The sequence below is a fragment of the Micromonospora sp. RV43 genome (assembly GCF_001029515.1).
GTDB lineage: Bacteria > Actinomycetota > Actinomycetes > Mycobacteriales > Micromonosporaceae > Micromonospora > Micromonospora aurantiaca.
Genome location: NZ_LEKG01000014.1, coordinates 1 through 57,671, shown reverse-complemented (window position 1 = coordinate 57,671; position 57,671 = coordinate 1). Strand labels below are relative to the sequence as shown.

Sequence of the window (57,671 nt, the reverse complement as noted above, 5' to 3'; positions counted from 1 at the left end):
GACCCGCGCGGACCGGCGGGCGTTCCTGCTCAACCTGATCTGCTTCGCCGCGTGCATCGAGGGCCTGTTCTTCTACGGCGCCTTCGCCTACGTCTACTTCCTGCGCTCCCGGGGCCTGCTCAACGGGCTGGCCTCCGGCACCAACTGGGTGTTCCGGGACGAGTCGATGCACATGGCGTTCGCCTTCGACGTGGTGGAGACCGTACGCGCCGAGGAGCCGGACCTGTTCGACGACGAGATGGAGCGGCAGGTGAAGGAGATGCTGGCCGAGGCGGTGGAGTGCGAGGTGAGCTTCGCCGAGGACCTGCTGGGGCAGGGCGTGCCCGGGATGTCACTGGCCGACATGCGCGAGTACCTCCAGCACGTGGCCGACCGGCGCCTCGCAGTGCTCGGCATCGCCCCCATGTACGGCAGCGGCAACCCGTTCGCGTTCATGGAGTTGCAGGACGTGCAGGAGCTGTCCAACTTCTTCGAGCGCCGGGTGTCGGCGTACCAGGTCGGGGTGACCGGCTCGGTCACCTTCGACGACGACTTCTGAGCGCCACCCCCGCCCCGGCCGTCACGGCCGGGGCGGGACCGGGCTCTCGCCGGGCAGCGCCGTCGCCCGGACCCGCCCGATCAGCGCCACCACGGCGATCGCCATCACGGCCACCACCACGAACGCGCTGCGCAGGTCCAGGGCGCCGGCGAGCAGGCCGATCACCGGCGCCGCGAGCAACGCGCCCGGCCACTGGCCCATCGCCACCACCGAGACGCCCTCACCCGAGGTGAGGCCCGGCTGTTCGCCGGCGAAGCCGAGCACCGTCGGGGTCACGCACGCCAGGCCGAAGCCGAGCAGTCCGAAGCCGGCCATCACCGCGGCCGGATGGGGGTACGCCACCGGCAGCGCCACGCCGACGGTGGCGACGAGCGCGGACAGCCGGACGAAGCGGATCCGCCCGAACCGGCCGGCCAGCCGGTCGCCGAACAGCCGGGCGACGGTGGCGGCCAGCGACAGGCAGGTGTACGTGGCCGCGGCGAGCACCGCGGCAGCGCCCGCGACCTCGGTTGCGTACAGCGCGCTCCACTGTGCGCCGGCCATCTCGATGAACGAGGCGAGGAACGCGATCACCGCGAGCAGCAGCAGCTGCGGGGTGAACCGGTCGCGCAGCCGCCGCCGGTCCTCGCCGTCCTTCGTCTCCTGCCGGGGCGTATCAGGCAGCCAGCGGTGCGTACCGACCAGCAGCGCTCCCAGCAGGACGCTGGTGACAGCCATCTGCGCCGACGGGGACATCCCGATCGCCGCGGCGCCGGTGCCGCAGAGGCCGCCGGCCAGCATGCCGATGCTGAAGCCGGCGTGGAAGGTGGACAGGATGGGCCGCCCGTAGCGCTTCTGCACCTCGACCGACTGGGCGTTCATCGGCGTGGCCAGCAGGTTCGCCGCGAAGCCCCAGACCGCCAGCCCGCCGACAAGCGCCACCACTGTGGTGGACGCGGCCAGCAGCGGCGCGTTGACCAGGATCAGCGCGGCCCCGGCCAGCGCCAGCCGGCGGGTGTTGATCCGGCTGATCAGCACCGCCACCACGACCAGGGAGACCAGCTCCCCGGCGTTCGTGGCGATGTTGGCCAGGCCCCAGCCGGTGTTGCCGACGCCTACCGCGTCCCGCACCTCCGGCACGCGGGCCGACCACCCGCCGATGGCCAGGCCCATGATGACGAAGAGCAGCGCCACCGACCAGCGGGCCCGTACGGCCGAGCGTGGCACCGGCGGCGCGGGCTGCTCCGTCGTGTGCTGGTTCGTCGAGGTGTCCGTCATGGTCGTCGTACCTCTCTCCGATCGGTCCGTCGGAACTCCTACCCGATCGCGTGGTCGAGGAAGCACGCACCGTCAGGAAGGTGTACCTCCGCCGGGGTGGTCCCGGAATCGGTGACGAGCGCCGAGACCACCGCGACGTAGTCGTCGACGAGCCCACGGACGAGGTCGTCGCCGAAGACACCCCGGTTGCGGATCACCACGCCGCCGGCCCGGTCGTCGTCCACCACGACGATCGGTGAGCCCCGCTTGACCCAGACGGGCAGGCATTCGGGCGGCACGTCGGCGGCGACCACCGGCGGCGGTGTGCCGGGCGCGGGCCGGGCGGTGATGTCGACCGGCTCGACCCGCAGCCCCGGGCAGTGCAGCACCGGCGACGCCGACGCGGCGGACTGGAACCAGGCGTCGAACAGGTGGTTGTCCGGCCAGGGGCGGATCGCCGCGAAGTCGTGGCGGACCGCCCGGGCCAGCCGGTGGAACGCGGTGGCGTGCGCGACGGCCTCGGCCAGCGAGGCGTGCGCGGCGTCTACCACCGCGCTCATCGGCGCGTCCGCCGCGACCGCCACGGGCAGGTAGACGTTGTTGGTGAACTGGCCGACGAGTTGCCGGGACAGCGGGCTCTCCCGGCCCAGCGTGGTGGTGCCCAGCACCACCCGGGGCCGGCCGGCCCGCCGCGACAGCAGCACCAGGTAGGCGGCGAGCAGCAGCACGTACGGGCTGGTGCGGGCCCGCCGGGCGGCCGGGCGCAGCCGCGCGGTGACCTCGGGCGGGAACGCGAAGCGGGTGGCCACCTCCGCGCTGAGCGCGACGTCCGGCGCCGGTGGCGACGCCGGGAACAACTGGTACGGCTCCACCGGCCGCAGCCGGTCCCGCCAGTACGCGGCCCGGGCGGCGGCGTCGACGCCGTTCCCGGCCTGCTCCGCCTCCTGGAGCGCGGCGAGCGCGGTGTGGTCCACGCCCAGCGGCGGCTGCGGATCGGCCGCGCCGAGCCGGGCCGCGTACGCGTGGCACAGGTCCTCCACCACGACGCGGCACGACCAGCCGTCGGAGACCATGTGGAAGAAGCAGAGCGCGAGCACGTGCTCGGTCTCGGAGAGCCGGACCAGGGCGGCCCGCCACAGCGGCGCCCGGCCGGGGTCGAACTCGTCGTTGCGGTGCGCGTACGCGATCCGCTCGACGCGGGCCTGCTGCTCGGCCGGCGGCAGGCCGGACAGGTCGACGTACTCCAGCGGCGACTCGACGTGCGGCAGGATCCGCACCTCGGGCTCCACTCCGATGCGGTCGAACCGCATCCGCAGCGCGTCGTGCCGGTCCACCACGTCCTGCATCGCCTGCCGCAGCACGTCGACCCGCAGGGTGCCCCGCAGCCGGCGGAACTCCACCACCACGAGCCGGGCGGCACCGGGACGGGCCGGGTCGAGCGCGGTCATGAACTCCCACATCATCTGCTGGCCGGGGGCCAGCGGAAACGTCGTCGGCACTGCGACTCCCTCCGTCAGGCCGCCACCGGCGGCGCGGCCACCGGCGGGACCGGTCGCCGGTCCACCTCGTCCGGCCGGCGGTCCGCCCCGTCCGGCCGGTAGTCCGTCCCGTCCGGCTGGCAGTCCGTCCCGTCCGGCTGGTAATCCGCCTCGTCCGGCTGGTAGTCCGCCTCGTCCGGCGCGCGGAAGCCGGTGAAGAGCAGGTCGGGGCGGCCGAGCCGGAGCGAGGTGACGAACGCGGCCCCGTCGAACAGCGTCTCGATCGCCGCGCAGGCCATCGACTCGGCCACCGCGCGCGGTCCCCGGTCACCGCCGAGCCGGCCGGGTGTCTTCGCGGCGATCACGGCGGCCGCGACGGCCGGTACCGCGAGCAGACTGCGCCCTCCACTGCGCCGGGCGGTGAGCAGCCCGGCCAGGGCGGTCACCGCGAGCGTGCTGGCGGTGTTGAGCACGAACCGGCGCCGGTGCGGGTGGGCGAGGCAGAGCCACTGCTCGGAGCGCCCGTACGTGGTGAACCGGTAGGCGACCGCGCGGAAGGTGTCGGCGACGCCGGTGTCGTGGGTGATCACCCCGCCCGGGTCGGTGAGCAGCGCGTAGCCGGCGTCGGTGAGCAGCAGCCCGAGGTGCAGGTCCTCCCCGCCCAGCGGCATCGGGGAGTCCTCCGGGAATCCGCCGACCGCCTCGAAGACGGAGCGCTTCAGGGCCATGTTCGCCCCGGCGCCCCAGGACACGCGCTCGTAGTGCAGCGGCCGGGTCAGGTCGCCGAGCAGCAGGTACGAGCGGCGCATCACGCGGAAGAACGCGCTGTCGCCGGGCTCGACGACCACCGGGCCGGTGACGCCGGCGACCTCCTCGCCGGAGGCGCGCAGCCGGGCCGCGTACCGGGTGATCAGATCGGCCGGCACCCGGCAGTCGGAGTCGGTGAACAGCAGCAGGTCGTAGCGGGCGTGCCGGACGCCCAGGTTCCGTTTTGCCCCGACGTGCCGGGGTCCGCGCACGTAGCGGGCGCCGTACTCGGCGCAGGCGGCGCGGTGCGCGGCGGCCGCGGCGGGCGCCGAGTCGTCGACGACCACCACCTCCACCGGCTCCGGGCAGTTCGGGGCGGCGTCGCGCAGGCTGCGGAGCTGGCGGCGCATCTCCGCCACCCGGTCCTTGACCGGGATGACGACGGAGACGCCACGCGCGACGGCGCGAGGTTCGGTCGGTTCGCCCACGGGCGATGCGGATCGGCTCATACCCCGAGGTTCGACCACCGGGATACAACACCGATACACGGCTCCGGCCGTCCCGGCTATCGCGTGTGTACCGCTGATGTATCGATGAGCATCAAGGTCGAAGGCATGACGACCTCCATCCCTCTCGACCGGCGGCTCGCCGTGGACGGTGGCCGGCCGGTCCGCCCGCCCGACCGTCCATGGCCACGCTGGCCGATCCCCGCTCCGGACGCCGCCGGCAACCTCTCCGCGGTGCTGACCGGCGGCCGGTGGGCGATCAGCAGCCCGTCGGTCGGCGACGCCGTCCTGTTCGAGCGCCGCTTCGCGGCCGACTTCGCCCGCTACGTCGGCACCCGCCACTGCGTACCCGTCGACCACGGGTCGAGCGCCCTGGTGGTGGCCCTGGAGTCACTCGGCCTCGGCTACGGCGAGACGGTGCTCGTACCGGCGCTGACCTGGACCGCCTCCGCGACCGCCGCGCTGCGCGCCGGCCTGGTCCCGGTGCTCGTCGACGTCGACCGTGACACCGGCTGCGTCGGGCCGGACGACCTCGACCTGTCGGTGGACCCGCGTGCAGTGGTCGCCGTGCACTGGGCCTCCAACATGGCCGACGTGCCGGCGCTCGACGCGGTCACGAGGCCGCGCGGCATCTCCGTCGTGGAGGACTGCGCGCAGGCCCACGGCGCCACCTGGCAGGGCCGTCAAGCCGGCTCGCTCGGCCGAATCGGCTGCTTCAGCTTCCAGCACGGCAAGGTACTCACCTGCGGTGAGGGCGGGGCCGTGGTCACCGACGACGACACGCTCGCGCCGGTGCTCCAGGAGCTGCGGGCCGACTCGCGCCGCTACCGCGGCGACCGGACGCCCCCGGGGGAACTGGACCTGGAGGAGAGCGCCGGTGTGCAGGGGGCCAACTTCTGCCTGGACGAGTTCTCCGCCGCAGTGGCCTGCGCGCAACTGACCACCCTCGACGAGCAGCACGAGGTACGCAACCACAACTACCGGCTGCTCGGCGAGCTGCTCGACGGCGTGGACGGCGTACGGCTGCTGCGACCCGCGGCGGGGCAGACGCGCATCTCGATCTACGAGGGCACGATCGTCTTCGACGAGCTGCCGGCCGGCATGGACAACGCCGCCGTGGCCGCCGCGCTCACCGCCGAGCTGAGCCGGCGGTTCTACTGCACCGACGAGCCGCTGCACCGCAGCCGGCTGCTCCAGCCGTGGACGAAGCCGCTGCTCGCGCCGCTGGCCGAACGCTTCGCGGCGATTCACCGGGAGCGCACGTACCCCAACACCGAGTGGCTCGCCGCCCACACCGTCCAGACACACCACAGCACCTTCCTCGGCGCCGAACAGGACATGGAGGACATCGCCGCCGCCGTCACCAAGGTGCTCACCCGCTGAACCGCGCCGTCCCGGCGCACCCAGAGAAGGAGTCTTCCCGTGACCGTCACCCAACGCGAGACCTCGCACGCCCCGACCCCGTCCCCCGACACGGACGCGCCCGTCGGCGTGTGGCTCAACGGCGCCCGCGGTTCGGTCGCCACCACCGCGATCACCGGTCTGCTGGCGCTGCGCGCCGGCATGGCCGACTCGACCGGCTGCGTCACCGACACCGGCATGCTGCGCGACGCGCCGCTGGCGAGCTGGAACGACCTGGTGGTCGGCGGGCACGACATCGTCGACACGCCGCTGGAGAAGAAGGCCGAGTCGCTCGTCGACTCCGGGGTCATCCCGGCGCCGGTGCTGGCCGCCGTGCGCGGCAGCCTGCCCGAGGTCGAGCAGAACCTGCGCACCGGGTACGACGCGCGTACCGAGACCGCGCCGCTGGCCGAGGTGGTCGACCGGCTGGCCGGCGACATCGAGGAGTTCCGCAGCCGTTACGGGCTGTCCCGGGTCGTCGTCATCAACGTGTCCTCGACCGAGCCGCCGGCCGACCACCGGCCCGAGTACGATGACCTGGACGCGCTGACCCGCGCCATGGCCGACCCGGACGACAAGGCGCTGCCGGCCAGCTCGGTGGTCGCGTACGCGGCGTTCCAGGCCGGTTGCGGCTTCGTCGACTTCACCCCGTCCACCGGGGCCCGGCTGCCCGCGCTGGAGATGATGGCGCAGCGGGAGCGCGTGCCGTTCGCCGGCTCCGACGGCAAGACCGGGGAGACGCTGCTGCGTACCGCCCTGGCGCCGATGTTCACCTCCCGCGCCCTGCACGTGCTCTCCTGGGCCGGGGTGAACCTGCTCGGCGGCGGCGACGGCGCGACGCTGGAGGATCCGCGCAACGCCCGCAGCAAGCTCAGCTCGAAGTCGGGCGTGCTGCCCGCGCTGCTGGGTGAGGACGTCACGGCCCCGCTGCACATCGACAACGTGCCGGACCTGGGCGACCACAAGACCGCCTGGGACCACGTCTCGTTCGAGGGGTTCCTGGGCGTCCGGATGTCCATGCAGCTGACCTGGAGCGGGGTGGACTCCACGCTGGCCGCCCCGCTCGTGCTCGACCTGGCCCGGCTGACCGCTGCGGCGCACCGGGCCGGCCACGTCGGCCCGATCGAGGAGCTGGGGTTCTTCTTCAAGGACCCGATCGGCACCGACGAGCACGCGCTGGCCGAGCAGGCGCAGGCGCTCGCCACCTGGGCCAACGGTCTGGACGGCCGCGCCGGCAGCTGACCTTCGTACCGGCCGCCGGCGCGGCACCCTCCGCGCCGGCGGCCCCGCCCCACGTACCCGCATCGAGGAGTCACCCATGTCCCACCACGTCCCGAACGCGCCGGACCGGCCGACCACGGATCCGGTGTGGACGCCGATCCTGACCGGCCTGCACGCGACCGCGCTGGACTGTCTCCAGACGAGCTTCGCCCTGCTGGCCGACCACGCGAACGGGTCCGGCAGCCACCTCGCCCTCGGCGCCCGGTACGGGTTCCGCACCCGGGACCAGGACGGCCTGGTCACAGTCGAGGCGACCTCGGACGACCGGGCCGCCGAGGCGGTCGACCTGCTGGGCCTGCGGGTCGAGGGCCGGTGGATGCAGCTCGACGGCCCGCAGGTGCGGCGGCTGTGCGCGCCCGGCCAGCCGCTCTACGTCACCGCCGACGCGTACGACCTGCCCTGGTGCCCCTACCACGAACACGAACACATGCGGCACAGCTTCCTCGTCACGGCCGCCGCGCCGGACGAGGTCACAGTGGTCGACGCGTACCACAACGACACCGCCTGGGGCCCCGCGCGTCCCGGCGTCTGGCGGCTGCCCGCCGCCGCGTTCGACACGGCGCTGGCCGGCGGCGCGCACACCCTGGCGGTGACGGCGCACCCGGCCCCGGAGATCGACGTGCCCGCCATGCTCGCCGGCAACGCCACCCGGGCCGGCCGGGCCCGCCCGGAGATCGACAACTACCTGACCCGCACCGGCGCCGCCCTGGACACCGTGGCCGGGCTGCACCGCTTCGTCCTCGACGTCTGGCTGCTGGCCCGCGCCCGCGACCTGCACGAACGCTGGCTCGCCGCGGTCGCGCCGGAGGCCGCCGCCGCGCTGGCCGGGCAGGCCGCGCGCTGGCAGCAACTCGCCACGCGCAGCTACGTGGCGCTGCGGCGGGCCCAGGCGGGCCGGCCGGCCGCGCCGGAACTGGCGGACGCGCTCGGCGAGCTGATCGCCGACCACCTGGCCGCGCTGGAGTCGATCGCCGGGCCGCCCGGCACGACCGGCGACGCCGCCGCGCCGCCCGCGCCGGAGCGGGCCGGTGACGACGGGGTACGCGCGGCGGTGCTCGGCGCGCTCGGCGACACCCTGGACCTGGACGGCTCGGCCCTGCGCACCACCGACGTGCTCCGGGAACTGCCCGGCTTCGACTCGTTCCGGCTGGTCGACGTCATCGACCGGGTCGAACGCCGGCTCGGCGTCGAGGTGCCGGCCACCGCGCTGTCAGCGGCCGACCTGCGCGACGTCGGCTCCCTGTGCGCCATGTTCGGCGCCGCCACCGGAGGTGCCCGATGAGTACCGAACTGCTGCACGACCTGCTGGACCGCACCGCCGGCGCGCGCCCCGACGCGCCCGCCGTCGGGGACGGGACCGTCGAGTTCACGTACCGTCAGGTGCGGGCCGACAGCCTGCGCCTGGCCGGCTGGCTGCGCGGGCAGGGCGTCCGGCGCGGCGACCGGGTGCTGGTGGCGCTGCCCGCCGACGCGGCCCTGCCGGCGCTGCTGTACGCGGTCGCCCGGGCCGGCGCGGTCTTCGTCGTCCTCCGGACGCCGGCCCCCGAGGTCGCCCTCGCCCACGTGCTCGACGACGCCGAACCGGGCCTGGTCCTCACCGACGACCCGGTCCTGACCGGCCTGTCCCGCGCCCGCGGCGTCCCGGTGCGCGGCGCGGTCGAGGCGCGCCGCGCCGCGTCCGGCGTGGCCATCGGCGGCGCGCCCGCCGGTCCGGCCCCGCTCGCCGTCGACCCGGTCTGCCTGATCTACACCTCCGGCAGCACCGGCATGCCGAAGGCCGTGGTGTCCACGCACGCCCAGGTCACGTTCGCGGTCCGGGCGATCCAGTCGGAGCTGCGCTACCGGCCCGACGACGTGGTGCACGTCCTGCTGCCGCCGTCGTTCGACTACGGCCTCTACCAGATCTTCCTCAGCACCGTCGCCGGCGCCCGGCTGCGCCTCGGTGATCCCGGGGACACCGGTGGCCGCCTGCTGGCGACCCTCGTCGAGTCCGGCGCCACGGTGCTGCCCTGCGTACCGTCGCTCGCGATCAACCTGCTGCGGCTGCTCGGCCGGGCCGGCGCGCCGCGCCCGCCGCTGCGCCTGCTCACCAACACCGGCGCGGCCATGCCGCCGGAGGTGCTGGCCGGCCTGCGCCGGCTGCTGCCCGGCCTGAGCGTCCAGCTGATGTTCGGCCTCACCGAGTGCAAACGCGCGGCGATCATGCCGCCGGACGCCGACCTGCGCCGGCCCGGCGCCTGCGGGCGGGCGCTACCAGGCACCGAGATCTTCACAGTCGACGCCGAGGGGCGGCGTCAGCCACCGGGCGTCCGCGGCGAGCTGGTCGTACGCGGCCCGCACGTGATGGCCGGTTACTGGCGGCGGCCCGAACTGACAGCGCAGCGCTTCCGCCGCGCCCACGGACTGTTCCCGCAGCTGCACACCGGCGACCACGGTCACGTGGACGCCGACGGGTACGTCCACTTCGCCGGCCGGCGCGACGACGTCTACAAGGAGAAGGGCACCCGGGTCAGCGCCACCGAGGTGGAGGCCGCCGCGTACCGGGTCGACGGCGTGGACGCGGCCGGGGTGCTGCCGCCGGCCGACGGCCGCGACGGCGCGACGCTGTTCGTGGTGGCCGAGCTGACCCCCGCCGACGTGCTGCGCCGGCTGCGGGAACAGCTGGAGGAGATGAAGGTGCCGGCGCGCTGCGTCGTGCTGCCCGACCTGCCGCTGACCGGCAACGGCAAGGTGGACCGGCGGGCGCTGGCCCGGCTGGCGGGTGAGCACCGTGGCTGACCTGCCCTTCGACACCCCCGCGTACCGCTACGACCTGGCCCGGGTACGCGCCAGCCACGCCACCCTGGTCGCCGCGCTACCCGCGCCCAGCCGGCTGTTCTACTCGCTCAAGGCCAACCCGCACCCGGCGCTGGTCGCGGCGCTGCACACCGCCGGCTGCGACGCCGAGATCTGTTCCCCCGGCGAACTGGCAGCGGCGCTGCGGGCCGGCGTGCCGGGCGACCGGATGCTCTACACCGGACCCGGCAAGCGCGACGCCGAGGTGACCGGGGCGGTACGCGCCGGGGTCCGCTGGTTCTCCGTCGACTCGCCGGCCGGCCTCGACCAGGCCGACCGGATCGCCGCCGCGCACGGCGTCGAAGTGCACTGCCTGCTGCGCGTGAACGACCGGGTGCCCAACCCGGGCCAGGGGCTGACCATGACCGGCGTCGCGTCGCAGTTCGGCGCCGACGTCGACTGGATCGAACAGGAACCGCAGCGGTTCCGCTCCCGCCCGTCGGCCCCGGTACGCGGATTCCACCTCTACACCGGCAGCAACGTCGACTCGGTGGACGCGCTGGTGGCCCAGTTCACCGCGGCGGCGCGTACCGCCCGGCGGCTGCGGGACCTGCTCGGCATCGACCTCACCCTGCTCGACCTCGGCGGCGGCTTCGGCGCGCCGTTCGCCCGGCCCGGCCAGAACGCGGACCTGACCGACCTCGCCGACCGGGTCGCCACGGCGCTGGACGACCTCTTCCCCGCCTGGCGCGACGGCACCCCCGAGGTGGCCTTCGAGTCGGGGCGGTTCCTCACCGCCACCGCCGGCACGCTGCTGACCCGCGTGCTGGACGTCAAGCGGTCGCAGGGCACGCCGGTGGTGGTGCTGGAGTCAGGCATCAACCACCTCGGCGGGATGTCCGGCCTGCGCCGGCTGCCGCCGCTCGTGCCCGCCCTGCACGCCGCCGACGGCCGCGACGGCGCGCCGCTGGAGGCCGCGATCGTCGCCGGGCCGCTGTGCACGCCGCTGGACACCTGGGCCCGCGCCGCGAACCTGCCCGACGTACGGCCGGGCGACGTGCTCGCCGTGCCGAACGTCGGGGCGTACGGGCTCTCGGCGAGCCTGCTGGCCTTCCTCGGCCACCCCGCGCCGGTCGAGGTCGTCTGCGACGGCGACCGCGTCGTCGAGACGTCCCGGCTGACCCTGACGCGGCACCCGGTCGACGCGCCGGGCGCCACTGCCGAAACCCGAGAAGAAAGGTGACGTCAATGAACGCCGAATTCACCGAGTTGCTCCGCCCGTTCCTCAAGTTCGCCGGCGCGGACGAGATCACCGAGGAGTCCCGCCTGCGCGACCTCGGCCTGGACTCCATGCGCGAGATCGAGCTGCTGTTCGCCATCGAGGACACGTTCGGGGTCGCCGTGCCCGACGACAAGCTCGTCGACTCCACATTCGCCACCGCCGGTGGATTGTGGAGCGTGGTCGAGGAACTGCGCACCCCGGTCGGCGGTGGTTCCCGATGACCGCGCCCGCCGGGTACGCCCCGGCCGTCGAGACCGTCGCCGACGTGGCGGCGGAGCACGCCCGGGAGGCCGACGAGAACGCCGTCTTCCCGACCGAGGCGCTGGCCGCCATGCGCCGTACCGGGCTGCTGGGGCTGCTGGTTCCCGAAGCCGAGGGCGGCGCCGGCGGTACGCTGCCGGACCTGGTCGACGTCACGCTGGCGCTGGGCCGGGTGGACATGTCGGTGGCGATGGTCTTCGCCATGCACTGCCAGCAGGTCGCCGCGATCACCGCGTACGGCGGGGAGAAGCTGCGCGCCGAGGTGCTGCCGGCGGTGGCCCGGGGCGAGCGGTATCTCGGCTCGGTCACCACCGAGGCCGGCAAGGGCGGTCACCTGATGACCGCCGAGTCGGCGCTGGAGCACGACGGCGAGATGCTGCGCGTCGACCGGCAGGCGCCGATCGTCACCGGCGGCCCGTACGCCGACGCCTTCCTGATCACCACCCGCGCCCCGGGGGCCGACTCGGCCGCCCAGGTGGACCTGGTCTACGCCGACCGGGACCAGGTGGAGATCGAGGTGACCGGCGGGTGGCGCCCGCTGGGCATGCGGGCCACGCACAGCGTCCCGATGCGGCTGCGCGGCGCGGTGCCGCAGTGGCAGGTCATCGGCGAGCACGGCGGGTTCCGGGAGATCGCCACCCGGGTCTTCGCGCCGCTGGCGCACGTGGGCTGGTCGGCGGCCTGGATCGGGGCGGCGGCCGGGGCGTACGGCCGGGTGCTGCGGCACGCCCGCAGCGAGGCGGGACGGCGGCAGTTCACCCCCTCCTCCGAGCTGGTGCTGCTCCGGCTGGCCGGCATCCGCGCCCGGCTGGACGCGGCGCACGCGCTGCTGCGGCACACCGTCTCGGTGGTCACCGACGCGCCGGACATGTCGGCGGCGCCGGTGCAACTGCTGCTCAACACGTTGAAGATCCGGGCGGCCGAGGAGTCCTTCGCCGCCGCCGACGAGCTGGTCGAGCTGACCGGCCTGCGCCACGGCTACCTGACCGACTCGCCGCTGACGCTGGAGCGCACCTTCCGGGATCTGCGCTCGGCCTCGCTGAACTACGCCAACGACCGGCTACGCCTGGCCAACGGGGCGCTGTCGCTGCGCGACCCGGGGGTGCGTCTTGCCTGAGCCGACGACGCCGACACCGCCGCCGCCGCCGACGCCGACGACGCCGACACCGCCGCCCGGGGACCAGGCCGCCTCCGTGCGGGCTGCGCTGTCCGGAGTGGACCTCGGTGATCCCGGCGCCGTGTGGCGCGCGCTGGGCGTCGCCGGGATCATCGAGGCGCTCTACCCGGACGGCGTCCAGCCGGACCCCCGGCGGCTGTCGGCGCTGCTCACCGAGCTGGACGCCCGGTGCCCGCTCGGCGTGACGCTGTCGGTCTGCGTCCAGGTCGCCACAGTGCTGCCGCTGCTGGCCGGCGCGACCGGCCCGGCGGAGACCGCGCGACGCGGGATGCTGCGCGGCGAGACGGTGGTGGCGCTGGCCGTCACCGACGCCGCCGGGTCGGGCTCGGACCTGCTCGACGCCACGACCGGGGTGAAGCCCGGCGACGACGGCGCCGTCCTGGACGGCGGCAAGGACTGGATCACCAACGCGACGAGCTGCGATGCGGCGCTGGTGCTGGCCCGGCACCGCGAGGCGCGGCACTTCACCAGCTTCTGCTGGGTGCTGGTGCCCGCCGCCGCGCCCGGCGTGACTGCCGAGTCCGCCGGCCGGGCGTTCGCCGGGTCCGGCGCGGGCCACCTGCGCTTCGCCGGCGTCGCGCTCGACCCGGACGCCGTGCTGGGCCGCCCCGGCCGGGCGCTGGCCGGGTTCGCCCGGCAGGTCGGCGTCGAACGGATCGCCGGAGCGCTGTGGGCCCGGGCGATGTGCCACCGGATGCTGGCCGGCCTGCACGACTGGCTGCGGCGGCGGCCGGCCGGGACGGGCACGCTGTGGGACCGCCCGGCGGTCCGCGAGCGGTACGCCCGGTGCCTGGTCGCCACGCACCAGCTCGACGCGCTGTGCGCGCCGCTGCTGGACGCGCCGGCGGCCGTCCCGTCCGCGGTCACCGGGATGCTGCTCAAGGTCAGCGCCGCCGAGACCGTGGACCGGGTCGCCGCCGAGGCGGTGCGCCTGCGCGGCGCGGACGCGTTCCGCGACGGCGGGGAGGCGCAGCTGCGCACCGAGGCGGCCATGTTCGGCATCGCCGGTGGCGCCACCGGCGCGATGCTCGCCGGCATCGCCGACCACGCCGACGAACTGGCGGGCGCGGTGACCTGAGCGCGGCGTCCCGCGCGCGGCGGCGCCGGAAGACCGATCGACGACAGCACAGTGAAGGGAGCAACGCCGTGAGTCTCTACTCCTGGTTCGAGCGGACCGTCGAACGCGTGCCCGAGGCGGTCGCGCTGGAGGTCGGCGGGGAGCCGGTGACCTACCGCCGGCTGCGCGACCTCGCCGACGGCCTCGCCGGGCGGATCCACGCGAGGTGGGCCACCGCCCGCGCGCGGTCGGCCTGCTGGCCGCCCGCAGCCTGCCCGCGTACGCCGGTTATCTGGCCGCGCTGCGCGCCGGAGCGGTGGTGGTGCCGCTCAACCCGGCCTTCCCACCGGCCCGCACCGCCCGGCTGTGCCGGGACGCGGGCGTGGACGCGCTCGTGGTCGACGACGCGGGCGCGGCGACCGCGGCGCAGGTCGCGGGCGACGCGGTGACGGTACGCCTCGACGGCGCGCCCGCCGCCCCGCCGCCGGCCGCGCCGGTGGCGCCGGACGACGTGGCGTACCTGCTGTTCACGTCCGGCTCGACCGGGCGGCCCAAGGGCGTGCCGGTCCGGCACCGCAACGTGGACGCGTTCCTCGCGTACTGCCGGGACCGCTACCCGGTCGGTCCGGGTGACCGGCTGTCGCAGACCTTCGACCTGACCTTCGACCCGTCCGTGTTCGACATGTTCGTCGCCTGGGGCGGCGGCGCCACGCTCGTGGTGCCGCAGCCGGACGAGGTGCTGACGCCGGTGCGGTTCGTCAACGAACGACGGATCACGCACTGGTTCTCGGTGCCCTCGGTGGTCTCGCTGGCCCGCCGGATGCGGATGCTCTCCCCCGGCGCCATGCCCGGCCTGCGGCACAGCCTCTTCGCCGGCGAGCCGCTGACGCTGGAGCAGGCGCGGGCGTGGGCGGCGGCGGCGCCGGGCAGCGTGGTGGAGAACCTCTACGGTCCCACCGAGCTGACCGTGACGTGCACCGGTCACCGGCTGCCGGCGGATCCGGCGGCCTGGCCGGCCACCTCCAACGGCACCGTCCCGATCGGCGACGCGCACCCCGGGCTGCACGCGATCCTGCGCGCCGAGGACGGCACCGTCGCTGTCGACGACGGTGAGCTGTGCGTGCACGGGCCGCAGCGGTTCGACGGCTACCTCGACCCGGCCGACGACGAGGGCCGGTTCGTCACGTACGCGGACCGCCGGTACTACCGCACCGGTGACCGGGTCCGCCGCGAGCGCGGCACGTTCGTGCACCACGGGCGCCTGGACGACCAGGTGAAGCTGCGCGGCTACCGGATCGAGCTGGGCGAGATCGAGATGGTCCTGCGCGGCCACCCGGGGGTGCAGGACGCGGTGGTGCTGGCGTTCGGCACGGGCGACGACGTCTCCCTGCGCGCTGTCTACACCGGCGCCGCCGGGATCACCGACGAGCTGACCCGCAGGTGCGCCGAGCACCTGCCCGCCTACATGGTGCCGGCGCGGATCCACCACGTGGCCGCGCTGCCCACGAACGCCAACGGCAAGACCGACCGGCGGCGGGCCGCCGACCTGGTCGGCAGCGCGACGAGAGGAGCACGGTGATGACCGGCACAGGGAACGGACAGGACCAGGAGCGGGCGTTCCGGTCGGTGGCCGGGCGCTTCGCCACCGGGGTGGCGGTGGCGACCGCCGTCGGGCCCGACGGCCCGGTGGGGATGACCGTCAACTCGTTCACCACCGTGTCGCTGTCGCCCCGGATGCTGCTGGTCTGCCTGCGGCGGGACTGCCGGCTGCTCGGCGCGGTGCGTCGTACCGGCCGGTTCGCGGTGACTGTGCTCGGCGACGACCAGCGCGAGGAGGCGGCCTGGTTCGCCAGCCGGGGCCGCCCGGCGGGCGCCGACGGCTTCGCGGGTGTGGCCTACGACGACGAGCGGGCGACCGGCTGCCCGCGGCTGACCGACGGGGTGGCGTACTTCGGCTGCGAGGCGGTCTCCGCCGACCCGGCCGGGGACCACGCGGTACTGATGGGCGCGGTCCGCTCGGCGGGCCTGCTCCGGCCGACGCCGCCGCTGCTGTTCGTGGACGGCGACTACGCGCGGCTCGCCGCGCCGCGGGAAGCGCAGGTGGCGCGATGAGCATCAGTGCCGCTCCCGGCGACCTGCGCCACCTGAGCCTGCGCGCGGCGCGGGCCGGTGCGGACGCGATCCGCGAGGCGCGGGGCCGGGGCCTGCAGACCGAACACAAGGGCGGCGCGGCCCAGGATCCGGTGACCAGCGCCGACCACGCCAGCGAGCGGGCCATCCTCGGCCTGCTCGCCCGCGACCGGCCGCAGGACGCCGTCCTGGCCGAGGAGTCCGGGGCCAGCGACGGCTGTTCCGGCCTGCGCTGGATCGTCGACCCGCTCGACGGCACGCTGAACTTCAGCCACGGCGCGAGCCGCTACGCGGTCAGCATCGCGGTGGCGACCGGCTGCGACGTGGGCGACGGGCAGGTGGTCGCGGCCACCGTCCTGCAACCGGCCACCGGCGCCTGCCTGGTGCTCGACGACGGCGGCGCGCTCGACGGCGACGCCCCGGTCGCGGTCAACCGCGAGGCCGAGCCGGGGCACGCCCTGGTGGCGTTCGCGGTACCGAACGCGCCCGGTCCGCGGCGGCGGGCGTACCAGGCGCTCGTCGGCGTCGCGCCGCGCGTCGCCGACCTGCGCAACACCGGCTCCACCGTCTGCGACCTGGCCGCCGTGGCCCGCGGGGAACTGGACGCGTTCCTCAGCTTCGACCCCGCGCCGTGGGACATCGCGGCCGGGGCCGCGCTGGTGGAGGCCGCCGGCGGCGTGAGCCGGCGGTGGCGCCACGACGGGTTCGAGGTGTTCGGCACCGGCGCGCCGGCCGTGGTGGCCGCGCTGGCCGGCTGGCTGGGCGACAGCCGCACGGACGGCCGCGACGGCACCGACGGCACCGACGAGGAGAGGGGAAGCGACGATGACCGGCAGCGATGAGTTCCGGCTGGCGCTGGTGGGAGCGGGCCGGATGGGCCACCACCACCTGCGGGCCCTGGCCGACCACCCGGCGGTCCGGATCCGGTACGTGGTCGACCCGGTTCCGGCGGCACGGGAGGCGGTCGCCGCGGGCGGGCTGCCCGCGTATCCGAGCGTGGAGGACCTGCTCACGGACGCCGTGCCGGACGGTCTGCTGGTGACCGCGCCCACCGGACGGCACGGCGCGCTGGTCGCGGCCGCGGCCAAGGCCGGGCTGCCGGTGCTGTGCGAGAAGCCGGCCGGGCTCGACCCGGCCGAGGCGGCCGAGGCGGGGCGGGTGGCCGCCGCCGCCGGGATCCCGTTCCAGGTCGCCTACTGGCGCCGGTTCGTCCCGCAGCTGCACCGGCTGCGGGAGCGGATCGCCGGCGGCGAACTGGGCGAGGTCCTGTTCGTGGCCGCGGCGCAGTGGGACGGCGAGCCGCCGGCGGCGGCGTTCCGCACCGGCAGCGGCGGGATCTTCGTGGACATGGGCGTGCACGAGTTCGACCAGATCCGGTGGCTGACCGGGCAGGAGGTCGACCGCGTCGCGGTGCAGCCGGCCGGGCCGGTCACCGACCCGGCGGTACGCGGCCGGGACGTGGACAGCGCCCAGGCGTTGCTCGGCCTGTCCGGCGGCGGCACCGCACTGGTCTCGCTCGGCCGGCACCACCGGGGCGGCGACATGGCGACGGTGGAGGTCTTCGGCACCCGGGACCACGAGCGGCTGACCTTCCTCGACCCGGCCGACGGGGACGCCACCATGTACGCGGCCCTGGCCCGCCAGGCGGAGGACTTCGCCGGGCTGGTCCGGGAGGGCCGGTCGGCGGGCGCCGGGGTGGCGGACGCGGTGGCGGTGCTCGACGCGGCGCGGCGGGCGACGGCGCAACTCACCCGGGGTCACGAAGTACACACCGATCGGTGACTACTTGCACCATCTGGGAGCGCGGTATTCCCCAGCCGAAGGTGGGAAATCCATCGGTACACCACACTGTGGACGGTACTGCGGAGCGGGGGAATGCATCGATGCGGTTCAGTGTTCTCGGCCCGCTGACAGTTCATGTGGACGACCGCCCGGTCACGCTCACCGGCACCAAGCCCCGCCTCCTGCTCGCCGTGCTGCTGCTGAGCCCGGGGCGCACGGTCGCCACCTCCCGGCTGGTCGACGGCCTGTGGCCGGACTCGCCGCCCGCTTCGGCGGTACGCAACCTGCGCACGTACGTGCACCGGCTGCGGCAGGCGCTGGACCGCGGCGGCGACTCGGCCGGCCGGCTGGTCCACGACGGCACCGGCTACCACCTGCGGGTCGACGAGGACGAGTTGGACCTGCTGCGGTTCCGGCGTCTCGCCGACGAGGCACGCCGGGCCGCGCGGGGGGACCGGCCGGAGGCCGCCGCCGACCTGTTCGACCGGGCGGTCGAGCTGTGGGGCGGGCACCCGCTGGAGGACCTGGCGGATCCGGGCACCGACCTGGGCGCGACCGTAACGGCGTTGCGGGAGCAGCACCGGGAGATGACGACCGAGCTGATCGACCTGCGCCTGCGGCTGGGCCAGCCGGCCCGGGTCATCCCGTCGCTGCGCCGGCTGGTGGCCGAGGAGCCGCTGGACGAACGCCGGCAGGCGCAGCTGGTGACCGCGCTGACGCAGGAGGGACGCGTGGCCGAGGCGCTGGCCGTCTACCAGCAGGCCCGGCGCGGCATCGTCGACGAACTGGGCGTCGACCCCGGTCCCACGCTCCAGGGCGCCCTCCACACGGCGCTGGACGCGGACTCCGCCGAGGTCCGCCCGTCGGCCGGCCGGCCGCCGGCCGCCGGCGCCGGGCCCGCGTCGCCGCCCGGCCCGCCGCCGAGCCCGCAGGCCCTGCCGATGAAGCCGCCGTCCCTGGTCGGCCGGGACACCACCGCGGGCCAGCTGCGCGCGATCGCCGAGGGGATCGCCGACCCGGCCGACGCCGACGAGCACGCCGGGGTCGTGCTCGTCTCCGGCGCGCCGGGCGTCGGCAAGTCCTCGTTCTCCGTGACCAGCGGGTACGACCTGGCCGATCTCTTCCCCGACGGTCAGCTCTTCGTCAGCTTCGACAGCGGCGACGAGCCGCCGCGCGGCAGCGGGGAGCTGATCCGGGAGCTGCTGGTCGAGCTGGGCGTGCCGCTCACCGACGTGTCCGAGGACATCCGGGAACGCTCCGCCGCGCTGCGCTGCGCGCTCGCCGGCCGGCGGCTGCTGCTCATCATCGACGACGTCGACTGCGCGCAGCAGGTGCGCCCGCTGCTGCCCGGGGCGGGCCGCAGCCTGGTGCTGATCAACAGCCGGCAGCGCCTGCTGGACCTGGACGTGGGCTGGCGGTTGACGCTCGGCTCGCTCGACCGGGCCGACGCGGTGGAGCTGCTGGCCACGATCGCGGGCGAGCGCCGGGTACGCGAGCAGCCGGAGGTGTTCGGCCGGATCGCCGCGGCCTGCGACCAGCTGCCGCTGGCCCTGCGGATCGTCGGCAGCCGGCTCGTCACCCAGCCCGACGTCGCCCTGCCTGGCTTCGCCGCGCATCTCGAGGACGAGGAGAACCGGCTGTCGGAGCTGTCCGTCGGGGACATCTCGGTGCGCGACAGCCTCTCGGTCAGCTACCAGGCGCTGGACGTGGACGCCCGCTTGGCGCTGCACGCGCTGGCCCGCGCCGACTCGTTCATCACCCCGGCCAGCGCGGTGGAGATCCTGCGCCTGCCCCGGCAGCAGGCCAACCGGATGGTGGAGCACCTGATCCAGCACAACCTGCTGGTGCCGGTCGACTCCTGCGCCCCGGCCGAGCGCTTCCATCTGCCGGAGTTGCTGCGGCTCTTCGCCCGCGAGTGCGTGGAGACGCACGGCCGGCCGCTTCCGGCCTGAACACCGATCGCGGTGTGCGGGTCGGTGAGACCCGCACACCGCGATCCGGGTGTGGCTACTTGAGGAAGCGGTCCAGCGCGGCCTCGATGGTGCCGCTGTCCGGGGACGCGTACGACTTCATCGTCACCTTGTTGTAGGAGATGAAGCTCGGGCACCGGGCGGCGGGCGCGGTCACCGTGCCGCCGTCGCCGACCTTCTCGCCGGTCTTGGCGGCGTGGAAGGTCAGGGTGTACCGCGAGGAGATGTAGTCGACCGTGACGACCTTGTCCTCGCTGTTCTTGTACTGGCACTTCTTCGGCGTGCCCTCGCTGCCCTCGACCATCTTGAGGCAGCCGATGACGGACACCGTGGCGAAGTCGGCCGACTTCGCGTAGTACGGCTTGGCCGAGCTGATCGTCTTCTGCGACCAGAACGACGGCCGGTCCGGGGAGTTGGAGAAGACGTACGCCTTCGAGCCCGCCGGCGCGGTGTACGGCGCGGCGTTGAGGATCGCTCCCCCGTCGCAGACCGCCGACATCTCGCTGGCGTACCGCGCGGTGATCGAGTCGTTGTTGGTGGGCCCGTCCGGCCCGGTCGACTCCGGCCCACCCGCACTGGGGGTCGCGGACGGGCTGTTGTCCGGCCCGGGGGTGGCGCTGCCCGAGGCCACCGGCTTCGGGTCCTCCTCGTCGCCGTTGAAGGCGACGTAGGCGAGGCCGCCGCCGCAGCACAGCAGCGTCAGCGTGACCGCACCGGCGGCGAGGCCGACGATGAGGCCCTTGCTCTTGCCGCCGCTGGGAGGCGGGGTGGGCGCGTACGGCGCCGGCTGCCCGGGGTAGCCCGGCTGGCCGGGGAACGGCGCCGCGGGCTGCGCGCCGTAGGGAGCGCCCGACCCGGGCTGAGCGCCGTACGGCGCACCCGACGCGGGCTGGGCGCCGTAGGGAGCGCCCGACCCGGGCTGGGCGCCGTACGGGGCACCCGACGCCGGCTGCGAACCGTAGGGCGCACCGGAGGCCGGCTGCGCGCCGTACGGGGCGTTCGGGTCGGGCTGGTTGCCCCACGCTCCGGCGTTCGGGTCCGGATAGCCTCCGTAGGGAGGGTGATTGTCACTCATCTGAGGTTCTTCCACCTGTCGTCCGTGGTTCCGGCGATCAACCACCCCGCAGCGTAATGACGCCTGCAAATTCACGATCGCCGACACTCGATGCGTTCTTCACCAGCCGTGCCGGGGTCACTCCGGTGCGTGCGTGCCCGGATCCGGCATCCGGCCGCCCATCAGGCGCGACGCGCCGGGGACCGTTGTGACGCAACGGATCGACCGTTCGACGCCGGACCTGTACCCGACATCACCGACGCCGAAAAGTGTGACGTACGCGACACCTCTGGCCGACCGGAGGGACGGCGGCGGACCACATCCCGGAACGGGATTTAGTGAGGCTTATCGATATTGACGCATGTCACGGGCGCGGACAGAATCCCAGCACCACCACCAGGACCCCTCCGGGAGGGCCCCATGAACCGTCCCCGCCTGCCGCTCCTGCGGACCGCCGGCCGGATGACCGCGCTCGTCGCGGCCGCCGCCGGCGTGCTGCTCGCCGCCGCCGCACCCGCCGTCGCCGCCGCACCCTCCGGGCGCTACGTCGCGCTCGGCGACTCCTACACCTCCGCCCCGCTCGTCCCCACCCAGGTCGACCTGAACTGCCTGCGCTCCAACCGCAACTACCCGTCCCTGGTCGCGGCGTCCGCCGGTTCGGCGTCGTTCGCCGACGTGAGCTGCTCCGGCGCCACCACCGAGGACATCCTGTACGGCGGCGACGGCGCGCTGGGCATCGCGCTGCCGCCGCAGGTCAACGCCGTCACCTCGACCACCGCGCTGGTGACCGTCCAGATCGGCGGCAACGACATCGGCTTCTCCGGCATCATCGGCGACTGCGCCGAGGCGAGCGTGAGCAGCCCGCTCGGGTCACCCTGCAAGGACCGGTTCACCGCGGGCGGCACCGACCAGTTGCGGGCCCGGATCGCCGCGACCGCGCCGAAGGTGACGGCGGTGCTGCGGGCGGTCCGCCAGGCCGCGCCGAACGCGCGCGTGGTGGTGCTCGGGTACCCGGCGATCCTGCCCGACAGCGGATACGGCTGCTGGCCCGTGGTGCCGATCGCCTACCAGGACGTGCCGTACCTGCGCGGCGTCCAGAAGGCGCTCAACACGATGCTCGCCGACACCGCGGCGGCGGGCGGCGCGAGCTACGCCGACGTCTACACGCCGTCGATCGGCCGGGACACGTGCAAGAGCAGCGGCACCCGCTGGGTGGAGGGGCTGGTGCCGCAGAACGCCGCCGCGCCGTTCCACCCGAACGCCCGGGGTGAGCAGGGCATGGCCACGGCCCTGCTGGCGCACCTGAACTGACCCGGCCGGGTGAGCCGGTCCCGCCGGAGCGGGACCGGCTCACCGTCCGGCGGGCTCAGACCCGGGTGATGCGTACCGCGTCGGCGACCACGTAGCCGGTCCCCGCGCTCCAGCGGCTCACCCCGACCTTGTCCCCGGTCCCGGCGGCGAGCGTGAACACGCCGAGCGAGACCCAGCGGCCGCCGCCGGCGCGCTGGTCGACGGTCACCGTCCGATTGCCGGTGGTGGTGGCCACCAGGTACGGGGTGCGGTCGTTGTAGCCGGGGTCGGCCGGGTACCACACCGAGACCTCGTAGGCGCCGGTCGCGGGCAGGGTCGTCCGGAACCAGGCCACGTCGCTGGACGCCACGGGTGCCGCGAAGCGGTAGTCGGCGCCGTGGCGCTGCGCGGAGTACGCGGAGGTGCCCCAGGCCGCGCCGGCGGTGAACCCGCCCGCCGTGGCGTTGTCGACCGTGACGCTCCACGACGCGGGCGGCGTACCGGCCCGTACGTCCAGGTAGTTGCGGTCGATCTTCATGGTCACGCCGCCCCACGTCTCGGTGACGTCGCCGGCGTACTGGTGCAGGCGCTGCTGGTCGGCGTAGCGGTCGTCGGCGCAGTACGTGCCCCCGTCGGTGTCCGCGACCCCGTTCCACCAGGCGATCCAGATCTGGTCCAGCCGCAGGTACCGGGTGTCGTGGTAGGCGGCGCAGACGTCGGTGATGCCGGACGAGCCGCTGGAGTACATGCCGGCGAGGTAGCCGCGAGTGTGCAGCCGCTCGACCCAGCCGGAGAGGAAGGAGAGCACCGCGGCCCGGCAGCTCGCGTTCGACGGGTACTGCTCGATGTCGTTGTAGAGCGTGCTGCCCGCGCCGATGCCGAGCGCCGCCGCGGCGGCGGCCGCGCTGTCCGCCGCGGTCCTGCCCTGCCCGCGGGCGGTGGCCGCGTCGGCGGACATCTTCGGCGTACGGGTGCCGCACGGCGCCTGGTAGCCGAGCTCGATGGGGATGAGCCGCCAGCCCTTGCGGGTCTGGTCGGCGACCCAGGTCGCGGTCAGGTTCGGTTGGGCGCAGGTGCGGCTGCCGCCGCTGATGTAGACGCCGACCGCGCGGTACGGCGAGGCGGCGAGCCAGGCGTCCATCGCGGCCTGCGACGGCGCGGTGCAGGTGTCGAAGCCCTTGCCGGTGAAGGTGCCGGGCTGCGGGCCGACCGCGGCGACGGTGGCCGCTGTCTCGGCGCGGGCCGGGACGGCCGAAGCCTGCGCCGGTACGGCCGCGGCCGCGAGCACGGCGAGAAGTGTCAGGGCCGTGGCGATCGCTCTCATCGGCGCCCCTCCTGTGAAGGATTCCTCGCTCGACGGCGAGACTTGGGCAGGATTTCTACCACGCATCGACGGATGACGACAGATGATGATGGCGAAAGTTTTCACGACGGAAACGATCATTGAAGGGTATCGACAGAACGGCAGATGCCGGTATAGCGTGCCCGCACTCACATCCGTCGATCGGCGAAGCGCCGTCACCCGAGGAGCGCCATGCCCACGTCACGATCCCCCCGTCTGCGACGCCGAGGTCTGCTCGGCGTACCCGCCCTGGTGGCCGCCGCCCTCGCGGTGGCCGTCCGTCCCGGTACGGCGCACGCCGCGCCGAAGGCCGAGTGCCTCGCCGACCTGCTCGGGGAGCAGTGATGGCCACCATTCCCTGGCTGGTGGACGTGCTGCGTGGCGCCGGCGTACAGGTCGTGGTCGAGGGCGACTGGCTCAACCGGATGCGCTCCGGCTCGTTCGACCCGATCGGCGTGCTCTGGCACCACACCGCCGCCACGTCCAGCGCCACCAACCCGCACCCGGCGCTGAACATCTGCATCAACGGCCGGTCCGACCTGCCCGGCCCGCTCTGCCAGGCCCTCGTGGACTACCACGGCGTGTTCCACGTGATCTCCGCCGGCCGGTGCAACCACGCCGGCACCAGCGGCGGCAGCGGCCCGATCCCGGCCGGGGACGGCAACACCCTGATGATCGGGTGGGAGATCGACTACAACGGTGTCGACCAGCGGATGACCACCGCCCAGTACAACGCGAGCATCGCGGCCACCGCCGCCGTGCTCAAGCGGCTCGGCCGGGACTCCAGCTACGCCCGCGGCCACCGGGAGACCAGCACCACCGGCAAGATCGACCCGTCCTTCATCGACCTGAACACGATGCGCGCCGGCGTGGCCGCCAAGATGGCCGGCGGTGGCACCGGCTGGACGTCGATCGTGGACAACGCGACGGCGGGCCGGTTCACCGCGAGCGCGAGCTGGGGCACCTCGACGTACTCCGGGCAGCGCTACGGCGCCGACTACCGCTACGCGGACCCGGTCGCCGCGAGCGACGCGGCCTGGTACAAGTTCAACGTCCCCCGCACCGGCAACTACCGAGTCGAGGCGTGGTGGCCGGCGAACGCGGGCTACAACGCGGCCACGCCGTACGTCGTCGCCACCACCACCGGCAACCGGACGGTCGTGGTCGACCAGCGGGCGACCGGCGGGCAGTGGCGCTCGCTCGGCACGTTCACGCTGCCGGCCGGGGACGCCAACCGCGTCGCGGTCAGCCGATGGAGCTCTGCCGCCGGCCTGGTCATCGCCGACGCGGTCCGGCTGACCGAGGTCTGACCCGGGCGTACCGACGCGGCCGGGTGGGCGCCCCACCCGGCCGCGTCCGCCGTCGGTCAGCGCAGCGACCGGAAGGCGGCCCGCATCTCCTGGGCGAACAGCTCCGGCTGCTCCCAGGCAGCGAAGTGCCCACCCCGGTCGAGCGTGTTGTAGTGGATCAGGTGCGGGTACGCCCGCTCGGCCCAGCTGCGCGGCGCGAGCAGGATCTCGTCCGGGAACTGGCTCACCGCGGCCGGGACCTGCACGCCCTTGGCGGCGAAGAACGACAGCGCGTTCTGCGCGTAGAGCCGGGCCGAGGACACACCCGTGTTCGTGAGCCAGTAGAGCGTCACGTTGTCCAGGATGTCGTCACGGCTCAAGCCGCCGGGCCGGCCGGCGAACGCGGCGCAGATCAGGTCCAGGCTCGCGGCGTCGTGGTCGAGCATGAACGTCGCCAGCCCGACCGGCGAGTCGGCGAGCGCGGTCAGGGTCTCCGGGCGGGTGGTCATGATCAGCGCGTACGCGGAGTGCTTCCAGAAGAAGTCGATCCGCTCGCAGGCGGCCCGTTCCTCGGTCGAGAGCCCGGACGGCAGGTCGGCGGGGGGGTTGTTCACGCCGGTGATGCCGGTCTGCAACAGCGCGTCGACGTCCGGCGGCACCACGCACGGCATGTTCGTGTGGATGCCGGCCAGTTCCGGCGGCGCCTGCACGCCGAGCATGTCGGTGATCAGCGCGCCCCAGTCGCCGCCCTGGGCCACGAACCGGGTGTAGCCCAGCCGCCGCATCAGTTCGGTCCAGGCGCGGGCGATGTGCTGCGGATCCCAGCCGGGCCGGTCCGGCTTGCCGGAGAAGCCGTAGCCGGGCATCGACGGGATCACCAGGTGGAACGCGTCCGAGGCGTGGCCGCCGTGCGCCGTCGGGTCGGTGAGCGGACCGATGATCTTCAGCTGTTCGATCACCGACCCGGGCCAGCCGTGCGTGACGATCAGCGGCAGCGCGTCGGGGTGCGGCGAGCGTACGTGGATGAAGTGGATGTCCAGGCCGTCGATCTCGGTGACGAAGTTCGGCAGGTCGTTGAGCCGCGCCTCGACCTTGCGCCAGTCGTACCCGGTGGCCCAGTAGCGGGCGAGCGCCTGACTGGTCTCCAGCGGGACGCCCTGCGACTGGTCGTCCACGGTCTGCCGTTCCGGCCAGCGGGTGGCCGCGATCCGGTTCCGCAGCTCCTCCAGGTCCGCCTCCGGCACGTCGACGCGGAAGTCGCGGATGCCGGCGGCGGTACGCGTCGGCGTCATGGTCTTGACGGCCACGGGTTGTCCTCCTCGGGTCGGGTCAGGGACCGAACGTGAAGACGTACGCGCGGAGACCGGGCCGCTCGGCGCGCAGGGTGAGCCGGTGCTCCCCCGGCGTCGCGCCGTCCACCAGCCGGATCATCGCGGCCCGGTCGACGACGGCCGTGCCGTCCGGGTCCACGTCGGCGCCGCGCGCGTCACCGGCCGGTTTCCCGTCCAGCAGCACCCGAACCGCTGCCGGTCCCTCCGGTCCCGGGTCGGCCACCAGGTTCACCTCACCGGCGGTGAACGGCAGGACCAGTTCCGCCCCGGCGCCGCCCGTCTCGACGTACTCGCCCTCGACCCGCCAGTCGCCGGTCAGCGCGTACGTGCCGGGCACACCCCGGTCGGCGCCGAGGTAGGTCTCCGGGGTGATCCCGGCGTACGTGGGCTGCGGGCTCGTCACGAACGCGGTCACCTCCGCGGTGACCGGCGGCAGCGCGGGCGTGGGCGTGGCGGCCTCGACCAGCCGCCGGATCAGCGCCTCGGTCCGGTCGTAGCCGCCCTCGCCGATCCAGCGGTCGGCCAGCCGCCCGTCGGCGTCGAAGAGGTACCTGGCCGGCCAGGCGTCGTTGCGCAGGGCCCGCCAGAACGTGTAGTCGTCGTCGATCGCGATCGGGTAGGTGAGCCCGTGGTCGCGGATCGCCCGGTCGATGTTCTCCGGAAGCCGGCCGAACGCGAACTCCGGCGCGTGCGCGCCGATCACCGTGACCCCCAGGTCGCGGTAGTCGCGGTGCCAGGCCCGCACGTACGGGGCGGTACGGATCCAGTTCACGCAGGTGTACTCCCAGACGTCCACCAGGACCACGCGTCCGCGCAGCTCCTGCGGCGTCAGCGGCGCGGAGTTCACCCACCGGTGGACGTCGATCGGCGGCAGCCGGGTCGCCACCGCGGCCCCCGTCATCCGGCCGCGCCGCGCGGTGATGGTGTGCCGGTCATGCGGGCTCCCTTCCGAGTACGTCCGGCGGCGGTTACCCGGAGGGCGCGGCTTCGAACGGGCCGCCCGCCCGGCCCGCGGGCGTTTGCCCCCGGCCCGGCCGGGTAGGACGCTGCGCCACCCGAGGGCGGGCCGTGCAGGCGGCGTGGGCGGCCGGGACGTCGCGGAGGGTCGATGACGGCTGGACCAGGGCGGGCACAGGCGCCGTCGGGCGAGGTGGTGGAGCTGCGGGTGCACGGGGTCTCCGCGGGCGGGGCCGCCGAGGTGCTGGACCGGCCGCTGGTCCGGCAGGTCGCGGGTGACCGCAGCGCCGGCTTCTACCGTCCCCGTCACGGACACGCCGACGAGCACGGGGCGGGCGGGGTGACGCTGGAGGCGTACCAGTGGAACGACCTGCCGTCCGGCACCGCGCTGCGTACCCTCTCGCTGCTGTTCCTGATGCCCTTCATGCTGCTCAACGTGGCCGTGTGGATGCGGCCGGGGGACGCGGTCGGCGGCGCGGTCGTGCGGGCGCTGTGCCGGGTGCTGGGGTTGAGCCTGACCGCGCTGTACGTGCTCGCCGGCGCCGGGGTGGCGCTGGACCTGGTGGCCTGGCAGTGCCTGTCCGTCCCGGCCTGCATCGCCGACCGGGAGTGGCTGTCCTGGATGGGCGGGCGGCCGGTGGGGCTGCGGCTCGTGGTGCTGGCGCTGGTCCCGGCCGCCGCGGTGAGCCTGGTCTGGTGGGGCGCCCGGCGGCCGGGTCGCTCGTTCACCGCGTTCCGGGCGCCGGAGCGGGCGTCCGCCGGGCCGCCGCTGAGCACGATCGGCCAGTGGGACGCCGAGCCGCTGATGGGCCGGCTGCGTTCGATCCACATCGCGGCGGCCTTCGCCACCCTCGACGGCTGTCTGCTGGCCGCCCGGGCCGCGCAGGGTGTCCCGCCCACTGTGGCGGCGCTGCTGGCGGTCACCGGCGCGGTGCTGCTCGCCTGCGTGGTACTGGTCTGCGTTCCGCCGCTCGTCGACCGGGCGCCCACCGACCCGCGACGTGACCGGGTCGCCCGTGCGCTGCGCGCCACAGCGGTCGGGCTCACCGTCGTGGTGGCCGGGTACCTGCTGTTCGCCCCGGCCCGCTGGCGTACCGGCGGGGGCCTGCCCGGCTACGGCTCGATCCTGACCTGGCTGCTGGTGACGCACGCGGTCCTGCTGGGCGCACTGGGTGCCGTGCTGCTCTGGCACCGCCTGCGGGTACGCGGCCACCGGCCGCCGAACGGGCTCGGCGCGCTCGTGGTCGCGGCGGCGGCGGGCGGGCTCGCGGTCGCGTACTCCGCCGAGCTGGTCCAGCGCACCGCCGACCTGCTGGACCGGGGCGTGTCCCCGGCGGACGACATACCGGGTCCGGCGCGCGCGTACACCTGGGCGATCTACGGTTTCTTCCGGGCGCTGCTGGTCACGCTGGCGGCCGCCGCAGTGGTGGCGCTGGTGTCCCGGCGCGGCCGGACACGGGCCGCCCAGGCGATCGTCGAGCGGGACTTCCCGGCGCCGCCGGCCGAGGCGGCGCCGCGGCTGCGGCAGGTCCGGACGATGATCGTCCGGGCCCGGTTCACCGACCTGATGGTGCCGTTGGCGGTGCTGTTCGCCGTCATGGCCGGGGCGGGCGCGGCGACCACCGCGATGGCGCTGGTCCGTTCCGAGCCGGGCGAGACGCTGGAACGCCGCACGCACGTCCCGGCCGAGCTGGTCATGTTCGGCATCGAGGTGGGCGGGGTGGCGATCTCGGCGGCGGTGCTGGCCCTCATCCTCGCCGGGGTCTTCGCCTACCGCAGCCCCGGGTTCCGGCACCACGTCGGCGTGCTCTTCGACCTGGCCACGTTCTGGCCCCGGGCGGCGCACCCGTTCGCCCCGCCCTGCTACGCCGAGCGGGCCGTGCCGGAGCTGGCCCGGCGGATCACGTACCTGGTGCACAGCGGCAGCGGGGTGCTGCTCTCCGGCTACAGCCACGGATCGGTGCTCGTCGCCGCGACAGTCCTGCAACTGCCGGCGGAGATCAGCGCACGGGTCGCCCTGCTCACCTACAGCTCGCCGCTGCGCCGGCTCTACGCCCGGTTGTTCCCCGCCTACGTGGGCGACGAGATGCTGCGCGGGATCGGCGGCCGGGTGGGGTGGCGGTGGCGCAACCTGTGGCGGGACACCGACGCGCTGGGCGGATGGATCTTCTCCCCGCACCGCGCGGACGAGCCGGCCCGCGTCACCGGCCCGGAGGCGGCGGTGGATCGCCGTCTCCGGGATCCGGAGAGCCTGGTGGCGCCGGCCTGGGACAGCGTCCCGCCGCCGATCCAGGGTCACCTCCCGTCCGAGGACGACCCGGCGTACGCCGAGACGGTGCGGGACCTGGCCGGGCGGCTGCGCGCCCCGGGCCGTGACGCCATCGAGCCCTGACGCGGGCGGGGCGTCACGCCGCCGGGTGGTCCGCCTCGAACCGTTCCCGGGTGAGGAACGCCAGCCTCGCCCGCTTGTCCGGCATGTCGATCTCGTCGCCGAGCGTGAACCCCTCGATCCGCAGCCGGCGCAGCATGACGTCGTTGCGCACGTCCGGCTCGACCACCACGCGGCGCGCGGCCGGGTCGCGCAGCAGGAACCGGACCAGGGCCGGGAAGACCGCCCCGGTCAGCGAACCGGGATACCGCCGGGGCGCGTCGAGCAGCAGGTGCGTCCCGACGTCGCCGGGCAGCACCGGGTAGCGCTCGCCGACCGGGTCCGCCTCCGGCTGGTAGGTCTGGAACAGCCCGATCGGCTCGCCGTCGAGCCGGATCAGGTACGCGTGGTGGGTGTCCAGCCCGTCGACGAACGCGTAGATCTCGCGTACCTCGTCGACGGTGTGCGAGCCCATGCCCCAGAACCGGTTGCGGGGCCGGACCACCCAGCCGTGCAGCAGTTCGGCGTGCCGGTCGGGGCGTACCGGCTCCAGCGCCAGCTCGCCGAGGCCGGAGATCCGTTCCAGGTGGATCACGTCGGCTCGTCTCCCGTCAGTGGGCCGGCGGGCACCGGGATCAGCGTCCCGGCGGCCCAGTGGGTGAGTTGGTCGGCGAAGTGCGCGTCGCCGGGGCGCCCGGATGCGCCGAACGGGACGATCCAGCGGCTGGCCGCCCGGTCGGTCAGGTCCCACACGTAGCGGACCACCGGGCCGCGCCAGCAGGCGTCGGAGACGCCCGGCACGCTGGACGTGGCCAGCACGCAGTCGGTGTCACCGGCCAGCGCCACCCGCTGCCGCATCGCCGCGACCGCGTCGGTGACCGCCGGGGCGACACCCAGGTGCACCGGGTGCAGCAGGTGCCGGCCGCCCCACTCACCGGGCGCCGGGCCGGCGGCCACCTCGGCCAGCGCCTCGGCCGCCGGTGCCGCGAGGCCGGAGCCGAACTCGGCGGCGAGGTGGTCCAGCGCCAGGCCGATCCGGGCCGCCGGGTCGGTCCAGGGCGCGAACAGCTCGTCGAAACCGCACGGCTCGCCGAGGGCACGCAACCTCGGGTGTACGCGCAACCGCCGGGCGAGTGCCGCCCGCCAGGCCGCGTACGCGCCGGCCTCGGCCGAGCCGGCCGCCATCGCCCGGTCCCAGCCGCGCAGCCGCAGCAGCAGCGCGCGGGCGGGTTCGTCGAGCCGGCCGGGGTCGAGCCGGTCGAGCAGCCGGTACAGCGGCCCGGCCGGGAGCCGGTCGTCGGTGTGCACCGTGGACGCGTCGGCGCCCTGGGCGAGCAGTTCCCGGATCCGGCGGGCCCGGTGCGGCGGGGCGAAGTCGGCGCCGTGTGCGGCCACGTCCTCGCGGCGGTCGTTCGCGCACACCGCCACGCCGTCGACCGGTTCGTCCACGAGCGGCAGGTAGTCGCCCCGCCACCGGTAGGCCGGCTCCCAGGCCGGTACGGGTTCCCGGCGGCACCGCTCGTCGCGTACCGGGACCAGGCCGGCGACCAGGCGGCGGACACTGCCCCCGGTGTCGGCGGCGAGCACGCTGTTGACCGGCTCGACCCAGTGGCGCAGCGCCTCGGCGACGTCACCGGTGTGCCGGGCGCGCAGCAGTGGCAGCAACGCCTCGAAGCCGAGGCGGGCCTCGACCCGGCTCGGCGTGCGCAGGGCGATCGCGTCGCCGGTGACCCGGTCGTGGTCGATCACCGGCCCGCGCGGCGTCTCGATCACCTCGACCGTCTCCGGGGCGCCGCCGCGGACCTCGATCTCCTCGACGTGGCGCGCGGCGGGCGTCCAGCCGTCCGCCTCGCGCACCAGCACGCGGTCGCCGTCGCGGCGCAGCCGTTCGCGGTAGAGGTCCTGGTAGTCGGCCATCGCGTTGGTGACGGCCCAGGCCACGTGGCCGGTGTGGCCGAAATGCGGCAGGCCGGGTACGCCGGGGAAGGCGAGGCCGATCACGTCGAACTCCGGGCAGGCGAGCCGGACCTGCTGGTAGACGCCGGGTAGTTCGAGCAGCCGGTGCGGGTCCCCGGCGATCACCGGGCCGCGCCCGGTGGCCGGGTCGGCGGGCAGCGCCCAGGCGTTGCTGCCGGAGGACGCCGGTCCCTCGACCGCGAACAGCCCGGCCGCCTCGGGGCCGAGCGTGCGGGCCACGTGCGCGTGCCAGAGCTTGTTCGGGAACGTGGAGAAGAGCACGTGCTGGACGAGGAAGACGCCGAGCGGCGACCAGGGCTGCCAGGGTTCGGGCGCGGTGCCGGTGGCGGCGAACTCGGGCGCGCCGGCGGCACCCTCGACGAGTCCGGAGTTGACCCCGTCGACGTACGCCTCGACCCACCGCCGGGTGTCCGGGTCCAGGCCCTCGTAGCAGCGCCGGGCGGTGTCGTCCAGCCGTACGCGCCGGGCGAACCGGTCCCACGCCAGTTCGGCCGCGCCGACGTGGGCGGCCAGCCGGCCCTCGGCACGCCATCGTTCGACGCTGATCTGCCAGGCCCGGTCCAGCGCGGCGACACGCCCCTGCAGACGCGCGAGCGCGTCGACGTCGGCGGCCCACAACCGGGGCACACCCCACCTGTCGCGATCGACGTACGTCATCGTCTCGCGCCGCCTCGGCGCGCCGGGCGCCGGTTCCGCTCCACAGTCAACTTAGGATAACCTCCCCTAACCGAGGGCGACCTTACCGCGACGCGGCCAAGGCGCCAACCACCGGCGCATCCGTGACAAAGCACCCCGAGTCGTGCTTGCTAGTTAGGCCAGCCTAACCTAACCTGATCGCCGCGGCTGTCGCCGCGTGTCCTGTCCGTACGACCGCTGGGAAGTCGCATGAGTTCGATCGGGAGCCCGACCGGCGCCGCGCCCACCGACACCGGCAGCGCCGCCGCCACGGCACGCGGCCACCTGTTCAACGCCGGCACGCTCGCGCGGTACCGGGACGTGCTGGCGCGCGGCGTCGACCGGGTCGCCCGCCGGGTGGGCGAGGCGGACCGGCCGTTCACCGGCGTCACCCCCGACGAGCTGGCGCCGCTCATCGGCGCCATCGACCTGGACCGGCCGCTCGGCGACACCGACGCCGCCCTGGACGAGCTGCACGACGTGTGGCTGCGCGACGCGGTCTACTTCCACCACCCGCGCTACCTGGCCCACCTGAACTGCCCGGTGGTCATCCCGGCGCTGCTCGGCGAGGCGGTGCTCAGCGCGGTCAACTCCTCCCTGGACACCTGGGACCAGAGCGCCGGCGCGACGCTGATGGAGCGGCGCCTGATCGAGTGGACGGCCGGGCGCATCGGGTTCGGCGCCGGCGCCGACGGCGTGTTCACCAGCGGCGGCACCCAGTCGAACCTCCAGGCGATGCTGCTGGCGCGCGAGGAGGCGTACCGCACGGTGGTGGGCGGCTCCACCGGCCGGCCGGACCGGCCGCAGGTGCTCTCCCGGCTGCGCATCCTCACCTCCGCGGCCGGGCACTTCAGCGTGCAGAAGGCCGCCAAGCTGCTCGGCCTGGCCGCCGACGCGGTGCTCACCGTGCCCACCGACGCGACCCGCCGGATGCGCACCGACGAACTGGCCCGCACCATCGACAGCTGCCACCGCGACGGCCAGGTGGTGATGGCCGTCGTCGCCACCGCCGGCACCACCGACTTCGGCACCGTCGACCCACTGCCGGAGATCGCCGACATCTGCGCCGCCGCGGGCGTCTGGTTGCACGTCGACGCCGCGTACGGCTGCGGGCTGCTGGTCTCCCCCACCCGCCGGCACCTGCTCGACGGCATCGAACGGGCCGCGTCGGTGACTGTGGACTACCACAAGTCGTTCTTCCAGCCGGTCAGCTCCAGCGCGCTGCTGGTCCGGGACGGCCGGACGCTGCGCCACGCCACCTGGCACGCCGACTACCTCAACCCGGCCCGCGCGGTCGAGCAGGGCATCCCGAACCAGGTCGACAAGAGCATCCAGACCACCCGCCGGTTCGACGCGTGCAAGCTCTGGCTGACCCTGCGGATCATGGGGCCGGACGCGATCGGCGCGCTGTTCGACCAGGTCGTCGACCTCGCGGCGCAGGCGTGGCGGCGGCTCGACGCCGACCCGCGCTTCGAGGTGGCCGCGCCGTCGCAACTGAGCACAGTGGTCTTCCGGTACCGGCCGCCCGGCCTCGCGCCCGACCTGGTCGACGAGGCCAACCTGCACGCCCGCGACGCGCTCGCCGCCTCCGGCGCGGCCCTGGTCGCCGGCACCAAGGTCGACGGCGCCCACCACCTGAAGCTCACCCTGCTCAACCCCGAGACCACAGTGGACGACATCGCCCACGTGCTGGACCTCATCGCCGACCACGCCGCCTGGTACGCCCGGACCGCGGCCACCGCCGAGCTGTCCTGCCCGGTCTGACCCCCGCCGAGGAGAACGAGAACATGTCGACCCACGACTTCATCGCCGTCGGGCTGGGCCCCTACAATCTCGGCCTGGCCTGCCTCACCGCGCCGATCGACGACCTCGACGGGCTGTTCCTGGAGGCCCGCGACAGCTTCGACTGGCATCCCGGCATGCTGCTGGAATCCACCCGGCTCCAGACGCCGTTCATCGCCGACCTGGTCACGCTCGCGGACCCCACCTCGCCGTACTCGTTCCTGAGCTACCTGAAGGAGACCGGCCGGCTCTACCCGTTCTACATCCGGGAGAGCTTCTTCCCGCTGCGCGCCGAGTACAACGACTACTGCCGCTGGGCCGCCGGGAAGCTGCCGAACCTGCGCTTCCGGCACACCGTCACCGCGGTCGAGTACGACGAGGCCGACGACCGGTACGTGGTGCACGCGGACACGCCGGACGGGCCGGTCACCCACCGGGCCCGGCACCTCGTGCTCGGCACCGGCACGCCGCCGTACCTGCCGCCCGCCTGCGCCGGCCTGGGCGGTGACATGATCCACAACTCGCGCTACCTGGAGCACCGGGAGGCGCTGCGGGCCAAGGACAGCATCACGATCGTCGGCAGCGGCCAGAGCGCCGCGGAGATCTACCACGACCTGCTCGGCGACATCGACACGTACGGCTACCAGCTCACCTGGGTGACCCGCTCGCCCCGGTTCTTCCCGCTGGAGTACACCAAGCTCACGTTGGAGATGACCTCGCCGGACTACGTGGACTACTTCCACGCGCTGCCCGAGCCGACCCGCTACGCGCTGGAGGCCGCGCAGAAGCCGCTGTTCAAGGGCATCAACGCCGACCTGATCAACGACATCTACGACCTGCTGTACGCCAAGAGCTTGCACGGACCGGCGCCGACGCGCCTGCTGACCAACACCGAGCTGGTCGAGGCGGCGTACACCGACGGCCGCTACCGGCTCGGGCTGCGCCACACAGAGCAGGACCGCGCGTTCACCCTCGACACGGAAGGACTGGTGCTGGCCACCGGCTACCACTACCGGGTGCCGGAGTTCCTCGCGCCGGTACGCGACCGGCTCCGCTTCGACGCGCACGGCCGCTTCGACGTGGCCCGCAACTACAGCATCGACCACACCGGCCGGGGCGTGTTCCTCCAGAACGGCGGCACCCACACGCACAGCATCACCTCGCCCGACCTGGGCATGGGTCCGTACCGCAACTCGTGGCTGATCCGGGAGATGACCGGCCGGGAGCACTACCCGGTGGAGAAGACCATCGCCTTCCAGGAGTTCGGCGCGCCGGCCGGAGCCCCGGCATGAGCGAGCGCACCGAGCGAAGCGAGGGCCGCGAGCGCATGCCCAGCCGGCCCCGCATGACCGCGTTCACCCGCGTCGACGACGCGCTGGGCGAGTTCACGCTGCGCCCGCTGGACCCGGACGCCGACGCCGCGCTGCTGCACCGCTGGGTCACCCACCCCAAGTCCGCGTTCTGGCTCATGCAGGACGCCGACGTGGACGCCGTCGCCGCCGAGTACCGGCGCATCGCCGACCACCCGCACCACGACGCGTACCTCGGGTCGTGGCGCGGCACCCCGGCGTTCCTGGCCGAGCGGTACGACCCGGCGCACGTCGAGCTGGTCGATCTCTACGACCCGGAGCCCGGCGACGTGGGCATGCACTTCCTCTGCGCGCCCGCCGACACGCCGGTCCACGGCTTCACCCGGGCCGTCATCACCACGGTGATGGCCTGGCTGTTCGCCGACCCGGCGACGCGCCGGGTGGTGGTGGAGCCGGACGTGCGCAACACCGCCGTGCACGCGCTCAACGCGGCAGTCGGCTTCACAGTCGTCGGCCCGATCCGCAAGCCCGAGAAGGAGGCGCTGCTCAGCGTCTGCACCCGGGACCAGTTCCGGGCCGCCACCGGCGCGCCCGCCAGCGAGGAAGGGGCACCGGCGTGAACGCCAGCGCATCCGTGGACCACCTGACCCCCGAGGCGTGGGCGACGGCCAACCGGCTGCTGGTGCGCAAGGCGCTCGCCGAGTTCGCCCACGAGCGCCTGATCACCCCCGAGCCCGCCGGCCCGGGACAGTGGCTGGTGCGCAGCGACGACGGCGCCGTCGAGTACCGGTTCGCCGCGCAGCGGCTGGCGCTCGACCACTGGCAGGTCGACGCGGACAGCATCGTGCGCCGCCGCGACGGCGCGGACCTGCCGCCCGACGCCGTCGACCTGTGCGTGGAGCTGCGCGGCGCGCTCGGCCTCACCGACGCGATTCTGCCGGTCTACCTGGAGGAGATCACCTCCACGCTGGCCGGGACCGCGTACAAGCTGGCCAAGCCCGCGCTGAGCGCCGCCGAGCTGGCCGCCGCCGACTTCCAGGCGATCGAGACCGGCATGACCGAGGGGCATCCCTGCTTCGTGGCCAACAACGGCCGCATCGGCTTCGGCGTGCACGAGTACCACGCGTACGCCCCGGAGGCCGCCGCGCCGGTACGGCTGCTCTGGCTCGCCGCGCACCGCGACCACACCACGTTCACCTGCGCCGACGACCTGGACTACGACACGCTGGTCCGGGCCGAGCTGGGCGAGGAGACGCTGGCCGGGTTCACCGCCACGCTCACCGGGCTGGGCCTGGACCCGGCCGACTACCTGTTCGTCCCGGTGCACCCGTGGCAGTGGTGGAACAAGCTCGCCGTCACGTTCGCCGGTGAGGTGGCCGCGCGCCGGCTGGTCTGCCTCGGCGAGGGGCCGGACGAGTACCTCGCGCAGCAGTCCATCCGCACCTTCTTCAACGTCAGCGACCCGGCGAAGCACTACGTGAAGACCGCGCTGTCGGTGCTGAACATGGGCTTCATGCGCGGGCTGTCCGCCGCGTACATGGAGGCGACGCCGGCCATCAACGACTGGCTGGCCGGGCTGATCGAGGGCGACCCGGTGCTCAAGCGCACCGGCCTGTCGATCATCCGGGAGCGGGCCGCGATCGGTTACCGGCACCGCCAGTACGAGGCGGCGACCGACAGGTACTCCCCGTACCGCAAGATGCTGGCGGCGCTGTGGCGGGAGAGCCCGGTGCCCGGGCTGGAACCCGGGCGGCGGCTGGCCACCATGGCCTCGCTGCTGCACCTGGACCGGGACGGGCGCTCGCTGGCCGCGGCGCTGATCGACGAGTCGGGGCTGGCCCCGGCCGACTGGCTGCGCCGCTACCTGGACGCCTACCTGGTGCCGCTGCTGCACAGCCTGTACGCCCACGACCTGGCGTTCATGCCGCACGGCGAGAACGTCATCCTGGTGCTGGACGGCGGCGTGGTGGAGCGGGTCGTGTTCAAGGACATCGCCGAGGAGATCGTGGTGATGGACCCGGACGCGGACCTGCCCGAGCGGGTGCGGCGGATCCGGGCCGCCATTCCGGAGGACGAGAAGATCCTGTCCATCTTCACCGACGTGTTCGACTGCTTCCTTCGGCACCTGAGCGCCGCCCTGCACACCCAGGGCGTGCTCGACCAGGACGGGTTCTGGCGCACGGTGGCCGAGTGCGCCGCCGGCTACGCCGCCACGGTGCCGCACCTGGCCGACCGGATGCGCCGGCACGACCTGTTCGCGCCGGAGTTCACGCTGTCCTGCCTCAACCGGCTCCAGCTGCGCAACAACCAGCAGATGGTGGACCTGTCCGACCCGTCGGCCGCGTTGCAGTTCGCCGGCACGCTGGTCAACCCGCTCGCCCCGTACGCGCCGCGCGACTGACGGGGACGACGAAGAAGCGGGCCGGCGCCGTGCGCCGGCCCGCTTCGACGGCGGTGGGGACGATCAGTTCTCCGCGCGACCGGCCCGCCAGTAGCCCATGAACGCCACCGCGCACCGGTCCATGCCCCGCTCGGTGACCAGGTGCCGGCGCAGGCCGCGGATCACCGCCGCCTCCCCGGCCAGCCAGGCGTAGAGCGCCGCGCCGTCGGGCCGCTCCGGCACCTCCCAGAGGATGTCCCGGTCCACGTCCACCTCGGCCAGCGGCGGCGCGCCCGGTCCGGCCGGTACGGGCACCAGCCGGCCGGCCAGGCTCGTCACGGCCGGGGTGAGCCGGCTGCCGTGCGGCGCGCCGTCGCGGGGCAGCCAGGTCACCGTGACGTCGGCCGGCGCCGCGCAGGGCAGCTCGTCGCCGGTCTCCGGCACCTCCACCAGCGCGTGCCCGCGCGCGTCGGCGGGCAGCCGCTCCAGGATCGCGCAGATCGCCGGCGCGGCGGTCTCGTCGCCGGCGAGCAGCAGCGTGGCGCCGGCCGGCGGCTGGAACTCGACGCCGCCGTGCGGGCCGTCCCACCCGGCGTCCGGGCCGACGACGGCGATCCGGTCGCCGAGGCGGGCCCGCCGTGCCCACCGGGTGGCCGGGCCGCCGTCGCCGTGCAGCGCCATGTCCACGTCCACCTCGTACGCCTCCGGCCGGACGGCGCGGACCGTGTACGTGCGGATCGGGCTGCGCAGCGCGTCCGGCCGCTCACGCCACCGCGGGAACCAGTCCGGCCCGTCGGGCAGCTCCCCCGGCGCCCCGTCGACCGGCGGCAGGGCCAGCTTGATCCGCTGGTCGTACCCGTTGTCGGCGAACCGGTCCAGATCCGGGCCGGTGAGCGTCACCCGCAGGAAGGACGGGCCGAGCCGCCGCAGCGCGCGGACCTCAACGGTGAAGACTCGCCAGGGCGCGACGGCCAGGGTGCTGGTCATGCGTCATTCCTCTCACGGCCGGTGGGCGGTACGTCGGTGAACGGGCTAACGGGCGGCCGCCGCGGCGCGGGAACGCCACAGCAGCCAGACGAAGTACGGGGTGCCGATCAGGGCGGTGACCAGACCGGCGGGGACCTGGGCGGGGGCGATCACGCTGCGGCCGAGCGTGTCGGCGAGGCTGACCAGGGTGGCGCCGAGCAGCACCGCGACCGGCAGAACGCGGGTGTGCCGCCCGCCCACGAGGGCGCGGGCCGCGTGCGGCGCGACCAGGCCGACGAAGCCGATCACACCGACTGCCGACACGGCGGTGGCGGTGAGCAGCGCCGCCAGGCCGAGCGCGATCAGCCGGGCGCGTTCCAGCCGGACGCCGAGCACCCGGGGCGTGTCGTCGTCGAGCGCGAGCAGGTCCAGCTCGCGGCGTACGGCGGCCACCACCGGCAGCGCGATCAGCAACGCGATCAGCACCGGCAGCACCTGCGGGGCGGTACGCCCGTAGGTGGAGCCGGACAGCCAGGTCAGCGCCTTGCCGGTGTTCCACGGGTCGGACGAGACCACGATGAACGTGATGACCGCCGTCCCGCCCTGCCAGACCGCGAACCCGATCAGCACCAGCCGGTCGGAGTTGAGGCCGCGCCGTCGCGCCAGGCCATAGACCAGCGCGAACGCGGCGACCGCGCCCAGACCGGCGGCGCCGGACAGGGCGAGCACGCCGGCCATCGGCGCGAACGTCAGCAGCGACACCGCGCCGATGCCGGCGCCGCCGGTGATGCCGAGGATGCCCGGTTCGGCGAGCGGGTTGCGGCACACCGCCTGCACCGTGGTGCCGGCCAGGGCCAGCGCGGCCCCGGCCAGCAGCGCCGCGGTGACCCGCGGCCAGCGGGCGTCCAGCACGAAGGTGTACGCCGGCCCGGTGCGGCCCTGCACCCAGTTGACGATGTCGCCGAGCAGCACCCACGTGTCACCGGCGAGCATGCCGAGCACCAGCGCGGCGGTGACGACGACCGCGCAGGCCGCGACGACGGCGGCGACGAAGCCGCGGGAGCGGACGGCGGCGTGGCCACCGGGCGCCTGCCGGGTCGGCCCGGCGTCGCGGTGGCGGCGGGCCAGCCAGATCAGCAGCACCGCGCCGAAGAGCGTGGTCACCACGCCGGTGGGCACGTCGACACCGGCCTGCCCGCCGAGCACGGCGCGTAGCAGCACGTCGGAGCCGAGCACGATGACGACGCCGACGATGCCGGCCAGCGGCATCAGGATGCGGTGCCGGTGCACCTCGGGCACCCACCGGCCGAGCAGCCGGACGATCACCGGCGCGCCGAGGCCGACGAAGCCGATCGGCCCGGCCAGGGTGACCGCGGCGGCGGAGAGCAGCACTGCGAGCAGCACCACGATGAGCCGGGTCCGGCGCACGTTGAGCCCGAGCACGGTGGCGGTGTCGTCGCCGAGGGCGAGCAGGTCCAGCCGGTGCCCGAGCGTCACGAGCAGCAGCGCGGCGACCCCGATCACGGGGGCGAGCTGGGTGAACGCGGCGAGGTCGCCCTGCACGAGCGAGCCGTTGCCCCAGGCGAACAGGCCGATGGTGGACTGCTCGAACAGCAGCAGGAGCAGCATGGTCAGCGAGGCGAGCGCCATCGCGGTGGCCGAGCCGGCGAGGATGAGCCGGGTGGTGGCGGCCTGCCCGCCGGCCGAGAGCAGCATGACCAGGGAGGCGGCGGCGAGGCCGCCGCAGAACGCCAGGCCGCCCGAGGGCAGCGCCGGCAGCGCGATCCCGAACGCGGCGGTGGCGACGATCGCCAGGTGCGCGCCCGCGTTGACGGCGAGCGTGTCCGGCGAGGCGAGCGGGTTGCGGGTGGTCGACTGCAACGCCGCGCCGGCGAAACCGAGCGCGACGCCGACGGCCAGGCCGGTGAGCAGCCGGGGCAGGCGGGAGGCGACAAGGATCCGGGCGGCCTCGTCGTCGCCGCCGGTCAGCAGCCGGAGCAGGTCCAGCGCCCCCACCGACGACGTGCCCTGGGTGAGGTGCACCGCGGTGATCGCGACGAGCACCACGGCGGCGAGGGTGAACGCGCCGGCGACCCGGCTGCGCCGGACGGGCGGCGGCCCGACCGGGGCCGGCCGGGTGGCCGGCCCCGGCGGGGCGGGGGCGGTCATCGCGCTCAAGCCGTGTAGACCTTCACCAGCTCGTCGATGTACTGCTTGGCGGACAGCGTGCCGCCGAACGTCCAGATGCCGTTGGGCATCTTGTGCAGCTTGTTCTGCTGGACGAACGGCAGGGAGCGCCAGATCGCGTTGCCGGCGAGGCCGTCGGCGAACACGTCGTTGCCGTCCGAGGCGTTGTAGAAGAAGTGCAGGTCCTGGCTCTTGAGGACGTTCATGCCCTCGACGTCGGTCTGGCCCAGGCCCCACATCTCGTCGGTCTTGCCGGTCCAGGCGTTCTTGAGGCCGAGCTGGATGCCGAGCTGGGAGACGAACGCGCCCTGGCCGAACATCCGGATCGAGACGGTGCTGCCCTCCTTCCAGCCGTCGGCGATGGCGAACTGCTTGCCGGCCGCCCCGGCGTCGGCGATCTTCTTCTTGCCGTCGGCGAGCGCGGCGTCGAAGTCGGCGAGCAGCTTGTCCGCCTGGGCGGTCCGGCCGGTCGCGGTGGCGATCATCTTCAGGTCCGCGCGCATCCGGCCGATGTTGTCGGAGGCGTCGCTGCCCTTGGTGACCAGCACCGGGACGTACTTCTCCAGCTGGGTGACGACGGCGGAGCCGCGCTCGGCCTCCATCACCACGAGGTCCGGCTGGAGCGCGACGATGGAGTCGACGCTCGGCTCACCCCGGGTGCCGACGTCCTTGACGCCCGCGTCGAGCGGGGCGGCGGTCACCCAGGTGGCGTACCCCTTCGGGTCGGCCACGCCGACCGGCATCACGCCGAGGCCGACGAGCATCTCGACCTCGCCCCACTCCAGGCCGACGACCTTGGTGGCGGGGCTCTTGAGGGTGATGGTCTTGCCCCGGCTGTCGGTGACGGTGACCGGGCCGGTGGACGCGGCGTCGGAGGGGGACGGTGCGGCGGCGGGCTCCTCGGTGGTGCCGCAGCCGGCGATCAGCAGCGCGCTGGCCGCGGCGGCGGCGAGCAGGGTCAGGCGGGTACGCAACATCGGTTTCTCTTCTGTGGGCAGGAGTCGGTCAGGCGGAGACGCGGGTCGTGTGCCGGCCGACGGGACGAGTGGAGAGCAGGTTGGTGACCGGGTCGACAGTCACCTCGACGCGAATGCCGTACGCCTCGGTGAGCGCCGCCTCGGTGAACACCTCGTGCGGCGTGCCGGCGCCGCGGACGCGGCCTTCGTGCAGGAGCACGACCTGGTCGGCGACGGCCGCGGCCTGGTTCAGGTCGTGCAGCACCACACCGACGGCGACGCCGGCGGTGTCGGCGAGTTCGCGCATCAGGTCGAGGATCTCCACCTGGTAGCGCAGGTCCAGGAACGTGGTCGGCTCGTCCAGCAGCAGGATCGCGGTGTCCTGGGCCAGGCAGGTGGCCAGCCAGACCCGTTGCAGCTCGCCGCCGGACAGCTCGTCGACCGGCCGGCCGGCCATGCCGTCGACGCCCGTCACCCGCATGGCCCGGTCGATCGCGGCCGGTCCGTCGAGGTCGTTCGCGCGCCACCGCTGGCGGTACGGGTGCCGGCCGTACCCGACCACGTCGCGCACCGTCACCCCGCTGGGGGTGGGGCGGCTCTGCGCGAGCAGCGTGACCCGGCGGGCGAAGTCCCGGGCGGACAGCGCCCGGGCCGGCGTGCCGTCGGCCAGCACGATCTCGCCGTGCTCCAGCGGGTGCAGGCGGGCCAGCCCGCGCAGCAGCGTCGACTTGCCGCTGCCGTTCGGGCCGACCAACGCGGTCACCGCCGCGGGCCGAAGCGTGATGGCGGCGTCGTGCACCACCGTCGTGCCGTGGTAGCCCAGCCGCAGGTCGCTGCCGCTCAAGCCGTCGGCTCGCACCGTTCTGCTCGTCACGGAGGTTAGGCTAACCTAAGCGCTGATCACGCTGTCAAGCCGGTCCTTCGGTCGGATTCCGCAGCCCGCCGCACATTGACACCCGGCGCGTGGCGCGCGGTCACGTCGCGGTAGGCCGCGGCGACCCCGGCCAGTCCCCGCCCCAGCTCGGCGCCGCGCACCCCGGCGTACCCGATGACCAGCGCCGGGGGCCGGTCGTCGGCGCGCAGGGCGTAGAACCGGCCGCCGCGCACCAGCACGGACCGGCGCCGCGCGGCCGCCACCATGGACTCCTCGGCGCACCAGCGGGGCAGCACCAGGTACGTCTGGAGGCCACCACTGGCGTCGAGCGGCGCCACGCCGGGCAGATGGCGTGCGACGTGCTGGCGTACCGCCTGGCCGCGGCGCTGGAACTCGGCCCGCAGCCGGCGCAGGTGCCGGTCGAACGCGCCGGTGTCCACGAGCCGGGCGAAGGCGAGCTGGTCCAGCCCGGAACAGCCGATGTCCCAGCCGGCCCGGACCCGCTCGATCGAGGCGGCCAGCCCGGTCGGCGCGGCCAGCCAGCCGAGCCGCAGCGCCGGGGCGAGGACCTTGCTGGCACTGCCGGCGTACACCACCCGGTCCGGCGCGACGCTCTGCAACGCGGGCATCCGCTGCGCCGGCGCCACGAACGCGGCGTCGAAGTCGTCCTCGACGACGTACCCGTCCACCGCACGCGCCCAGTCGACGAGCTGCTCCCGGCGCCGCCGGCTCAGCGGCGCACCGGTGGGGAACTGGCTGGCCGGGGTGGTGAGCACGGCCCGTACGCCGGTCGCGGCCAGCTCGCCGACGCGGATGCCCTCCCGGTCCACCGGCACACCGACCGGCCGCAGCCCGGCGTCGGCGATGAACGCCCACTCCCCCGGGTGCCCGGGATCCTCCACGCCGATCGCCTCGTGTCCCTGGTCGCGCAGCACCCGGCAGAGCAGCGCCAGCCCCTGGGCGAAGCCGGAGGTGATCATCAGGTGCTCGGGGCGGACGCGGACGCCCCGGACCCGGCCCAGGTAGCCGGCGAGCGTGCGGCGGACCGCCGGCAGGCCGGACGGCGGGGCGTAGCCCAGTTCCTGCGGCCCGGCCGAGCGGAGCACCGAGCTGACGCAGCGGATCCAGTCCTGGCGCGGGAACGTGGACACGTCGGTGCCGCCGGCGCGCAGGTCCCACACCTCGGGCGCGGGTGCCTCGTCGGCGGTGAGCGCGGAGGCGACGCCGGCGTGCGCGGAGTCCGCCACCGAGGTGCCGGAGCCGCGCTGTGAGGTGAGGTAGCCCTCGGCGCAGAGCTGCTCGTACGCCTCGACGACCACGGTGCGGGACACGCCGAGGTCAGTCGCGAGCTGGCGGGTCGACGGCACGCGCGTCCCGGGGCGCAGCGTGCCGTCGGTGATCCGCCCGCGCAGAGCGTTGCGGAGCTGCGCCGACAACGTTTCACGCGCATCGCCGTCAATTGACAGATTCAGATGCCACACCGATTGGTCCTCTCCCCGGTCTCCGAAGTGGTATGGACAGCGGGAACCGCACTTGGTGAAAGTGTTTCCCGGGACCGCAACCGATTCCCGGCCGCAACCGGGGGGTGCCGCGCGTCCTTTTCAACGGGGGAAGTCCGATCTGTCACCGAACGCGGTCCAGCCGGTCCGCGTCGGGACATCCGGGCTGCTCAAAGGGGGGTTCCACAGTGTCCTCATTGTCGACCACGGTGGGCGCGGAAACCGCAGACCACCGTTCGGAGACGCCGGGACGCACGACGCCGACCGGCCGAATTCCGATTTCCGTGACCTCAGTCACACTGCCGTCGATCGATCCGCTCACGTTGTACACCGCATTGACACAAAGCCATGCCGCACACGACGCGTACCTCTTCGAAAGCCTGGACGGACCGGCCGCCGACCGGCAGGCCGCGGCGGTGGGCTGGGGCCGTCTCGCCGAGCTGCGGTTCCTGGCCGACGGGTGCGAGCTGGCCGCCGCCGGGCCGCTGGGCGACGCGCTGGGCGCGGTGGTCACCGGCGTCCTCGGCGCACCGGCCCGGCGGCAGGGCACCACGTCCGCCTGGCACGTGCCCGGCCCGGCGCAGCTCTGGTCGGTGGTCCGCGCCGTGCAGCGCGCCCTCACCGTCGAGACGCCCGTGCCGGCCGACCGGTTCGCCTTCGGCTTCCTCACCACCCTGGCCTACGAGGCCGCCCGTGACATGGACGAGCTGACCCTCGGCCGGGCCGACGACGACCTCCCCCGGTTCGCGCTGACGCTGTTCCGGCACACCGTCTGGTGGGACCTGCGGGCCGGCACCGCGCACCAGTTGCACGCCACCGGCCCGCACCTGCCGCCGCAGCCGGCGCCGCCGGTGACGCGGCTGCTCACCGGCGTGCCCGCCGACCAGCCGCCGCCACCCGCGCCCACGCCGGAACGGGTGCGCGACACCGTCGACGAGGAGACGTTCGCCGAGCGGGTGCGGCGGTGCCTGCGGCACATCCGGGTCGGCGACAGCTACCAGGTGCAGATCGGCCACCGCATCGAGGTGGAGACCACCCTCACCCCGCTGGACGTCTACCGGCGCCTGCGGCACCGCAGCCCGTCGCCGTACATGTACCTGGCGCCCTGGGCCGGGCGCACGGTGATCGGCGCCAGCCCGGAGCTGTTCCTGCGCCTGGACGGCGACCGGCTGTCGATGCGCCCGATCGCCGGCACCGCCGCCCGCTCGGCCGACCCGCTGACCGACCGCCGCCGGGTGGCCGAGCTGCGGGCCAGCGAGAAGGAGCGCGCCGAGCACGTCATGCTCGTCGACCTGTGCCGCAACGACATCGGCCGGGTCTGCGAGCCGGGCACGCTGTCGGTGGACGCGATGCTCGACGTCGAGCCGTTCGCGTACGTGCATCACCTGGTCTCCACCGTGTCCGGGCGCCTCGACGACGGCGCGGACGTGTGGGCGGCGGTCCGGGCCGCGTTCCCGGCCGGCACCATGACCGGCGCGCCGAAGCTGCGGTCGATGGAGATCATCGACGGGCTGGAGGCGGAGCCCCGGGGCATCTACGCGGGCGCCATCGGCCTGGTCGACGTCCGCGGGTTCGCGGTGCTCGCGCTCTGCATCCGCACCGTCGTGCACGACGGGCACCGCTACCACACCCAGGCGTCCGCCGGGGTGGTCGCCGACTCCACACCGGCCGCCGAGTGGCGGGAGACGCTGGCCAAGATGAGCGCCGCCTACTGGGCCCTGACCGGCGAGGAGCTGCTGCCGTGAAGGTCCTGCTCGTCGACGCGTACGACAGCTTCACCCACATCATCGACCAGTACCTGCGCACGCTCGGTGCGCGGACGGTGGTGGTCCGGTCCCGCGCGCGCAGCCCCCGGCACCTCGCCGCGCTGCGCCCCGACGCGGTGGTGCTCGGCCCCGGGCCCGGCCACCCCGGCGACTCCGGCCACGTCGAGCTGGTCCACGCGTTCGCCGGCCGGGTGCCGCTGCTCGGCGTCTGCCTCGGCCACCAGGCGATCGGCCTGGCGTACGGCGGCACGATCGCTGTGGCCCGGCACCTGATGCACGGCAAGACCAGCGAGGTCACGCACGACGGCCGCGGGGTCTATGCCGGGGCGCCGGCGCCGCTTACGGTCACCCGCTACCACTCGCTCATCGTCGCCGACCCGGTGCCGCCCCCGCTGGAGGTGACCGCCCGCTCCGGCGACGACGGCTACGTGATGGGCCTGCGCCACCGCACGCTCGCCGTCGAGGGGGTGCAGTTCCATCCGGAGAGCGTGACCACCCAGGACGGGCTGCGGTTGTTCGACAACTTCCTGCGCGGCGTACCGGCGGCGCTGCCGGTCGCCGGCTGAGCGGCGGAGACGGATCATGTCCGGGTCCGTACCCCCGCTCGCCGTGGTCACCGGCGGGGCCGGCGGCATCGGCCGGGCAGTCACCGCGGCGCTCACCCGCGCCGGTCACCGGGTGCTCAGCGTCGACCGCGAGCCGGCCGCCGACCCGTCCGCGTACGCGGCGCTCGTCGCCGACCTGGCCGTGCCGGATCAGGCGCAGCGGCTGCTGGACGACGTGCACGAGCGACACGGCCTGCCCGCCGTGCTGGTGAACAACGCCGGCGTCTACCCGGCCCGGGACTTCCTCGACTACGACCCGCGCACGTATGCCGAGGTGCTGGACACGAACCTCGGCGCGACGTTCTTCGGCACGCTCGCGTACGCCCGGGCGCTGGTGGCCGCCGGACGTCCGGGCACCGTGGTCAACGTCGCCTCGATCAGTGGCCGGATCGGCAGCCCGGACGCCGCGTACGGCGCCTCGAAGGGCGCTGTCGTCGCGCTCACCCGCAGCCTCGGCCGGGCGCTCGCCGCGCACCGCATCCGGGTCAACGCGGTCGCCCCCGGGCTGGTCGAGACGCCGATGGCCGCCCGGATCCCGGCGGCCCGCCGGGACGACTACCGGGCCCGTATCCCGGCCGGCCGCTTCGGCGCCCCGGACGAGATCGCCGCCGCCGTCGCCTGGCTGGCCGGCCCGGACAGCAGCTACGTCACCGCCTCCGTGCTGGACGTCGACGGCGGCCTGCACTGACGCACACCGAGAGGACCCCGATCCATGTGGCTTCCCACCACCGGCCCGGCAGCCGGTTTCGCCGCCGACTACCTGCGTCTGCACCGCGCGTTCTACGACCGCACGCTCACCGCCGAGCAGCTCGGTGACTGGCGGGACCGGCAGCTGCGCCGGGTGCTCGACCAGGTCGGCACCGGTTCGCCGTTCTACGCCCGGCACCTCGCCGGGATCGACCTGTCCACGATCACCCCGGCCACGCTCGACCGGCTGCCCTTCACCACGAAGGCGCACCTGCGCGAGGAGATGCTCGACGTGCTCAGCCGCCCGCTGGCCGAGGCCGTCTTCTTCTACGAGACCACCGGCACCACCGGGCCCGCCACGCCCTGCCCCCGCGACGGCCGCGAGGTGGTGGCCAGCAACGCCCACGTCACCGAGTCCTGGGCGTCGATCTTCCGCCACCACTTCGGCGACCACGCGCCCCGCGTGGGGCTGATGGGCCCGACCGAGGTGCACTCGTTCGGCGACACGCTCGGCGACGTGGCCCGCAACACCGGCGCGATGAACGCGAAGATCTGGCCGTACTCGCCGGTGATCGGGTTCGCCAAGGCCCTCCAGCTGATGCGGGGCCTGGAACTTGAGGTGATCTGCTGCACGCCGGGCGTGGCGCTGATGCTGGCCAAGGCCGCCGAGCACCACGGCTACCGGCTGCGCGAGGACTTCGCGGTCGAGCTGCTGTTCGTCACTGGCGAGATGTGCACGCCGGCGCTGGCGCACAACCTGGAGTCGGTCTGGGGTGCTGACGTCTACAACATCCTGTACGGCTCGCAGGAGGCGTTCGTGATCGCCACCGCCTGCCGCAACAAGCGGATGCACCTGTCCCAGACCAACTACCTGATCGAGGTGGTCGACCCGGAGACGGGCGCGTCGCACGGCCCGCGCGGCACCGGCGAGCTCACGGTGACCATGCTCGTCGACGGCGTGAAGCCGCTGATCCGCTACCGCACCGGCGACGCGGTGGTGGTCGGCGCGTCGGACTGCGACTGCGAGATGCCCGGCGACCTGGTGCAGATCGTCGGGCGCACGCTCGACCGCATCGACCTGGGCGGGCAGCGCCGTACCGCCGGGCAGATCGAGAGCGCGGTGCTCACCGGCGTCACCGGCTCGGCCGGCTACCAGGTGGTGATCGACCACGACCCGGCCGGCGGCGACCGGCTCACCGTCCGGCTGGAGCTGCTCAAGGACCTGGTGGACGACCCGGCCGCGGTGGCCGGCGGGGTGCGCCGGCGTGCCGCCGCCGCGCTCGGCGTGCCGGTGGAGGTCGAGCTGAGCGACGGGCTGGACCCGATCGTCAGCACCGGCGCGTTCGTGAGCTGGAAGGCCGCACGGATCGTGGACCGGCGGGTCGCCGACGACCACGAGACCCGGGTGGCCCGGCGGATGGCGGGCAGGCGTGGCTACGACACCTGACACCGCAGCCGCCGCGCCGGTGCCCGCGCTGCCCGGCCTGCTCGCCGGGGCGTACGGGCGGCGGTGGCGGACGGTGGTGGACCGGTGGGCGGATCACCCCGGCACGGCGGTGGCCACGCTCGGGCCGGCCGGCACGTCCAGCCACCTGACCGCCGCGTTCCTGGCCGAGCGGCACGCGCTGCGCATCGAGCTGTGCGACACGTTCGACGAGGTGCTCGGCGCGCTCGTGGAACGCAGCGTCGACCAGGCGCTGGTGCCCAGCGCGTACCAGGGCGCCACCCGCTTCCACTGGCACCGCGACCTGCGCCTGGACGCCTACTTCGCGCAGGCCACCCCGGAGTACGGCATCGCGGCGCGGGAACGGGACGCGCACCCGGGCGACGGCGAGGTCACTGTGGCCGCGCTCTGGGAGGTCCGGCGGATCTTCGCCGACCTGGCCCCGCCCGCGCTGCGCGACCGTCCGATGCGGTGGCTCGACGCCGAGTCCACCCAGCACGCCGCCGAGCTGCTCGCCGCCGGGGCCGCCGACCTCGCGGTGACGAACGCCCCTGGGGTACGCCGGCACGCGCTGCGCTGGGTGGTCCGCCGCCCCGGCGCGGAGATCGTCTGGCTGCTCTTCGGCCACCGCCGACCGCACCTTCGAGGAGAACCGGAGTGACAGCCGTGTCCCGACGAACCTTGCTGCACCGCGCCACCGTCCAGGAAGGGCTGGGGGTGGCGTCCCGGCCGCACCACAGCGTGCTGCTCGACGGGGAGCGGATCGTCGCGGTGCTGCCCGAGGCGCAGGCCCCGCTGCACGACCCGGACGTCGACGTGCTGGACCTGGACGGGCGGACCGTGATGCCGGGCATGACGCTCGGCCACACCCACATCGCCTACCTGAACGTGCTCGACGGCCGGGAGACGCTGTTCAAGCACTCGATCCCGGAGGTGACGCTGGGCGCGGCGGGGAACGCGGCGGCCATGCTCCGGCTGGGCTACACCGCGTTCGTCGGCGCCGGCTCGGTGGCCGGCATCGACATGGCGCTGCGCCGGGCGATCGACGCCGGGCGGCTGCCCGGCCCGCGGATCACGCCGTGCAGCCGGGACCTGATGGTCTCCGGGCCGCCGCAGCGGCGCAACCCGGCGGTCAAGCAGCGCATCCCCACCGACCTGATGCGGCTGGCCGACACACCGGAGGAACTGGTCGAGTACGTCGACACCGAGGTCGCCCAGGGCGCGGAGATCATCAAGGTGTTCTCCACCGGCGACGACACGTTCCCCAACGGCCGCTCGCACGAGCTGCTGTTCACCGCCGAGGAACTGGTGATCGCGGCCCGCGCCGCACACGAGCGGGGGGTACGGATCCGGGCGCACTCACGTGGGCTGGGCGGCATCCGCAACGCCATCGCCGCCGGGGTGGACGTGATCGACCACGCCACGTACGCCGACGACGCGGCGCTGGAGGCGATCGCCGAACGCGGCATCTTCGTGGTGCCGAGCCTGCACCAGCCGCACCGGCTGCTCACCACAGGCACCGCGCACGGCAAGACCCCGGAGTACCTGGAGACGCTGGAGTTCCAGGCCGAGGTGGAGAACACGCTGCGGATCCTGCCGCTGATGGTGGAGATGGGCATTCCGATCGTGGCCGGGGACGACTTCGGGTTCGCCTGGACCCCGCACGGCCGGTACGCCGAGGAGCTCGAGACGTACGTGAGCATGGCCGGCATTCCCGCACCGACGGTGCTGACCTGGGCCACCGCCAACGGCGCGCGGCTGGCCGGGCGCGGCGGCGAGGCCGGGACGGTGCAGCCGGGCCGGCTGGCCGACCTGGTGGTCACCGACGGCGACCCGGCGCGGGACATCACGGTGCTGGGGCGGCCCGAGGCGATCGAGATGGTGCTGCTGGGCGGGCGGGTGGTCGCCGGGGACGCCGCCGCCTACCGGGACCGCCGGCCGGCCGGGGTCGCCTGATGCGGCCGCCCGCGCGGGCCCGGATTGGCCTCACCGGATCGGCGGGGATTGGCCACAACCGGTGGCGGCGCCGCTTCGTACGGTCGGGGCGACCGTGTGAACCGAACCGACGGGGATGACGATGACCCAGCTCAGCGACGGCGCCGACCGGCTGTCCGTCCGCATCGACGACCGGGTGACGGCGAGCGTGCCGGACTACGTCCTCGGCCTGCTCGCCGTGCCGGCGATCGAGGTCGGGCCGGCCCACCCGGCCGTGGCGGAGCGACTGACCGCCGCCGAGGACGCGCTGCACCGGGCCGGCCTGGACAAGGCCGGGGTGTCCGAGCTGCCGGGCATCGCCGGGTGGCGGGCGGCGTACCGGGCGGTGGCGGTGAACCCGAACCGGTTCCCGTGCGCCGCCGAGTCGATCGCCCGCCGGGTGGCCCGGGGCGACCGGCTGCCCCGGATCAACGCGCTCGTGGACCTCTGCAACGCCTTCTCGCTGGACTCGGCGCTGCCGGTGGCCTCCTGCGCGGTGGACGGCATCGACGCGCTCGCCGTCCGGCCGGCCGACGGCACGGAGGCGTACCTGCCGCTGGGCGCGCCCGATGCGCCGGAGCGGCCCGAACCGGGCGAGGTCGTCTACGCCGACGACCACGGGCGGGCCCACTCCCGGCGCTGGAACTGGCGCCAGGGCCACCTGGTCCGCACCGACCTGGGCCGGCGGCGGCTGCTGCTCACAGTCGAGGCGGCCCATCCGGGCGGCCGGGCGGAGGTGGAGGCGGCGCTGGACCGCCTCGACGCCGTGCTCGGCGAGCTGACCGCCGCGCCCCGCCACCGGGCGGTGCTGGACCGGGAGACCCGGGACGCCGCGTTCCCCGTCGAGGCGCCGCTCAGCCCCGCCGGCACCCCGGGGGTCCGCTCGTGAACCGCGCGATCCTGATCGTCTACCGGCCCGCGGCCGGCCGCTACGCCGCCCAGTTCCGCAGCGTCGTCGCCGCCGCCACCGACCTCGGCGTGGACAGCGTGGTGCTGCTGCCCACCGGCGGGCCGGCGCCGGAGACCGCCGGGCTGCCCTGCCACCGGGCCGACCTGGACGACCCGGAGGCGGTCCGGGCGGCGGTCGCGGCGATCGTCGCCGACCGTCCGATCGAGCGGATCTTCCCGCTGTTCGAGGGCGACGTGCTGACCGCCGCGCGGTGCCGGCGCGACCACGGCATCCCCGGCCTGGACCCCGAGCAGGCGCTCGCCTTCCGGGACAAGAACGTGATGCACCGCCGGGCCGTCGAGCTGGGCGTGCCGGTGGCCCGCTCCTGCCGCCCGGACACCATCGGCGCGGTCGCCGAGTTCGCCGCCGAGGTGGGCTGGCCGGTCGTGGTCAAGCCGCACGCCGGCTGGGCCTGCGGCGACACCCACCGGGTGGACTCGGCCGACGACCTGGCCCGGGTGTGGCCGCTCGTGGCCGACGCGCGCCACGACTACCGGGTCGAGGAGTACGTCCGCGGCGCGGAGTACCACGTCGACTCGCTGCTGCGCGACGGCGAGGTGGTCTTCGAGCAGCTCTCCCGCTACACGTACTCGGTGCTGGAGTTCCGCGACGAGCCGGGCGGCACGATCTCCCGCAAGCACGACCTGACCCCCGCCGAGCAGCGCATCCTGACCGCCAGCGCGGAGCTCCTGCGCGGCTTCGGCATGCGTACCGGGGTCGCGCACGTGGAGTTCTTCCTGCGCGACGACGGCGAGGTGGTCTTCGGCGAGGCGGCGGCCCGGGCCGGCGGCGGATCGATCGTCCCGGCCATCGAGGCCGGGCGCGGCATCAACCTCGCGGGCGAGTGGTGCCGGCTGGAACTGGACCCCGGGCACCGGCCCGCCGCCGCGCTGGGCGCGGAGACCGGCACCGAGTACCTCTGCTCCGACCGGTACGGCCGCATCACCGCGATCACCACCGCCGACGAGCTGCGGGCGCTGGACTCGGTCCTCGACGCCGACGTGTGGAAGGGCGTCGGCGACGTGCTCGCGCCGCCGACCGCCTCGAACGACGTGCTCGGCTGGTACGTCTGCGAGGGCCGGGACTTCGACGACGTGCGGGCCCGGTTCAAGACCATCCGGGACGCCTTCCAGGTGCGTACCGAACCGGCCGGGGAGGCGTCATGTGGCTGAGCCGGTTCCGGGCGCTGCCCCGTCCGCTGCGGATGCTGGTGCTCGCCTCCTTCATCAACCGCGCGGGCATGTTCGTCTTCCCGCTGCTCGCTGTCTACCTGGTGCGCAGCCGAGGGCTGAGCACCGGCGAGGCGGGTGTGCTGATCTCGGTCGGCAGCACCGGCCTGCTCGCCGGGAGCCTGCTCAGCGGCCCGGTCTGCGCCCGCGCCGGCCGGCGGGCCGCGCTGGTGTCCAGCCTGCTGCTCAACGCGGCCGGCTACCTGGGGCTGGCGGTGCTGGACGGCCCGCCGTGGACGTACGCGGCGCTGCTGTTCGTCGCGCTCGTCGGCATGGGCATGTTCGCGCCCGCCGCCAACACGCTGATCGCCGACCTCGCCGAGCCGGAGCAGCGGCCGTTCGCGTACACCGTCAGCTACATCGCCAACAACCTCGGCATGGGCGTCGGGCCGCTGCTGGGCGGCCTGGCCGCGGCGTACTCGTACGGCCTGATGTTCGCCGGGAACATCCTGCTCGGGCTGCTCGCGGCGCTCACCATCCGGCTCAGCGTGCCCGCCGACACCGGCCGCGCCGCGGCCGGGACACCGGCGAAGACCGGGCTGCGCCGGGCAGCGCTGCGGCGCGACCTGGACGTCGCGGTGCTGGTGGTACTCTCGTTCTGCTACGTGGCGCCGCTGATCGGGCTGGAGTACACGCTGCCGCTGGCGGTCACCGGGGTGCTGAACTCGTCGGTGGCGGTGGTCGGCGCGGTCTACACCATCAACAGCATCGTCGTGGTGGGCGCCGGCATGCTGATCGAGAAACGGATCAAGGCGTACCCGACCCGCACACTGCTCGTCGTCGCCGGCCTGCTCTGGTCGGCCGGGATGGCGGTGCTGGTGTTCGCGTTCTCACTGCCCGCGGTGCTGCTGTCCACAGTCGTCTGGACCCTCGGCGAGATCATCGCCTCGGTGGTGGTGCCCACCTACATCGCCGACCACGTCGAGCCGCGCCGGGTCAGCGCCTTCATGGCGCTCAACGGTTTCGTGCTCAGCTCCGCCCGGCTGGTGGTGCCGATGGGGCTGGGCTTCGTCTGGCAGGCGCACGGGCACCAGCCGGTGTTGCTCCTGCTGCTGCTGACCCCGCTGGCCGGCGTCGTCGCGTTCGCAGCGCTGCGGATCCGACCCGAGGCCCGGCCGGTGCCGGAGCCCGCCGCGCCGGCCAGCGCGCCCAGGCCGAGCGGACCCAGGCAGCCGCCCGCGTACACCCCGGTCTGGGTGATCGAGGTGGCGGCGGCCGGGGCCTGCGGGTGGAGCCGGACCACGGCGAAGTTCATCAGCCCCGGCCAGGCCCAGCCCAGACCGAAGCCGAGCACCACGCCCGCTACCAGCGGCGCCGATCCGGCCACCGCGAGCAGGATGAGGCCGACCGAGCCGGTCAGCAGCATCCCGGCGATCAGCCCGACGTGCCCGCTGGTGCGCCGGTCGGCCAGCCAGCCGACGCCCACCCGGGCGAGCACGCACACCACGCTGCCCAGGGTCAGCGTCAGGCCGGCCAGGCCGGGGGAGAGCCCTCGCGCCGCAGCCGAGTCGACCAGGAACGTGCCGAGGGCGTTCGCCGCGGCTGCCGCGAGCGTCGCGGCCAGCCCGATCACCACGAGCGGGCCGGTGCCGCCGGGACCGCGACCGGAGGCGGTCCGGGCCCGCCGGTCCCGTCCGGCCCGGGGTACGGCCGGCAGCACGGCGAGCGCGGCCACCGCTGCGGCCACGAAGGCCCAGCGCCAGCCGGCGGTGAGCGCGACAGTGGGTACCGCCAGGCCGGCCAGCAGCGTGGCGGCCGGTACGGCGGCCTGCTTCACGCCGAACGAGAGGCCCTGCCGGTGGGCGGGTACGTGCTCGGCCAGCGCGGCGTTGCTGGCGAGCTGCCCGAGGGCGTTGGCGGCGGCGCTGAGCGCCAGCAGCGCCACCAGGATCGGGTACGACCGGGCCAGCCCGGCCACTGCGAGCAGCGAGGCGGCGGAGAGCAGGATGGCGGCCCGGGCGACCGGGGCCGAGCCGAAGCGCTCGACCAGGGCGCCGGAGGGCACCGAGGCGAGCGCGCTCACGCCGAAGTAGATCGAGACGGCCAGGCCCAGCCCGGCCGGGCTGAAGCGGAGTTCGTCAGCGAGCTGGACGGCGAGCCCACCGACCAGGAAGACGGGCAGGACGCACACGATCGTGGTGAGGGTGGCGCCCGCGCCGACCGTGACGGCGTGGCGGGACGCCGGAGGGGCAACTCGCGAAACTGTTTCAGTCATCGCGAGCACACCTTACGCCCGGACGTTTTGGCTGCTCATCGTGTCCGTCGACACACGGTCTGTGTCCGGTCTTCTGGCATCCTCCATCCGAACAGGCATTTCGCACTCGGCCGGTTTTTCATATGGTGTAAGTCCCCGGCGGCGGAGGTGGTTGTGCGCGACCCCTTGGCGGAACCTTCGGACCTGATCCGTAGCGTGTCTCGCGCGCTTCGAGTGCTCGAGTCGGTCGGCCGTGCGCCGAGAGGGCTCACCGTGAAGCAGATCGCCCGGCGCTGCGAGCTGACCGTCGCCACCACCTACCACCTGGTGCGCACGCTCGCGTACGAGGGCTACGTGATCCGGCGCGAGGACGGGACGTACATCGTGGGGTTGGAGGTGGCCGACCGCTACCGCGAGCTGGTCACCGCGTTCCGGGGGCCGCCGGCGGTGGGCGAGGCGCTGCGCCGCGCGGCGTCGGACACCGGCTGGAGCCACTACCTCGGCCGTTTCGTCGGCGGGCAGGTGGCGGTGACCGCGTCCGTCGAGGGGCCCCGCTCGCCCTACATGGAAGACCTGGTGCCGGGCTTCGACGAGGGCGCGCACGCCACCGCGCTGGGCAAGAGCCTGCTCGCCACGCTCACCACCGAACAGCGCTTCCGCTACCTGCGCGAGTACGGCATGCGCCCGTTCACCACCGCCACCCTCACCACTGTCGAGGCGTTCGAGGCGGACCTGGCCGCCGGTGACCGGCGCGGCATGCAGCTGGAGCTGGGGCAGTTCCGGCAGGGCGTGGCGTGCGCCGCGGTGCTCGTCAGCCCGGACAAGGACATCGAGCGCCGGGTGGTGCTGGCCTGCGCGCTGCCGGCCGGCGAGATGATGACATCGGCCCGGGTGGTCCGCGCCAAGCTCCTCACCGCCGCGCGCGCCATCGCCGACGGCATCGCCTCCGAGAACTGACTCGCCGCGCGCCGATCCCCGCCGGGACCGCTTCCGAGAACTGACGAGGGGCCGCCGACCTGGTGGGTCGGCGGCCCCTCGCGGGGCGGTCCAGCGCCGGACCGCCCCCGGGGTGGGTCAGCTACCGACCGGGCCGCCGTCGAGGCGCCAGGTGACCACCACGCCGGGCTTGGCGAAGTCGCCGTCCGGCCAGGTGGAGGCGGGGTTCTCCACCGACGCGCCGGAGACCTCGCCGGGGTGCTGCACGGCCACGAAGACCGAACGGTTGTCGCCGGTGATGAACGGGCCGCAGGTCTCCGCGCCGAGCGGCACGGTGAGGAACTGCTTCAGGTGGCCCCGCTCCGGACCCTCGACGGCGGTGGCGAACAGGCCGTCGTTGCTGCCCAGCGCGTTGCCGTCGGTCGAGATCCACAGGTTGCCGGTGGCGTCGAAGGCGACGTTGTCCGGGCAGGAGATCGGGGAGACCTTCGTCTTGTCGTACCCCGCGAAGTAGGTCGAGGCGTCGGCCGGGTCGCCGCAGACGATCGGCAGCGACCAGGCGAAGGTCTCGGCGGTGTTGTCGCCGCGGTCCTCGACCAGCTCCAGGATCTGCCCGTGCTTGTTGCTGTTGCGCGGGTTCGCCTCGTCGGCGGGCGCCTTGCCGGCCTTGCCGCGGTCGCTGTTGTTCGTCAGCGCCACGTAGACCTTGCCGGTGAGCAGGCTCGGCTCGACGTCCTCGGGCCGGTCCATCTTGGTGGCGCCGACCTTGTCCCCGGCCAGCCGGGTGAAGGTGAGCACGTCCGCGGCGGTCATGCCGTCGACGTACGAGCGGTTGCCGCTGACCAGCTTGATCCAGCGGCCCCGGCCGCCGAACCCACCGTCGGCCGGGAGCTTGCCGGAACCGTCGATCTCGGCGGCCGGGCTGTCGCCCTCGATCTTCGCGACGTAGAGCGTGCCCGACTCCAGCAGCGTCAGGTTGTGCCGCCGCGCCACCGAGGACTTCCCCGGCATGAACTTCTTGTCCGAGACGAACTTGTAGAGGTAGTCGAAGCGCTCGTCGTCGCCCATGTACGCGATCACCCGGCCGTTGCGCGCCACGATGACGTTCGCGCCCTCGTGCTTGAACCGGCCCAGCGCGGTGTGCTTGCGCGGCTTGGCCTGCGGGTCGAACGGGTCGATCTCGACGATCCAGCCGAACCGGTTCGCCTCGTTGGGGTGCTTGGCCAGGTCGAAGCGCTCGTCCGCCCGCTCCCACTTGCGGCTGCCGCTCGGGTGGCGCACGTCGGTCGGGATGCCGTACCGGGCCAGCTTCGGCTTCTGCTCCTCCGGCGCGCCGTCTCCGCCGACGAAGTACTGGTTGAAGTTCTCCTCGCCGGAGAGCACCGTGCCCCACGGGGTGACGCCACCGGCGCAGTTGTTGAGCGTGCCGATCACGGTCCGGCCCTTCGGGTCGGCGGCGGTACGCAGCCATGCCGAGCCGGCGGCCGGGCCGGTCAGCTCGAACTTCGTCGCCAGCGCCGTGACCCGGCGGTTGTACTCCCGCCGGCCACGCCGTACCGGCTGCCACTGCCCGGTGTTCTCCACCCGCTCCAGCTCCACCACGGACATGCCGTGCGCGGCCATCGCCACCCGCAACTGCTCCACTGTGAGCGCGTCCTGGCTGGTGAAGCCGGGGAACATGAGGTCCTCGTTGGTGTACTCGTGGTTCACCACGAGCAGCGCGCGCCGACGGTCGATCGGGAGCACCCCGACGAAGTCGTTGTTGTAGCCGAACTGCTTGGACTGGGCGGCGGCGGTCTGCCGGCCGAGGCTGAACGCGGGCGCGCCGGGCACGACCTCGTCACCCCAGCGGATCACCACGGAGTGGTCGTACCCGTTGGGGACCACGAGGGTGTCGAGCTTGTTCGGCGGGATCGGCTTGAACGTCAACGCGCCGCTACCAGGGCGGCCCGCGCCGGCGGGCGAGACCTCGCCGCCGCCGGGCACGGGCGGGGCGGCGGGCGCAGCGGCGGCCAGCAGCGCGGCGGCG

Annotated in this window: 46 protein-coding genes and 2 pseudogenes (1 of these 48 running past the window's edge); 32 read left to right on the top strand and 16 right to left on the bottom strand. The window is 74.3% G+C overall.

Going from position 1 to position 57,671, the window contains the following annotated elements:
- Window positions 1-538 carry the 3' portion of a ribonucleotide-diphosphate reductase subunit beta gene (locus tag ABD52_RS05845; RefSeq protein WP_013285788.1) on the top strand. Its footprint begins 491 nt before the window's first position, so only the last 538 of its 1,029 coding nucleotides appear in the window; its start codon lies beyond the left edge, outside the window; its stop codon occupies window positions 536-538.
- 21 nt (window positions 539-559) lie between these two features.
- Here ABD52_RS05845 and ABD52_RS05840 read toward each other — a convergent pair whose 3' ends face one another.
- From ABD52_RS05840 to ABD52_RS05830, 3 genes are read right to left on the bottom strand one after another with little or no spacing between them, the layout of a single operon-like run.
- Entirely contained in the window at window positions 560-1,795 is a 1,236-nt protein-coding gene (locus tag ABD52_RS05840) for an MFS transporter (protein WP_047891075.1), read from the bottom strand.
- Between the two features lie 38 nt (window positions 1,796-1,833).
- Complete coding sequence (locus ABD52_RS05835; RefSeq protein ID WP_047891074.1) at window positions 1,834-3,273, bottom strand: condensation domain-containing protein; 1,440 nt, start codon at window positions 3,271-3,273, stop codon at window positions 1,834-1,836.
- Window positions 3,274-3,287: 14 nt separating this feature from the next.
- On the bottom strand, window positions 3,288-4,487 hold the full coding sequence (locus ABD52_RS05830) for a glycosyltransferase (RefSeq protein ID WP_235437366.1): 1,200 nt from the start codon (window positions 4,485-4,487) through the stop codon (window positions 3,288-3,290).
- 126 nt (window positions 4,488-4,613) lie between these two features.
- Between ABD52_RS05830 and ABD52_RS05825 the strand changes: the two genes are divergently transcribed.
- The 13 genes from ABD52_RS05825 (at window position 4,614) to ABD52_RS05765 (ending at window position 19,603) form a co-directional block, all read left to right on the top strand.
- Window positions 4,614-5,888: a DegT/DnrJ/EryC1/StrS family aminotransferase gene (locus ABD52_RS05825; protein WP_235437365.1), complete on the top strand. Its 1,275-nt coding sequence runs from the start codon at window positions 4,614-4,616 to the stop codon at window positions 5,886-5,888.
- A 39-nt stretch (window positions 5,889-5,927) separates the two neighbouring features.
- On the top strand, window positions 5,928-7,148 hold the full coding sequence (locus ABD52_RS05820) for an inositol-3-phosphate synthase (protein WP_047891071.1): 1,221 nt from the start codon (window positions 5,928-5,930) through the stop codon (window positions 7,146-7,148).
- A gap of 76 nt (window positions 7,149-7,224) precedes the next feature.
- On the top strand, window positions 7,225-8,469 hold the full coding sequence (locus ABD52_RS05815) for an acyl carrier protein (protein ID WP_030268862.1): 1,245 nt from the start codon (window positions 7,225-7,227) through the stop codon (window positions 8,467-8,469).
- The gene (locus ABD52_RS05810; RefSeq protein ID WP_047891070.1) at window positions 8,466-9,965 is read left to right on the top strand and encodes a class I adenylate-forming enzyme family protein; all 1,500 of its coding nucleotides are present in this window, start codon (window positions 8,466-8,468) and stop codon (window positions 9,963-9,965) included. Before ABD52_RS05815 ends, ABD52_RS05810 begins: the two co-directional genes overlap by 4 nt.
- A complete protein-coding gene (locus ABD52_RS05805) occupies window positions 9,958-11,205 on the top strand; it encodes a decarboxylase (RefSeq protein ID WP_047891082.1) in 1,248 nt (415 codons plus the stop codon). Before ABD52_RS05810 ends, ABD52_RS05805 begins: the two co-directional genes overlap by 8 nt.
- A 5-nt stretch (window positions 11,206-11,210) precedes the next feature.
- On the top strand, window positions 11,211-11,465 hold the full coding sequence (locus tag ABD52_RS05800; RefSeq protein WP_047891069.1) for a phosphopantetheine-binding protein: 255 nt from the start codon (window positions 11,211-11,213) through the stop codon (window positions 11,463-11,465).
- Window positions 11,462-12,622: an acyl-CoA dehydrogenase family protein gene (locus ABD52_RS05795; RefSeq protein WP_047891068.1), complete on the top strand. Its 1,161-nt coding sequence runs from the start codon at window positions 11,462-11,464 to the stop codon at window positions 12,620-12,622. The genes ABD52_RS05800 and ABD52_RS05795 overlap by 4 nt, the downstream gene beginning before the upstream one ends.
- Window positions 12,615-13,760, top strand: coding sequence for an acyl-CoA dehydrogenase family protein (locus ABD52_RS05790; RefSeq protein ID WP_235437364.1), 1,146 nt, complete (start codon window positions 12,615-12,617; stop codon window positions 13,758-13,760). Before ABD52_RS05795 ends, ABD52_RS05790 begins: the two co-directional genes overlap by 8 nt.
- Before the next feature lie 205 nt (window positions 13,761-13,965).
- Window positions 13,966-15,318 carry an AMP-binding protein gene (locus ABD52_RS05785; RefSeq protein ID WP_235437363.1) on the top strand — a complete coding sequence of 451 codons (1,353 nt, stop codon included), beginning with the start codon at window positions 13,966-13,968 and terminating at the stop codon, window positions 15,316-15,318.
- Entirely contained in the window at window positions 15,318-15,851 is a 534-nt protein-coding gene (locus tag ABD52_RS05780; RefSeq protein WP_047891066.1) for a flavin reductase family protein, read from the top strand. Before ABD52_RS05785 ends, ABD52_RS05780 begins: the two co-directional genes overlap by 1 nt.
- Window positions 15,848-16,711 carry an inositol monophosphatase family protein gene (locus tag ABD52_RS05775; protein ID WP_047891065.1) on the top strand — a complete coding sequence of 288 codons (864 nt, stop codon included), beginning with the start codon at window positions 15,848-15,850 and terminating at the stop codon, window positions 16,709-16,711. Before ABD52_RS05780 ends, ABD52_RS05775 begins: the two co-directional genes overlap by 4 nt.
- Window positions 16,695-17,651, top strand: coding sequence for a Gfo/Idh/MocA family oxidoreductase (locus ABD52_RS05770; protein WP_047891064.1), 957 nt, complete (start codon window positions 16,695-16,697; stop codon window positions 17,649-17,651). The genes ABD52_RS05775 and ABD52_RS05770 overlap by 17 nt, the downstream gene beginning before the upstream one ends.
- A 101-nt stretch (window positions 17,652-17,752) precedes the next feature.
- On the top strand, window positions 17,753-19,603 hold the full coding sequence (locus tag ABD52_RS05765) for an AfsR/SARP family transcriptional regulator (protein ID WP_047891063.1): 1,851 nt from the start codon (window positions 17,753-17,755) through the stop codon (window positions 19,601-19,603).
- A 55-nt stretch (window positions 19,604-19,658) separates the two neighbouring features.
- Here the strand turns inward: ABD52_RS05765 and ABD52_RS05760 are convergent, their stop codons facing one another.
- The gene (locus ABD52_RS05760) at window positions 19,659-20,696 is read right to left on the bottom strand and encodes a hypothetical protein (RefSeq protein WP_047891062.1); all 1,038 of its coding nucleotides are present in this window, start codon (window positions 20,694-20,696) and stop codon (window positions 19,659-19,661) included.
- Window positions 20,697-21,095: 399 nt separating this feature from the next.
- Between ABD52_RS05760 and ABD52_RS05755 the strand changes: the two genes are divergently transcribed.
- Window positions 21,096-21,986: an SGNH/GDSL hydrolase family protein gene (locus ABD52_RS05755; protein WP_047891061.1), complete on the top strand. Its 891-nt coding sequence runs from the start codon at window positions 21,096-21,098 to the stop codon at window positions 21,984-21,986.
- Between the two features lie 55 nt (window positions 21,987-22,041).
- Here ABD52_RS05755 and ABD52_RS05750 read toward each other — a convergent pair whose 3' ends face one another.
- Window positions 22,042-23,289 (bottom strand): glycoside hydrolase domain-containing protein, encoded by a 1,248-nt coding sequence (locus ABD52_RS05750; protein WP_047891060.1) that lies wholly within the window; start codon window positions 23,287-23,289, stop codon window positions 22,042-22,044.
- Between the two features lie 210 nt (window positions 23,290-23,499).
- On the opposite strand from ABD52_RS05750, the gene ABD52_RS40090 reads away from it, so the two are divergent.
- Both ABD52_RS40090 and ABD52_RS05745 read left to right on the top strand, forming a co-directional pair.
- The gene (locus ABD52_RS40090) at window positions 23,500-23,652 is read left to right on the top strand and encodes a hypothetical protein (RefSeq protein ID WP_013285768.1); all 153 of its coding nucleotides are present in this window, start codon (window positions 23,500-23,502) and stop codon (window positions 23,650-23,652) included.
- Entirely contained in the window at window positions 23,652-24,617 is a 966-nt protein-coding gene (locus ABD52_RS05745; protein WP_047891059.1) for an N-acetylmuramoyl-L-alanine amidase, read from the top strand. The genes ABD52_RS40090 and ABD52_RS05745 overlap by 1 nt, the downstream gene beginning before the upstream one ends.
- A 56-nt stretch (window positions 24,618-24,673) precedes the next feature.
- Here ABD52_RS05745 and ABD52_RS05740 read toward each other — a convergent pair whose 3' ends face one another.
- A complete protein-coding gene (locus ABD52_RS05740) occupies window positions 24,674-25,903 on the bottom strand; it encodes an epoxide hydrolase family protein (RefSeq protein ID WP_082171222.1) in 1,230 nt (409 codons plus the stop codon).
- Between the two features lie 22 nt (window positions 25,904-25,925).
- Window positions 25,926-26,828, bottom strand: a complete 903-nt coding sequence (locus ABD52_RS05735) for a redoxin family protein (RefSeq protein WP_047891058.1) — start codon at window positions 26,826-26,828, stop codon at window positions 25,926-25,928.
- Between the two features lie 207 nt (window positions 26,829-27,035).
- Between ABD52_RS05735 and ABD52_RS05730 the strand changes: the two genes are divergently transcribed.
- Window positions 27,036-29,276, top strand: a complete 2,241-nt coding sequence (locus ABD52_RS05730; RefSeq protein WP_047891057.1) for a hypothetical protein — start codon at window positions 27,036-27,038, stop codon at window positions 29,274-29,276.
- A gap of 13 nt (window positions 29,277-29,289) precedes the next feature.
- Here the strand turns inward: ABD52_RS05730 and ABD52_RS05725 are convergent, their stop codons facing one another.
- Both ABD52_RS05725 and ABD52_RS05720 read right to left on the bottom strand, forming a co-directional pair.
- Complete coding sequence (locus tag ABD52_RS05725; RefSeq protein ID WP_047891056.1) at window positions 29,290-29,847, bottom strand: GNAT family N-acetyltransferase; 558 nt, start codon at window positions 29,845-29,847, stop codon at window positions 29,290-29,292.
- On the bottom strand, window positions 29,844-31,886 hold the full coding sequence (locus ABD52_RS05720) for a penicillin acylase family protein (protein ID WP_047891055.1): 2,043 nt from the start codon (window positions 31,884-31,886) through the stop codon (window positions 29,844-29,846). The genes ABD52_RS05725 and ABD52_RS05720 overlap by 4 nt, the downstream gene beginning before the upstream one ends.
- A 228-nt stretch (window positions 31,887-32,114) precedes the next feature.
- On the opposite strand from ABD52_RS05720, the gene ABD52_RS05715 reads away from it, so the two are divergent.
- The 4 genes from ABD52_RS05715 to ABD52_RS05700 are packed head-to-tail and all read left to right on the top strand — an operon-like array spanning window position 32,115 to window position 37,397.
- A complete protein-coding gene (locus ABD52_RS05715) occupies window positions 32,115-33,668 on the top strand; it encodes an aspartate aminotransferase family protein (protein ID WP_047891054.1) in 1,554 nt (517 codons plus the stop codon).
- Between the two features lie 23 nt (window positions 33,669-33,691).
- Window positions 33,692-34,978, top strand: a complete 1,287-nt coding sequence (locus tag ABD52_RS05710) for a lysine N(6)-hydroxylase/L-ornithine N(5)-oxygenase family protein (protein WP_047891053.1) — start codon at window positions 33,692-33,694, stop codon at window positions 34,976-34,978.
- A gap of 53 nt (window positions 34,979-35,031) precedes the next feature.
- Entirely contained in the window at window positions 35,032-35,616 is a 585-nt protein-coding gene (locus ABD52_RS05705) for a GNAT family N-acetyltransferase (protein ID WP_047891080.1), read from the top strand.
- Entirely contained in the window at window positions 35,613-37,397 is a 1,785-nt protein-coding gene (locus tag ABD52_RS05700; protein ID WP_047891052.1) for an IucA/IucC family siderophore biosynthesis protein, read from the top strand. The genes ABD52_RS05705 and ABD52_RS05700 overlap by 4 nt, the downstream gene beginning before the upstream one ends.
- A gap of 63 nt (window positions 37,398-37,460) precedes the next feature.
- On the opposite strand, the gene ABD52_RS05695 is transcribed toward ABD52_RS05700, so the two are convergent.
- Genes ABD52_RS05695 through ABD52_RS05675 form a run of 5 tightly spaced genes read right to left on the bottom strand, consistent with a single transcriptional unit; the run spans window position 37,461 to window position 43,795 of the window.
- On the bottom strand, window positions 37,461-38,363 hold the full coding sequence (locus tag ABD52_RS05695) for a siderophore-interacting protein (RefSeq protein WP_047891051.1): 903 nt from the start codon (window positions 38,361-38,363) through the stop codon (window positions 37,461-37,463).
- Window positions 38,364-38,408: 45 nt separating this feature from the next.
- Window positions 38,409-40,511, bottom strand: coding sequence for an iron ABC transporter permease (locus ABD52_RS05690; RefSeq protein ID WP_047891050.1), 2,103 nt, complete (start codon window positions 40,509-40,511; stop codon window positions 38,409-38,411).
- A gap of 5 nt (window positions 40,512-40,516) precedes the next feature.
- Window positions 40,517-41,506 carry an iron-siderophore ABC transporter substrate-binding protein gene (locus tag ABD52_RS05685; protein ID WP_047891049.1) on the bottom strand — a complete coding sequence of 330 codons (990 nt, stop codon included), beginning with the start codon at window positions 41,504-41,506 and terminating at the stop codon, window positions 40,517-40,519.
- A gap of 28 nt (window positions 41,507-41,534) precedes the next feature.
- Window positions 41,535-42,344: an ABC transporter ATP-binding protein gene (locus ABD52_RS05680; RefSeq protein WP_047891048.1), complete on the bottom strand. Its 810-nt coding sequence runs from the start codon at window positions 42,342-42,344 to the stop codon at window positions 41,535-41,537.
- Between the two features lie 41 nt (window positions 42,345-42,385).
- Entirely contained in the window at window positions 42,386-43,795 is a 1,410-nt protein-coding gene (locus tag ABD52_RS05675) for a PLP-dependent aminotransferase family protein (protein ID WP_235437362.1), read from the bottom strand.
- Between the two features lie 347 nt (window positions 43,796-44,142).
- Here ABD52_RS05675 and ABD52_RS05670 point away from each other — a divergent pair, with 347 nt between their 5' ends.
- The 9 genes and pseudogenes from ABD52_RS05670 to ABD52_RS05630 all read left to right on the top strand — a co-directional run.
- A complete protein-coding gene (locus tag ABD52_RS05670) occupies window positions 44,143-45,603 on the top strand; it encodes an anthranilate synthase component I family protein (protein WP_235437361.1) in 1,461 nt (486 codons plus the stop codon).
- Complete coding sequence (locus ABD52_RS05665; RefSeq protein ID WP_013285753.1) at window positions 45,600-46,190, top strand: aminodeoxychorismate/anthranilate synthase component II; 591 nt, start codon at window positions 45,600-45,602, stop codon at window positions 46,188-46,190. Before ABD52_RS05670 ends, ABD52_RS05665 begins: the two co-directional genes overlap by 4 nt.
- Before the next feature lie 16 nt (window positions 46,191-46,206).
- Complete coding sequence (locus ABD52_RS05660; RefSeq protein WP_013285752.1) at window positions 46,207-46,917, top strand: SDR family NAD(P)-dependent oxidoreductase; 711 nt, start codon at window positions 46,207-46,209, stop codon at window positions 46,915-46,917.
- Between the two features lie 24 nt (window positions 46,918-46,941).
- Window positions 46,942-48,363: a phenylacetate--CoA ligase family protein gene (locus tag ABD52_RS05655; protein ID WP_047891045.1), complete on the top strand. Its 1,422-nt coding sequence runs from the start codon at window positions 46,942-46,944 to the stop codon at window positions 48,361-48,363.
- Window positions 48,347-49,021, top strand: coding sequence for a prephenate dehydratase (locus ABD52_RS05650; RefSeq protein ID WP_235437360.1), 675 nt, complete (start codon window positions 48,347-48,349; stop codon window positions 49,019-49,021). The genes ABD52_RS05655 and ABD52_RS05650 overlap by 17 nt, the downstream gene beginning before the upstream one ends.
- A gap of 5 nt (window positions 49,022-49,026) precedes the next feature.
- Window positions 49,027-50,316: an amidohydrolase family protein gene (locus tag ABD52_RS05645; RefSeq protein ID WP_235437359.1), complete on the top strand. Its 1,290-nt coding sequence runs from the start codon at window positions 49,027-49,029 to the stop codon at window positions 50,314-50,316.
- 121 nt (window positions 50,317-50,437) lie between these two features.
- Window positions 50,438-51,223: a B3/4 domain-containing protein gene (locus ABD52_RS05640; protein WP_047891079.1), complete on the top strand. Its 786-nt coding sequence runs from the start codon at window positions 50,438-50,440 to the stop codon at window positions 51,221-51,223.
- Window positions 51,220-52,455 carry an ATP-grasp domain-containing protein gene (locus tag ABD52_RS05635; protein WP_047891042.1) on the top strand — a complete coding sequence of 412 codons (1,236 nt, stop codon included), beginning with the start codon at window positions 51,220-51,222 and terminating at the stop codon, window positions 52,453-52,455. Before ABD52_RS05640 ends, ABD52_RS05635 begins: the two co-directional genes overlap by 4 nt.
- Window positions 52,446-53,618: pseudogene (locus tag ABD52_RS05630) on the top strand (MFS transporter); the annotation flags it as partial. The gene ABD52_RS05635 and the pseudogene ABD52_RS05630, both read left to right, overlap by 10 nt.
- A gap of 20 nt (window positions 53,619-53,638) precedes the next feature.
- Here the strand turns inward: ABD52_RS05630 and ABD52_RS38090 are convergent.
- Window positions 53,639-54,727, bottom strand: a pseudogene (locus ABD52_RS38090) (MFS transporter); the annotation flags it as partial.
- 153 nt (window positions 54,728-54,880) lie between these two features.
- On the opposite strand from ABD52_RS38090, the gene ABD52_RS05625 reads away from it, so the two are divergent.
- Window positions 54,881-55,663 carry an IclR family transcriptional regulator gene (locus ABD52_RS05625; RefSeq protein WP_047891041.1) on the top strand — a complete coding sequence of 261 codons (783 nt, stop codon included), beginning with the start codon at window positions 54,881-54,883 and terminating at the stop codon, window positions 55,661-55,663.
- Between the two features lie 117 nt (window positions 55,664-55,780).
- Here ABD52_RS05625 and ABD52_RS05620 read toward each other — a convergent pair.
- A partial coding sequence (locus tag ABD52_RS05620; protein ID WP_047891040.1) for a PhoX family phosphatase occupies window positions 55,781-57,671 on the bottom strand: 1,891 nt, incomplete at its 5' end.

Excerpts from the sequence above, each read along its gene's own strand:
- ABD52_RS05840 (WP_047891075.1), bottom strand. The coding sequence starts at position 1,795 with ATGACGGACACCTCGACGAACCAGCACACGACGGAGCAGCCCGCGCCG.
- ABD52_RS05825 (WP_235437365.1), top strand. The coding sequence starts at position 4,614 with ATGACGACCTCCATCCCTCTCGACCGGCGGCTCGCCGTGGACGGTGGC.
- ABD52_RS05815 (WP_030268862.1), top strand. The coding sequence starts at position 7,225 with ATGTCCCACCACGTCCCGAACGCGCCGGACCGGCCGACCACGGATCCG.
- ABD52_RS05810 (WP_047891070.1), top strand. The coding sequence starts at position 8,466 with ATGAGTACCGAACTGCTGCACGACCTGCTGGACCGCACCGCCGGCGCG.
- ABD52_RS05800 (WP_047891069.1), top strand. The coding sequence starts at position 11,211 with ATGAACGCCGAATTCACCGAGTTGCTCCGCCCGTTCCTCAAGTTCGCC.
- ABD52_RS05795 (WP_047891068.1), top strand. The coding sequence starts at position 11,462 with ATGACCGCGCCCGCCGGGTACGCCCCGGCCGTCGAGACCGTCGCCGAC.
- ABD52_RS05780 (WP_047891066.1), top strand. The coding sequence starts at position 15,318 with ATGACCGGCACAGGGAACGGACAGGACCAGGAGCGGGCGTTCCGGTCG.
- ABD52_RS05775 (WP_047891065.1), top strand. The coding sequence starts at position 15,848 with ATGAGCATCAGTGCCGCTCCCGGCGACCTGCGCCACCTGAGCCTGCGC.
- ABD52_RS05770 (WP_047891064.1), top strand. The coding sequence starts at position 16,695 with ATGACCGGCAGCGATGAGTTCCGGCTGGCGCTGGTGGGAGCGGGCCGG.
- ABD52_RS05765 (WP_047891063.1), top strand. The coding sequence starts at position 17,753 with ATGCGGTTCAGTGTTCTCGGCCCGCTGACAGTTCATGTGGACGACCGC.
- ABD52_RS05760 (WP_047891062.1), bottom strand. The coding sequence starts at position 20,696 with ATGAGTGACAATCACCCTCCCTACGGAGGCTATCCGGACCCGAACGCC.
- ABD52_RS05755 (WP_047891061.1), top strand. The coding sequence starts at position 21,096 with ATGAACCGTCCCCGCCTGCCGCTCCTGCGGACCGCCGGCCGGATGACC.
- ABD52_RS05750 (WP_047891060.1), bottom strand. The coding sequence starts at position 23,289 with ATGAGAGCGATCGCCACGGCCCTGACACTTCTCGCCGTGCTCGCGGCC.
- ABD52_RS40090 (WP_013285768.1), top strand. The coding sequence starts at position 23,500 with ATGCCCACGTCACGATCCCCCCGTCTGCGACGCCGAGGTCTGCTCGGC.
- ABD52_RS05745 (WP_047891059.1), top strand. The coding sequence starts at position 23,652 with ATGGCCACCATTCCCTGGCTGGTGGACGTGCTGCGTGGCGCCGGCGTA.
- ABD52_RS05735 (WP_047891058.1), bottom strand. The coding sequence starts at position 26,828 with ATGACGGGGGCCGCGGTGGCGACCCGGCTGCCGCCGATCGACGTCCAC.
- ABD52_RS05730 (WP_047891057.1), top strand. The coding sequence starts at position 27,036 with ATGACGGCTGGACCAGGGCGGGCACAGGCGCCGTCGGGCGAGGTGGTG.
- ABD52_RS05720 (WP_047891055.1), bottom strand. The coding sequence starts at position 31,886 with ATGACGTACGTCGATCGCGACAGGTGGGGTGTGCCCCGGTTGTGGGCC.
- ABD52_RS05715 (WP_047891054.1), top strand. The coding sequence starts at position 32,115 with ATGAGTTCGATCGGGAGCCCGACCGGCGCCGCGCCCACCGACACCGGC.
- ABD52_RS05710 (WP_047891053.1), top strand. The coding sequence starts at position 33,692 with ATGTCGACCCACGACTTCATCGCCGTCGGGCTGGGCCCCTACAATCTC.
- ABD52_RS05705 (WP_047891080.1), top strand. The coding sequence starts at position 35,032 with ATGACCGCGTTCACCCGCGTCGACGACGCGCTGGGCGAGTTCACGCTG.
- ABD52_RS05695 (WP_047891051.1), bottom strand. The coding sequence starts at position 38,363 with ATGACCAGCACCCTGGCCGTCGCGCCCTGGCGAGTCTTCACCGTTGAG.
- ABD52_RS05690 (WP_047891050.1), bottom strand. The coding sequence starts at position 40,511 with ATGACCGCCCCCGCCCCGCCGGGGCCGGCCACCCGGCCGGCCCCGGTC.
- ABD52_RS05685 (WP_047891049.1), bottom strand. The coding sequence starts at position 41,506 with ATGTTGCGTACCCGCCTGACCCTGCTCGCCGCCGCCGCGGCCAGCGCG.
- ABD52_RS05660 (WP_013285752.1), top strand. The coding sequence starts at position 46,207 with ATGTCCGGGTCCGTACCCCCGCTCGCCGTGGTCACCGGCGGGGCCGGC.
- ABD52_RS05655 (WP_047891045.1), top strand. The coding sequence starts at position 46,942 with ATGTGGCTTCCCACCACCGGCCCGGCAGCCGGTTTCGCCGCCGACTAC.
- ABD52_RS05640 (WP_047891079.1), top strand. The coding sequence starts at position 50,438 with ATGACCCAGCTCAGCGACGGCGCCGACCGGCTGTCCGTCCGCATCGAC.